Source organism: Paenibacillus doosanensis (assembly GCF_025060755.1).
GTDB lineage: Bacteria > Bacillota > Bacilli > Paenibacillales > NBRC-103111 > Paenibacillus_S > Paenibacillus_S doosanensis.
The window spans coordinates 1-57,671 of the sequence record NZ_JANYUY010000041.1 but is presented as its reverse complement, the minus strand read 5'-3'; the positions used below and the strand labels follow the sequence as shown (position 1 = coordinate 57,671).

Below are 57,671 nucleotides of genomic sequence, written 5' to 3'. Positions count from 1 at the left end.
CAGAAACAGCTTTCCTTGAGATGGAAGCAGGAATTCAACAATTCCGTGTCAAATTAATAGAGTAAGAACGATCTCCTAATTTTTTTCCCTCGTTGTTTGTCGTATTTTGCGCTAGACACTTACGATGCTTTCACCAAACGCCAAGTCACAATACAACTTTTGCTGCGGGCTTTCAACCGGGTCATCTGTAAATAGACAAAGGAGGGCTAAGCCAATGAAATTAGTTGTTGCCGTTGTACAGGACAAAGATAGCAATCGTCTCTCGAGCGCTTTGATTAAAGAAGGATTTCGCGCAACCAAGCTTGCCAGTACGGGCGGTTTTTTGCGGGCCGGGAACACTACCTTCATGATCGGTATTGAGGATGAGCGAGTAAGCGAGGTCATGCAGGTCATTAAGGCCAATTGCAAAATTCGCGAGCAAATCGTGACGCCGGTTTCGCCGATGGGCGGAACGACGGATTCTTACATTCCTTTCCCTGTGGAAGTTCAAGTTGGCGGAGCGGCCGTGTTCGTTCTTCCGGTCGAGCGGTTCGAGCATTTCTAAGGGAACGATAACGTCGCAAGACGTTGCTATGATCTGATTTGATGAAAGGCTGGATGCAGCGTGAAAATTAATCCGGGCTGGCGCCCTTTCGGTAACGAAATTCAGCGGAGCGAAGCGGCTTCTTCTCAGCAGCTGCAGAACAAATCGTTCTCCGATATGATGCAGCAGCAGGACGAAAGGGCGTCGCAGGAGCAGCTGCAGCGCATTTTACAGCAAATTCATCTGCAGGGAGACCGGCTGTCCCGGTCGATGACGGTGCGGGAGCTGCGTCAGTATAAACATCTCGTGAAGCAGTTTCTGGAGGAAACGGCCCGCCGCGGAGTCCAGCTGCGCAATACGCGCGGTTGGGACCGCCGCGGCCGCTCCAAGCGGTACAAGCTGCTGGAGGAAGTGGATCAGCATTTGCTGGCGCTGGCCGACGATTTGCTGGAGAGCGAGCAAGGGCGTATGGAGCTGCTGCATAAAATCGGCGAAATTCGCGGGATGCTGATAAATCTTGCTTTTTGATCTTACGACCGTTAGTGGTAAAATGGTCTATATATAATAGGAAAGGATATAACAGGGACGACCAACCATGTCTTTTCAATCGATATCAGGACAGGAACGCGTCAAACGCATATTGCAGAACAGTCTGAGATGGGACAAAGTATCTCATGCATACATTTTCACCGGGCCTTCGGGGACGGGACGGCGTCAGATGGCGCTCGCTTTCGCGCAAGCGCTGTACTGTAAGGTGCTGCCGGACGATGCCTGCGGGGAATGCCTTGACTGCCGCAAGGTCGAGCACGGCAACCATCCCGACCTGCACTGGCTTCGCCCTGAAGGAGCTTCGATTAAAATCGAGCAAATTCGCGAGCTGCAAAAGCAGTTTTCTTACCGCGCATCCGCTTCGGGGCTGAAAATGTATATTTTGGAGGATGCCGACAAAATGACGGTACAGGCTGCCAACAGCCTGCTGAAATTTTTGGAGGAGCCGACGAGCCGGGTAGTAGCGATTCTAATCACGGATAATGGACAGGCTCTGCTGCCGACCATCCGCTCGCGGGCCCAGTGGGTGCCGTTCGCTCCGATGAACCGCGACCGGATGGTCGCCGTGCTTCAAGCGGAAGGACATCCGTCGGTGCTGATCCAGGCGGCCGTCCGGCTGGCGGCGGGACCGGATGCGGCGCGCGAGCTTATTCAAGGAAATGGGTTTGCAGAAATCAGAAACCTAGTGATACAATTGACTAGAGAAAGCATGTCCCGACTGCCTACGGCGCTGCTGACAGCGCAGCAAAAGCTGGCCAAGTCGGAGCTGTCGGACCAGCTTCCTTTGTTTATGGATTTACTTATTTTATGGCTTAAAGATATGGTGCAGCTCAGCCTGGGCAACCGGTCGGAGCTTGTATATGCAGATCAAACCGAATGGACGGGCGGACTGGCCTTATCTTACGATATGAAGCATTGGGTGCGCTGTTTGGAGCAGGCGATCGAACAGCAGAAAAGGCTTCGCTTTCATGCCAACTCGCAGCTGGTGCTGGAAAAAATGTTGATGCAGCTGAAGGGGGTGTAGATTTGTACTCGGTTGTTGGCGTCCGCTTTAAAAAAGCGGGAAAGATCTATTATTTTGACCCGATCGACCTGCCGGTCGATAAGGAAAGCGCGGTTATCGTTGAAACCGCTCGCGGTATTGAATACGGAAAAGTCGTTATAGGCAAACGAACGGTTCAGGAATCCGATGTCGTACTGCCGCTGAAGAAAGTGATCCGGATAGCGGATCAAACCGATGCTCAGCTCGTGGAGGACAATAAATCCGCAGCTAAAAACGCGTTTGTGGTTTGTCAGGAGAAAATCAAGGACCATCAGCTCAAAATGAAGCTGGTGGACGTCGAATATACATTTGATCGCAACAAGATTATTTTTTATTTTACCGCCGAAGGAAGAGTAGACTTCCGGGAGCTGGTTAAGGACTTGGCCGGAGTGTTCCGGACAAGAATAGAACTAAGGCAAATCGGAGTTCGCGACGAAGCCAAGATGCTAGGCGGAATCGGCCCATGCGGACGGATATTATGCTGCTCCTCGTTCCTCGGCGATTTTGAGCCGGTCTCGATCAAGATGGCCAAGGATCAAAATTTGTCTTTGAATCCGACGAAAATTTCCGGTCTATGCGGCCGGTTGATGTGCTGCTTGAAGTATGAGCACGATAATTATGAAAGCATTAAAGAAGATGTGCCGCGGGTTGGCAGCGACGTGATCTCTTCGCTCGGAAACGGCCGCGTAGTCTCGCTAAATATTAACGAGCGTACCGTAAAAGTGCAGATTTATGAGCTCGGTAAAGTCATGGAGCTATCCTTTGACGATGTGGTAGAGCAGCATTAACGGTTGTTCGAGCTTTCTTGAGGTGAATGTGTGGATAAAAGAGACATTTTTGTTCAGATTGAGCAAATGGAAGAACAAATGGGTGCGATATACTCCGAACTGGGACAGATGAAGAAGCAAATCATCGAGCTCCTTGAAGAAAATAATCGGTTAAGCATAGAAAATCAGCAGCTGCGCAAGCTGCTGAAGAACGATGCCGAGCCGCCGGTTGTGGTACCCCATATTCATGTCACCGCCGCACAGGCCAAGGAGCTTACTGGGGAAGGCTACGACAATCTGGCCCGTCTTTACCATGAAGGCTTCCATATCTGTAATGTCTACTACGGTCATTTGCGGACGGAAGGCGATTGTCTGTTTTGCTTGTCGTTTTTAAATAAGTAAGAATGCCTTGAACGGCCGCGGTCAGCGGCGGAGGTTATCGCTAAAACCGTAGAGAAGAACCTTCTCTGCGGTTTTTTTAGATCGGGAAGGCCAAGGTCTGATGGAAAGAGGAAGCGCATTTCATGAATAAAGTAACGGTACATGCAAGCGAGAGAATCGACGATTTGTTAACGAACGACTTGAAGATTATTCAGAGCGACGAAGTATTCAGTTTTTCGATGGATGCCGTTCTGTTAGGAAGGTTCAGCTATGTGCCGCCGAGGGGGCGAATCGCCGATCTGTGCACCGGCAACGGAGTGATTCCGCTGCTGCTGTCCACGCGGACGAAAGCCTCTATCACCGGCGTGGAAATTCAAGAACGGCTGGCTGATATGGCCGAGCGCAACGTCCAAATCAACGGCCTGGAGCATCAGATTCGAATCGTCAACGGCGATCTGAAGGAGATTTCCGGCGAGCTGGGGCACGGCAGCTTCGATGTCGTGACGGTCAATCCTCCGTATTTGCCGGTGCCGAGCGGCGAGCAGAATGTGAATGAACATGTGGCGGCGGCTCGGCACGAGGTGTTTTGCACGCTGGAGGATGTGGTGAAAGCCTGCAGCCGGCTGGTGCGCAGCGGCGGCCGGGTGGCGATGGTTCATCGTCCGAGCCGCTTGGTTGAAATATTTTGTACGATGAGACAGTACAAGCTGGAGCCGAAGCGGGTCCGCTTCGTTCACCCGAGAGCGGGGGAAGAAGCGAATATGGTGCTGATTGAAGCGCTGCGGGACGGCAAGCCGGAAGTGCGAACGCTGCCGCCGCTAATCGTTTATAAAAATAAAACGGATTATTGCGATGAGTTGATGGAAATATACTACGGACGGCGTGAGCAGCTTGTCGAGCCGTCCGAGGGCATAATGAGGGATTTGACGTGAACATTCAAAAAAGTTATCGGGAAGATTCAGGACAAGGAAAGCTGTATTTGGTAGGAACGCCGATCGGCAACCTGGAGGATATGACGTACCGCGCGGTCCGAGTGCTCGGCGAAGTGCAGCTGATAGCCGCCGAGGATACGCGGCAAACGCGCAAGCTGTTGACGCATTTCGACATAGCGACGCGGCTTGTCAGCTATCATGAGCACAACAAGCATGCAAGCGGGCCCGAGCTGGTGCGGCTTATGCTGGCCGGTGACAGCATAGCGCTGGTCAGCGACGCCGGGCTCCCGGCTATATGCGACCCTGGAGCGGATCTGGTCAGGCTGGCCATCGACGCGGGCATCGACGTCATCCCGGTGCCGGGAGCGAACGCGGCGCTCTCCGCATTGATCGTCTCCGGTCTGCCTACGGAGCGCTTTACATTTCTCGGCTTTCTGCCGAGAGAGAAGAAGCCGCTGCTGCAGGAGCTTGAGCTGCTGAAGCCGGCCAAGGAGACGCTGCTGTTCTACGAGTCCCCGCATCGGATCGTGAAGACGCTTGAAGCGATGCTTGAAGTATGGAGCCCTGAGCGGCAAATGTGCCTCATGCGCGAGCTTACGAAGAAATATGAGGAAGCGGCCCGAGGGACGATACGGGAATGCTACGAGCTGCTGTTGGAGCAGCCGCCGCAGGGCGAATATTGCATTGTCGTACAGGGGGGCACCGCTTCCGAAAGCGAACCGTCCGCCGCCTGGTGGGAGGCGTTCGGTTTGGAAGAGCATGTCGAGCATTATGTGACGCAGGGATTGAATCGCAAGGAAGCGATCAAGCGAGCCGCGGCCGACCGTCAGCTGCCGAAGCGGGAGCTGTACAACGCTTTGCACCGGCAGGAACAATAGAAGCGGTGCCGGGCAAGCGGAACGGAGTCCATAAGAAGTTACATACCCAAGCCGATCGGAACGTATCCGGTCGGCTTGTCGGTTTTGTCTATATTATATAGAAGGAAAGCAACGGGCGGCTCCTGCCTCGCGGCAAAAAAAATCCCCAAATTCATAAAAGTACATGAATTGGGGAATAGAGGAGATATGAAAAAGGTTAGAATTACCTTAGTAAGAAGTGCTATCCTTATTATAACCTATATTTCTTATTTTGTCACAGGTATTGGCATTTCCGATAAACATTCGTGACAAACAATTTTACCTTTGAAATAAGAAACATTTTCAGCGTTGCCGCAGAAGATACATGCAGGCTCATATTTTTTCAACATGATGCGCTCGCCGTCCACATAAATTTCCAAAGCGTCTTTCTCGCCGATGCCAAGTGTTCTGCGAAGCTCAATAGGAATAACGACGCGACCCAGCTCGTCGACCTTTCTAACAATACCAGTAGATTTCATCATATATATAAGTCCCCTCTCAAAAATTTATCGTCATGATTCGACATAATTCTTGATATTTATGATACCAACCATTCCCAAAATAGTCAACTAGCAATTTGCAAATTTTAGCGTTAAAATATGGAAGAATAGACCCCCAGAAGGGGGAATATACGAGAAAAGCTGCCAAACCTTGTGAAATCGGCATCTTTCTAATATAGTTCAAACATAGTATTATGAATATATTCCATATCCAAGAAAAAAATTCAAGTCAAATGTTGTTCACATTTGGAAGATTAATACGACATCATTCGACAAACATGCGGCTTTTCCGTCTCAGTTTTTTGTCGAAAATTCAAGCTTAAGGGAGGTTAGGCATATGTCCGGTTTATTACAAGAAGAAAAAGTGTTTAAAGATCCCGTTCATAAATACATTTACGTCCAGGATCAAACCATATGGAATTTGATCAACACGAAGGAATTTCAGCGTCTCCGCCGAATCCGGCAGCTGGGCACCTGCTTTCTGACCTTTCACGGAGCGGAACACAGCCGGTTTTCGCACTCCCTCGGAGTATATGAGGTTACGCGGAAAATCATTTCGCAGTTCGAGCGCAACGGTTACGAGGATTGGCCGCGCGAAGAACGGCTGCTCTGCCTATGCGCCGCTTTGCTGCATGACGTCGGCCACGGCCCGTTCTCCCATTCCATCGAAAAAACGTTCGGCACTCACCATGAAGAGTGGTCTTGCCGCATCGTTCTCGGCGACACGGAAGTGAACCGGGTGTTGAAAGAAGTGTCGCCGACCTTCCCGCAGAAGGTTGCCGGCGTCATCGCCAAAACGTACAATGAAGAAATTGTCGTCAGCCTCGTATCGAGCCAGCTCGACGCCGATCGGATGGACTACTTGCTGCGCGATGCTTACTTTACCGGCGTCAATTACGGAATGTTCGATCTGGAGCGCATTTTACGCGTTATGCGGCCGTTCCAAGGCCATATTGTCGTCAAGGAGAGCGGCATGCATGCGGTGGAAGATTACCTGATGTCCCGGTATCAAATGTATTGGCAGGTGTATTTCCACCCTGTGACCCGAAGCGCAGAGGTCATTTTGCACAAAGTTTTTCAGAGAGCTAAACAATTATATGAAGAAAATTACGAGTTCTCGTTCATGCTCTCTCCGCTGCTGAGCCTGTTTCGCCAGACGCTCAGCGTGGACGAGTACCACCTGCTGGACGAAGCCTTCATGCAGACGGTGCTTATGCAGTGGTCCCGCGAAGCGGACGAGGTTTTATCCGATCTGTGTTCCCGCTTTCTTAACCGTCGTTTATTCAAGTACGTCATGCTGGAGCACATCGACGTTCAGCAAATCGAAAGGCTGCGGGAGACGATGGCTGGCCTTGGTCTGGACCCGGCCTTTTACCTCGAAATTGATTTCCCTTCGGATCTTTCGTATGATGTCTATCGTCCGGGAGAGCATGACGAAAAACTGCCGATTTTGCTGCTCGATCAAAGGGACACGTTAACGGAAATTTCGCGTAAGTCGGAAATTGTCCGTTCCATCAGCGGCATCCATATGGGCAAGTACCATTTGTATTTCCCCGAGGAGCTGCTCAGAGCCGCTCCCGGCGCTCTGACCGAGGAGCAGCGGAAGCTGCTGCGGCTGGAATAAAGGCCCGGCCGTACCCGATTTTCCCATCACCATATAAAGGAGATTTCGCGTTCAAATGATTACAGACACTCACGCTCACTTAAATGCACCAGAGTTCGATGAGGATCGACAAGAGGTCATCCAGCGCGCGGTTGAGAACGGAATCAGTCGAATCGTCAATGTCGGATTTAACCGGGAAACGATTCCGAGCTCTATCGCCTTGGCGGAGCAATACGACTTCATTTACTCCACAGTCGGCTGGCACCCGCAGGATGCCAAAGATATGTCCCCGGAAGATCTGGAATGGATCGAACAGCTATGCTCGCACGACAAGGTCGTAGCGATCGGCGAGATCGGCCTTGATTATTACTGGGATACGTCCCCGAAGGATGTACAGGATCGGGTGTTCCGCGAGCAGATCAGGCTTGCCCGCAAGCTTGGCATGCCGATAGTGATCCATAACCGCGATGCGCATCAGGATATTATCCGGATTCTCCGCGAAGAGAAGGCGGCCGAGGTCGGCGGCGTCATGCACTGCTTCTCCGGCAGCTGGGAAACGGCCAAGCTTTGTCTGGACATGAACTTCCATATTTCCTTCGGGGGCCCCGTCACGTTCAAAAACGCGAAACAGCCGAAAGAAGTGCTGGAGAAGGTTCCCATGGACCGGCTGCTCATCGAAACGGACGCTCCTTATTTGACTCCGCATCCCTATCGCGGCAAGAGAAACGAAACCGCATATGTGAAATTAGTCGCAGAAACCGCTGCTCAAATTAAAGGGATTTCCCTGGAAGAGCTGGCTCACGCGACTACGAAAAATGCAGTTAGATTGTTCGGTTTACGCTAGACAAATAGGGGGGTCAAGACAGCCCTTTTTTAGTCGGAAACGCGATAATCGAAGAAAATGGCATGAAAAACTAAGACATGGTTAGAAAAACAAGGGTCCAATTCGTAAAATCGCGCTTAAAAAACGGTTTTGGACGAAAATGAATCTTTTTTGCCGAGTTTGTATACTTTACAACATCGCATCCGACAGCGTAAACTCAATATTAACTTAATACGATTACCATTTTTCCACTATCGCTGAGTTTCCATAAGGGAAACGGGGGAACCGTAATTGGACCCGTCTTATTTTTCAATAAGACTAAGGTCACATTTTCTGGGGTGAGTCTTGGAGAGGTTAAGATCAAGATGATATTAACGCTTATCCAAGTAGGGCGACTCTCAAGTCCGAATCCGTCAGCTAACCTCGTAAGCGTAAGAGAGAGGTAACGATTGTCGTGTGCTTTATTTCATTAACTTGATGAAATAATCAAAGTCACGGGAAGAGTCCTCTTTCCGATGACTTTTTTTATGTTCTCCCGTCAACGTGATATTTGTCCGACAACATAATTGACTTTTAGAGAACGGGGAGGTGCTGGCCGCACGCAGGACCAGAAACGATATGGATCGAAAGGTTGCAGCCCTTAGTGGACCACTAGGAATGTTACATTTCGCTGAAGGGCGAGAAATTGGCGAAGCCGGTCTTCAGTGAAAGAGCGTCGACAGACGTTATCCGTTAACCACAGATTGCAAAACTTAAACCATAGTCGCGTCAGATCAAACATGCGTAACACTCGACGGCGGGGCTTTGAAGGAGGACCGAACTAGTGGGAGCTATTCAACACGAGCAAACCCATGTAAGACGATCATCCAGCATGTCCTTCGCATTGCGATGGAAGCATGAAAACTTGCGTATGATATCCACCACTGCACTTATTTCATTCGCTTTGACTTTCATGTTCTTAATAATGTTATACGGTACGGCTACCAAGAAGGTGACCGTCGTTGTGAACGGACAAGAGACCGTTGTTTATACCAAACAATGGGATCTGCAGCGTTTACTGGATGAGCAACAGATTCAAGTCGGGGAGCATGATCGACTCTCCGCTGCGCTGGATTCGAAGGTGAAGACGGGGGACCGTATTACCATCGACCACGCGAAGCCGGTTCAGCTTACGGCTGACGGTGAAACGAAGACGATCTACACGGTGGCCAAGACCGTAGGAGACGCGTTGCATGAATTGAACGTGCCCGTCGGAGAACTGGATAAGGTGAGCCCGGAGCTGGAGGCGTCGCTGCCGGATAGCGGTGCGGTACAAATTGTCCGGGTGAAGAAAGAGCTTGAGGAAGTATCGGAAAAAATCGCGTTTGACGTTGTGAAGAAAAACGATCCGCAGCTTGTAAAGGGCAAAGAACAAGTTGTGCAAGAAGGCCAGGAAGGCGAAGTCCTGAAGAAAAAAGAAAAACGCTTTGAAGACGGAGTGCTTGTCTCCGAACAGGTGGTTGACCAACAGGTCAAAACGGAAAAAGTCAATAAAGTGGTTGCCGTAGGTACGAAAAATCCGGTTGTAATTTTATCGGCGTCATCGCCGAATCTTCAAGAAGTAACCAAGAGCGGCGTATCCTTCGGCGTGAAGCAGGTCATTAACAATGTAACGTTAACGGCTTATTCCGCAGGCGCGGCTTCGACAGGCAAAAGCGCGGAACACCCGCAATACGGTGTGACGTCAACGGGCACGAGAGTAACGGAAGGTCGAACAATTGCAGTGGACCCCAAGGTGGTTCCGCTGGGCTGGTGGGTGTATATCGACGGCCTGGGCTTCCGCAGAGCGGAAGATACCGGCAGCGCGGTGAAAGGGAACATTATCGACGTGTATTTCGACAGCAATGACTATGCTAACCGCTTTGGCATGAAGCGAGGATACACCGTTTATGTGATCGGACCGAAGAAGCCGACCGCGGACTAAGGGGCTGCAATTAGGGAAGACTCATTATATATACGGCAAGAGGAATGAGAAGAGGGATGCCTCTTCTTTTTTCTGTGTGAAGAACATTACCGCAAGGAAGCGCGAGACGCCCTTGGCTTTGTACGAGAGAAGGTAGTAAGATGATTAAGGAAATCATTGTGGTGGAAGGCAAGGACGACACCGTCGCCATTAAGCGGGCGGTAGAGGCCGAAACGATCGAGACGGGCGGGTCGGCGATCAACGATGAGATCATTAAGCGGATCAAGCTCGCGCAGCAGCGCCGCGGCGTTATTGTGCTGACTGACCCCGATCATGCCGGAGAGCGTATCCGCAAGATTATTTCGGCGCGCGTACCGGGCTGCAAGCATGCGTTCATTACGCAGGAGGAGGCTACGAGCCGCGGCGACATCGGCGTCGAGAACGCCTCGCCGGAGACGATCCGCAAAGCGTTATCCAATCTGCGGACGGATTATGAAGCGGCGGAGTCGGATATAACGTGGGAGGATTTGATTAACGCCGGCATGATCGTGCATCCTCAGGCCGCCGCAAGGCGGATGGAGATGGGCAGACAGCTCGGCATCGGCTACTGCAACGGGAAGCAGTTTTATAACCGCTGCCGGATGTTTCGGATTTCCCGCGAAGAATTCGCTGAAGCGTGGAAGCAACTTGAGAAAAAAGAGGGTTAAAGATGGATACGATAAGATCAGGTGTACAGGAGGACATTGCCTCCCCGAAAAAAACAAAGGAGCTGTTGCAGCGCCATGGCTTCACGCTAAAAAAAAGCTTGGGGCAGAACTTTTTGATCGATCCTAACATTTTGTACAAGATCGTATCGGCTGCGGGACTGGATTCGGCCAAGGGCGCGCTGGAGATTGGCCCCGGCATCGGAGCGCTGACGCAGCAGCTTGCCAAAACGGCAGGACGCGTCGTAGCGATTGAGATCGATCAGAGGCTGCTGCCGTTGCTGGAGGAGACGCTGGAGCCGTATCCGAACGCGAGCGTCGTTCAGGGCGATGTGCTCAAGGTCGATCTGAAGCCGCTGTTCGAGCAGTATTTCCAAGGCTTCGAGCCGGTGAGCGTCGTAGCTAACCTGCCCTATTACATTACGACGCCGATTATTATGAAGCTGCTGGAGGAGAAGCTGCCGCTGGAGCATATCGTCGTCATGATTCAAAAGGAAGTGGCCGAACGGATGTCGGCGCGGCCCGGAGGCAAAGACTACGGCAGTTTAAGCATTGCGGTGCAATATTATTGCGAGCCGGAGCTGGTGACGATTGTCCCTCATACCGTGTTCATTCCTCAGCCTAACGTGGATTCGGCGGTTATCAAGCTGAAGGTTCGCGGGAAGCCTCCTGTCGAGGTAGAGGATGAAGCGTTCTTCTTCGATGTCGTACAGGCTTCGTTCGTACAGCGCAGAAAGACGATATACAATAACCTGGCTTCCCGCTTTTACACCAAGGAAACCAAGAGCGAGCTGGAGGCTGTGCTGCAAGAAGCGGGAATCGAGCCTTCGCGGCGCGGAGAGACGCTGTCGATTCAGGAGTATGCGAACTTAAGCCGCTGCTTGTCCAGAGCTCTGGGACGATCCTGAGGGCTCTGGAGCGGCCCGTATGAAATTAGGGCTCGGTGAATCACCAATTGCCTATTGACGCCATAGGATACACGAGGAGGCGATTTGGCCATGAAACAGGGAGACCTCGTTACTCGTAGATCGTATGGTGGTGACATCATATTTAAAATTCAAAATATTATTCGGCAGCAGGCGGTGCTGCGCGGAGTAGATTACCGGCTGCTCGCCGACGCTCCGTTGACCGATCTGACCACGGTAACGGTCAATGCTAACAGTCAGACCGCGGCGGGCAGCCGACCGCCATGGATGGAAACGATGCGCAAATCGAGAAACCGGGCGGTGACCGGATACGCCTCTGCGAACGGTACCGGCGGCGAAACGGCGCCGGCCTTTTTTGAAATGCCGGGCAAAGTGCTTCATCTGGACGGAGATCCGGCGTATTTGCGCAAATGCATGAATTTATACGGCGAACTGAAGGTTCCGGCCGAAGGCTATTACGTGTCCGAACCGCATATGGCGGATGCGATGTATCGGCTGCTTCCGCAGGTGAAGCCCGATATTGTCGTCGTCACCGGACATGACGGGATTTTGAAAACGCGTCGCAGCGTGGACATCGCCAACCTGGGCAGCTACAAAAATTCCCACCACTTCGTAAATGCCGTCCGGGTGGCTAGACAGTACGAGAAGAACAAAGATACGCTGACGGTCGTGGCCGGAGCGTGCCAATCGCACTTCGAGGCGCTGATGCAGGCCGGAGCGAACTATGCAAGCTCGCCGTCCCGCGTTCTGATCCATGCGCTCGATCCGCTGTGCGTGGCGGTTAAAGTGGCGTATACGCCCATTCGGGACACGGTGAATATCGTCGATGTCATCGGTCTGACGCATAGCGGCTTGGAGGGGATCGGCGGGGTGGAATCCCGCGGCAGTTATCGGCGCGGCGTGCCCGTCATTCCAAAAAATATGTATCAACAAGCGCCTTAGGGGCGCTTTTTCTTTGTAAATTCGACAATTTTGTGAACGAAGTTAGAGGGTGAAATCGTAAAAACTCTTTAAAACAAGGAAAAATTGCGTTGACAACAGCTTTGCATCGCTGATATAATATTTGTCCTAATTTGACATACTACTTCCATTGGGTTATAATTTACAAGGAAAGAGGTGGTAGTAGTCAATGGCTAAAAATTCGCTATTGGATATCAAACGCAGTTTGGAACCTCATGTCGGACAGAAAATTATGTTAAGAGCAAACGGCGGTCGCCGTAAGACGATCGAGCGCTCCGGTGTATTGGAGGAGACCTACCCTTCCGTTTTTATAGTCAAGCTGGACCAGGAGCAGAACGCTTTCAAGCGCGTCTCGTACAGCTATGCAGATATACTTACCGAGTCCGTTGAAGTCACGGTGTGCAACGATGATGGACAAGTGCGGATCACGATACAGCAATAAGGGCTTTACCTAAGCGGCATGCTCCTTGGCTTGAGGGGATGCCGCTTATTCTTTGGCGCCTAGTATGTTCCGCTGCCGAATGCCGCATGGATTATCATAACGGGGGAATACTACTTGTATCCTACGGTAAAGGAGATGTTTGCGAATGGCACGAAGAGGCCGGGGCATGATGTCGGAGCAATTCAAATACGAGCTCGCTAAAGATTTGGGCTTTTATGAAACCGTGCAGCGTGATGGTTGGGGAGGTATACGAACCAAAGATGCGGGCAATATGGTAAAGAGAGCAATCCAAATTGCCGAGCAAGCGATCTCGCAACAGCCTCCGCAGCAGCCGCCGAGGTACTAGATAACGTCTTTACGGAAGCTAGAGCAAGCCAAGCGCTGCTTTAGCTTTTTTTTGTTTCTTTTTTGGTATAGTATTAGGGAATAGAATAGAGCTGCAAAGAAGGTGTCCTATGAAAGTTTTTGAAAAAGCGCCGGCTAAAATCAATCTGTCGCTGGATGTTCTGCGGAAACGGGAAGACGGCTATCACGAGGTCGAAATGGTTATGACCATGGTGGACTTGGCCGACAGGATCGAGATGCAGGAACTGCCGCGCGATACCATTATCATATCGAGTCAAGCGGGCTATATTCCTTTGGACGAGAAAAACTTGGCCTTTCAAGCGGCTAAGCTGATCAAAGACCGCTATGACGTGAAGCAAGGCGTTTACATACATTTGGACAAAAAAATCCCGGTTGCGGCCGGGCTTGCGGGAGGAAGCAGCGATGCGGCGGCGACGCTGAGAGGATTGAACCGGTTATGGAAGCTGAACATACCTGCGGAGGAGCTGCAGCGGCTGGGAGCGGAGCTCGGTTCGGACGTGCCGTTCTGCGTAACCGGAGGGACGGCGGTAGCCCGCGGGCGCGGGGAGAAGCTGGAGCCGATCGATTCGCCGCCGCAGTGCTGGGTCGTGTTGGCCAAGCCTCCGATCAACGTATCCACATCGGAAATTTACGGCAAGCTTCGGGCCGCCGCCATCCAGCATCATCCGTCGACGGAGCGGATTGTCGAAGCAATCGTGCACAAGCGATTCGACCTGTTATGCGCAAGCCTCGGCAACGTTCTGGAGGAAGTGACGCTGGACTTGTATCCGGAGGTAAGGCAGCTGAAAGAATGCATGATCCGACTCGGTGCTGACGGCGTGCTGATGTCGGGCAGCGGACCGACTGTATTCGGTTTGGTGTCCAAGGAAGCGAAGGTTCCGCGGATTTACAACGGCCTGCGCGGCTTTTGCAAAGATGTTTATGCAGTTCGGCTTTTAACATGACTGCATGATACTTTTATGTTAGCTGAATGTTAGAATAAATTTCATGGACATCTTGAAAAAATACGTATAAAAATGATATAGTCACATTATAATATTCGGATTTCTCTGCCTATTTATAAAACCGTAACGATACCGGACGGCCAAAACGGACAACTCTCTTTTGCAGGGAGCGGCGGATTGGCTTTATCACGATATCCGCAAAAATTCGGCGCCGGAAATGCGGCAGGCCGCGGGTATGCAGGCTTATATTTTGAAGGGGGTTATTTCATGAAAAAATTAAAACGAAGCGCAAGGTTGGTTGAAATGACTCAATACTTGCTATTTCGCCCCCATACACTAATTCCTTTAACAACGTTCGCGGACCGGTATAATTCCGCTAAATCGTCGATCAGCGAAGATTTGGCCATCATTAAGGAAGTGTTTGAGGAAGAAGGACTGGGCGAATTGCAAACTTTGGCCGGAGCGGCCGGGGGAGTCAAATTCATACCTAAGGTCAGCAAGGAAGCGTCCTTGCAGTTCATTCAAGGAATATGCCGCCAATTGGAGCAGCCGGAGCGAATCTTGCCGGGCGGTTATTTGTACATGTCCGATATTATGGGACAGCCGCTTATTTTGAATGAAGTAGGGAAAATGTTTGCAACCGCGTTTGCGGGCAAAGATATCGACGTTGTCATGACGGTGGAAACCAAAGGGATTCCGCTCGCCTATGCGACGGCTTCGTTTCTGAATCTGCCGGTCGTCATCGTGCGACGGGATAACAAGGTGACCGAGGGCTCCGCGGTGAGCATCAACTATGTATCCGGCTCGAACAAGCGGATTCAGACGATGTCGCTGTCGAGAAGAGCGCTGAAGGAAGAGTCCCGGGTGCTTATTATCGACGACTTTATGCGGGTGGGCGGAACCGTCCATGGGATGATGGATCTTTTGAAGGAATTTAACGCTACCGTCAAAGGTGTAGGCGTTTTCGTAGAGTCCGGCGAGGTGGAGGAGCACCTGGTAGAGGATTACATATCGCTTGCCAAGCTGTCCGCCGTAGATCCGAAGACCAAGCAGATTACCGTCGTACCGGGCAACTATTTCCAATAATATAAATGGAGAGTGATTGAACATGAAGTTGACAACGATCGCAACAAACGAGGCTCCGGCGGCTATCGGACCGTATTCTCAAGCGGTGCAGTTCGGCAACGTGCTGTTTACGTCGGGACAAATCCCGCTCGGATTGGACGGGCAAGTGGTCGAAGGCGGAATCGAGGAGCAGACGCATCAGGTGTTTCGCAACTTGGAAGCGGTTTTGGCCGCTGCGGGAGCAGGGTTCGGCGATGTGATCAAAGCGACGGTGTTCATCAAGGATATGAATCAGTTTGCGACCGTCAACGAGATTTACGCTTCCTACTTCGGAGACCATAAACCGGCGCGTTCTACGGTGGAAGTGGCCCGTCTGCCCAAGGATGTGCTTGTCGAAATCGAACTGATCGCGGCGACAGGTGTCGAAAAACAATAAAATAATCAATTATTTATAAATTTATACATTTTTGATTAAAAAAAAGAAGGATTTTGCCCTAAAATGTGGAATTTTATATCCCAAGTCTCCCAGATGGAAAAAGGTGGTGAACACTAATGCAGATTACAGACGTTAGACTCCGTCGGGTTAACTCCGAGGGAAGAATGAAAGCCATTGCTTCCATTACCATCGACAACGAATTTGTGGTTCACGACATTCGTGTGATTGACGGTAACAACGGCATGTTCGTCGCCATGCCAAGTAAGCGCACGCCAGACGGAGAGTTCAGGGATATTGCACATCCGATCTCTTCTACCACTCGTGAAAAGATTCAAGCCGCCGTTTTGGCTGAATACGATCGAGCAGCAACAGAGGAAGAAGTAATCGTAGAAGGGGCATAATTCAGCTGGGAGAGGGCCGACAGAGGCTCTCTTTTCTTTTTACGCGAATTCATATATAGTGATTTGAGGAGTCATTTATACGTTTTTTTTCAAAGGATGGGCCTAAAGGCGGCATAGCTTTCGAAAGGTTTTTCTATAGAGAAATCGGGGCGATTGCATCTAAAGGCACTTCCTTTTGGCATGAGGCAAGCAAAGCGCAAGAGGGGTCCTTAAGAGAAATATCGAGAGCAGAAGGAGTGGACTGTAGTTGAACATAATGGGGATTGTCCTCGCAGCGGGACAGGGCAAACGTATGAAATCGAAGCTGTACAAAGTGCTTCATGAAGTATGCGGCAAGCCGATGGTCGGTCATGTCGTCAGCGCATTGGAGCAATTGAATACCAAGCGCGCCGTCGTTGTTGTAGGGCACGGAGCCGAAGCCGTCAAGGCGTATCTCGGAGATCGCGTAGAATATGCGATGCAGGAGCAGCAGCTCGGAACCGGCCATGCGGTGCTGCAGGCGAAAGATCTGCTTGCCGACGAAGACGGGCTGACCGTCGTCCTGTACGGCGATACGCCGCTGGTAAAGAGCGAGTCGCTGAAGGATATGATCCGCGCGCATCAGGAAAAAGGCGCTGCGGCAACGGTCATGACGGCGATTTTTGATAACCCGTTCGGACTCGGACGCATCATCCGCGACGAAAATGGACGCGTCTCCAGAATTGTCGAGCAGAAGGATTGCAACGCCGAGGAGCGGGAGATTCGCGAGATCAACTCCGGCATGTACTGCTTTACGAACCGCAAGCTGTTCGAGGCGCTGAATAAGGTGACGAACAACAATTCGCAAGGCGAGTATTATTTGACCGACGTGATCGGCATTCTCGTAAGCCAGAACGATATCGTGGAGGCTTACTGTACGGAAGACGCCGCCGAGACGCTCGGCGTGAACGATCGCGTGGCGTTGTCCGAGGCTGAACATATTATGCGCGAGCGCATTAACCGGGAGCATATGCTCGGCGGGGTTACGCTGATCGATCCGGCGAGCACGTATATCGGCGCCGATGTGCAGATCGGAGCGGATACGATCGTGCTGCCCGGCACGGTGCTGAAGGGCGCTACGGTCATCGGGGAAGATTGCGTCATCGGCCCGAATACGGAAATTGAGGACAGTACGATCGGCAGCGGCGTTCAAGTGAAGCAGTCGGTGCTGTCCCAAGCGAAGGTCGGGGACCAAACCTCGATCGGGCCGTTCGCTTACTTGCGTCCGGGGGCCAACCTCGGGGCCGGCGTGAAAATCGGCGATTTCGTGGAAATCAAAAACGCTACGCTGGCCGATGAGGTGAAGGTGTCGCATCTTAGCTATATCGGCGACGCCGTCATCGGCAAAAACGTCAATTTCGGCTGCGGGGCGATCACCGTGAACTACGACGGCTTCAACAAGCAGCTGACCGAGGTGGAAGAGGACGCGTTCATCGGCAGCAACGTCAATCTTATCGCTCCGGTCAAAATCGGCAAAGGGGCTTATGTCGTCGCAGGCTCGACCATCACGCATAACGTGCCTGCCAACGATCTGGCTATCGCCAGAGAGCGCCAGGTGAACAAAGAAGGCTACGCGGAGAAGCTGCGTTCCAAGTTCTACGCGAAGAAGCAGCAGTCGAAGACAAAACAGTGATTGGTTTCCCCTTCATTTGGGCAAAGTAAGAGTAGGTGAGTGTAATTCTATTCTTGTGCCTATTGATGAAGGAGGATTTCACATATGGAAGCAGCATTGAAGGCGGAAACGCGCAAGTCGGATACGAAGTCCGAGCGCAAGGGGCTTCGCGCCAAAGGGAACATTCCAGCCGTCGTTTACGGAAAAAAAGTAAGCAATACGCCGATCGCTATAAACGAGAAGGAACTGACGGCGATCCTGCGCACCAACCCCCATGCCATTATCGACATGGTTATGCCGGATGGAAGCAAACAGCCTGTGATGATCAACGAGATCCAGCGGGACCCGATCTTGAGAACGATTCTGCATGTCGACTTTCACCAAATCAATATGGATGAACCGGTATCGACGACCGTCCGCCTCGACTTTATCGGCGACGCCGTAGGCGTGCAAATGGGCGGCATTCTGCAAATACAGCATCATGAAATCGAGATTCGCTGCTTGCCGAAGCAAATTCCGAATGCGATCGAAGTCGATGTCAGCGGACTGGAGGTCGGCAGCAGCATTCTCGTCTCCGACTTGAAGGTGGGCAGTTCCATCGAGATCAAGTCGATGGCGAACGACGTATTGGTCACCGTGCTGGCGCCGCAGAAGGAAGAAGCCGCCCCGGATACGGCGGAAGAAGCGGAGCAGAAGGCGGAAGCCAAAGCGGAAGCGGATGCGAATCATCCTCAAGAGACGGTATAGCTCTGGTATTGTTGCAGTGCAGAGGGCGGACGAAAATCGGCGGCGGCCGGGTTTCCGACGTCTTCTCGGCTCATCCTTGTTGCGGAGCGTGTCGAACGGCTTGTTCGATCCGCTCCTTTATCGCGTTCGGCGGCTGTGGGGGCCGGAGCGACATGCGCAGTCTGTGCGCAAACGGCGAAAGATGCCCCTAAACCGAAGGGAGAGCTAGAGTAACATGAAATGGTTTGTAGGTCTGGGCAACCCGGGCAAGCAATATGAAACGACTCGGCATAATATCGGATTCATGGCTTTGGACCGGTTTGCCGACAAGCACGGCATTAAAATAACGCAGAACAAATGCAAAGGTCTTCTCGGCGAAGGGAATATTAACGGGCAAAAAGTGTATCTGCTCAAGCCGATGACGTATATGAACTTATCCGGCGAATCGATTCGCGCGTTTCTCGATTTTTATAAAGCTTCGGTTGAAGATCTCGTCGTTATTTATGACGATCTGGATACGCCGTACGGGCAAATCCGCCTTCGTTATCAAGGCAGCGCCGGAGGGCATAACGGCATTAAATCGACGATACAGCATTTGGGCACGCAGACGTTTAACCGGATTCGCATGGGCATTAACCGTCCGGCCCCGGGCTACAATATAGCGGATTATGTGCTGTCTTCGTTTTCCAAAGAAGAATTCAAAACGATGCCGCAGGTGCTGGATACGACTTGCGAGGCGATGGAATACGCGCTGGAGCAGCCTTTTGAGAAAACGATGGCCAAATTTAACGGCGCATAGTGCGATCCTTTACGCCGCGTGCTTGCAAAATAGCGCAGGCTAATATTCTCCTTTTTTGGTCATAATGATGAAAAAGGAGGAGTGAGTCATGTCTATCAAATACGTTTGCCGTCACTGTCATACGCTGATAGGGGAATTGGAGCGGCAGCATGTGAGCGATGAGCTGCTCGGTTTCCATTTCTTGACCCCCGAGGAGCGTCAGAGTATAATATCGTATAACCCAAACGGCGATATGACCGTCAATGTGGTTTGCGATTATTGCAAGGAAGCTCTGGATCATAATCCCGAGCTGTCGCTTGTCACCAGTCCCCTGCAGTAATAAGGCGGGGGCGGCATCGTTTGGAATATATGCGCCTGGGCTAGCGAAGTCTGGGTTCTTTTTCGAGTACGCCGGCATAAGATTCTTAACCGTCAAGGTTTACCATATGATGAGTCAAGGATAACGAATTGTCTTCCGCCATAGAAGACGGGATTCGTTGGTTTGGCGATGTTCAAAGGGAGATAAGGAGCGTCACCTTGCGCCAAAAGGTGTTGCTCCTAGTACCCGTTGGCGGAAAACTTACCACAATGGCAAATGATGAGAAGAGGTTTTGGTTGATGGGCGAGAGGGGGTACGTTTTTTGCAAGCTTTAATCGAAGCATTCTCCGCGGATCCTGACCTGCAGAGCATCGTATCCGGTGTTCAATCGGGAATGAGGGAGCAATTGATCTCCGGATTGTCCGGTTCCTCGCGGCAGGTGATGCTGGCCGCTTTATATCATGAACTCGGGCGGCCTCTGTTTCTGGTTACGCACAACATGTTTTCGGCGCAAAAAATTTTCGAGGATTTGGTGGAATGTCTGCCAAGCGACAAGGTGATCCTTTTTCCGGCACAGGAGCTGCTGGCTGCAGAGTCGGCCGTAGCGAGCCCGGAAATGCTGGCTCAGCGGATCGACGCGCTGACGAGGCTGGCGGACGGCTTCCGCGGTGTCGTCGTCGTTCCGTATGCGGGAATGCGGCGGGTTCTGCCGAACAAGGAGATGTACGCGGAAGCGCGGATCGCCGTTCAGGTGGGGCAGACGCTGCAGTTGGATTCGTTTATTGCGGAGATGGTTCATCTCGGCTACGAGCGCGTGGAACGGGTTGAGAACAAGGGAGAGATGAGCGTCCGCGGCGGTATTATCGACTTGTACCCGCTGTCTTCGCTGCACCCGTACCGCATTGAGCTGTTCGATGTGGAAGTGGATTCGATCCGGTCGTTCGATATTGCCGATCAGCGTTCGATAGAAAAAATAAACGAGCTGATCATTACGCCCTGCCGTGAAATTATAGCCGATGGAAAACGGTTACAGAGCGCGGCTCAGCACGCGTACGAGCTGCTGCAGACGCAGCTGGAGAAGATGGCTGACCGCGGCGCCAAGGAACGCCTGCTGGAAGGCGTAGGGCACGAAATCGAACAAATGCGGGAAGGGCAGTATTTTGCCGGTTTGTTTAAATATATTTCGCTATTGTTTCCCGAGCGCCAAACGCTGCTGGATTATATGCCCGAGGATTCGGTTCTGCTGATTGACGAGCCGTCCCGCTTGCTTGAGACGGCGAAGCAATTGGAGCGGGACGAAGCCGAATGGACGACCATGTCGCTGCAGGACGGGAAGAGCATTCCGGCGCTGGTGTTGTCCAAGTCTTATGAAACCTTGCTGCAGCGCAAGCCGTATCCAACATTGTACATGTCGTTGTTCTTGCGCCAGGTGCCGCAAACCCAGCCGCAGAACATTGTAAATTTCATGTGCCGCGTGATGCAAAATTTCCATGGTCAGATGAACGTGCTGAAATCGGAAATGGAGCGTTGGAAAAAATCGGGCGCCAAAGTGCTGCTCCTGGCAAACGGCGAGGAACGGGTCGACCGCGTTCGGCGGGTGCTGGCGGATTACCATATCGAAGAGCCGACGATTTTGAACGGCAATCTTCAAACCGGCTTCGAGCTGCCGAACATTCATCTGGTCGTCATCACCGAAGGTGAGATGTTCACCCAGAAGCAGCGCAAAGCGCGCAAAGTCGAAAAGAAAATGGCGAATGCCGAGCGTATCAAGAGCTACCAGGAGCTGAAGATTGGCGACTACGTCGTTCACGTCAATCACGGGATCGGGAAATTCGTGGGCATCGGCACGTTGGAAGTCGGCGGCATTCATAAAGATTATTTGCACATTATGTACGCGGGGGGAGACAAACTGTCTGTCCCGATCGATCAGATCGATCATATTCAGAAGTATGTCGGTTCCGAGGAGAAGGAGCCGAAAGTATATAAGCTGGGCGGCACCGATTGGAACCGCGTCAAGAGCAAAGTGCGCTCTTCCGTTCAGGACATTGCGGACGATCTGATCAAGCTGTACGCCGAGCGGCAAGCGGCCCAAGGCTATGCTTTTACTGCGGACAGCACGTACCAGCAGGAATTCGAAGGCATGTTCCCCTATGAGGAAACGGGAGATCAGCTGCGGGCGATTCGTGAAATTAAGGACGACATGGAAAAGCCGCGGCCAATGGACCGGCTGTTATGCGGCGACGTAGGCTACGGCAAGACGGAGGTGGCGATCCGCGCCGCGTTCAAATCGGCCATCGACGGCAAGCAGGTGGCGGTTCTTGTGCCGACGACCATTTTGGCGCAGCAGCACTATGAAACGTTCCGCGAGCGCTTCTCCGGTTATCCGTTCAACATCCAGGTGCTGAGCCGGTTCCGTTCGAAGAAGGAGCAGTCCGATACGATGAAGGGAATCAAGGCAGGCACTGTCGATGTGGTCATCGGAACGCACCGGCTCTTGTCGGCCGACGTCAAATTCAAGGATCTCGGTCTTCTTATCGTCGACGAGGAGCAGCGCTTCGGGGTGTCTCACAAAGAAAAGCTGAAGCGGCTGAAAACGAATGTGGACGTACTCACGCTGACGGCGACGCCGATTCCGCGCACCTTGCATATGTCGATGCTTGGGGTTCGCGATTTATCCGTTATCGAAACTCCGCCGGAGAACCGCTTCCCGGTTCAGACGTACGTCGTGGAGCACAGCAACGCGCTCATCCGCGAAGCGATCGAACGGGAGCTGGCGCGGGAAGGACAGGTATACTACCTGTATAACCGCGTGCAAGGGATCAATCAAATGGCGGAGCAAATCTCGATGCTTGTTCCGGATGCCAGAGTGACGGTGGCTCACGGTCAAATGTCCGAGCAGGAGCTGGAGAAGACGATTCTCGACTTCCTGGACGGCGAATTCGACGTGCTTGTCAGCACGAGCATCATCGAGACCGGCGTTGACATTCCGAACGTCAACACGCTCATTGTTCACGATGCCGATAAAATGGGCTTGTCCCAGCTGTACCAGCTTAGAGGACGGGTCGGCCGTTCCAACCGGATCGCCTATGCGTATTTCTCGTACCAGCGGGACAAAGTATTGACGGAGGTTGCGGAAAAAAGGCTTCAGGCGATAAAAGAGTTTACAGAACTTGGATCAGGGTTTAAAATTGCCATGAGGGATTTGGCTATTCGCGGCGCGGGTAATTTGCTTGGGGCCGAACAGCACGGGTTCATCGCTTCGGTCGGATTCGACCTGTACTCGCAGATGCTCGCCGAAGAAATCGCCAAGAGGAAACAGGAGATCAGCGGGGAAGAGGCGGAGGTGCAGAAGCCTTGGAATACCCAGCTGGACATTCAGCTTGATGCGTATATTCCCGGAGATTACATTTACGACAGCGTTCAAAAAATCGAGATTTACAAAAAAGTGGCCGGCGTGAAAACGCTGGAGGAAGCTGCCGAGCTGCACGACGAACTCGTCGACCGTTTCGGCGATTTGCCGCAAGCGGTGTACAATCTGCTGACCGCTGCGAGATTGAAAGTATATGGTTCGATGTATGCGATCGAAACGATATCGCAAAAGGGAACGGATTACGAGGTCAAAATGCATGCCGACCAAACCGGCAATTTGGATGGACAGAAGCTGCTCGAAGTAACCGGGGAATTTGACGGTCGGGTGAAGCCGATTTCCGGACCGCAAATTCATTTCCAAGTCAAGGGCAAGGGGTTAAAGCCAGAAGAATCCATCGATTTGCTGGAAAGGTTTCTGGTACAATATAAGCGTGCGCTGAAATCGAAGGGAGAACTACAGGATGTTGCAAAATAAATGGAAGACGGCCAAGAAAGGGCTTATCGCTCTGCTGGCTGTAATGACGATTATCTCCGCCGCGGGATGCGGCAAGAAAGCGGATTCCGATACCGGCGCGGCAGCCGGAAGCGGCGCTGCGGCAACGAATAAAGACGCAGCGGAGGTGCTCGTTACTTATAAAGACGGCGGGAAAGTAACCCGCGGCGAATTCGACACGTTCTTGAACACCAATCTGCTGTTCTATAAAGAATATGCCCAGTACAAAGAAGATCCTGCGTTTCAGCAGGATATGATGAAGCAGCTCGTTACTTTCAAGGTGCTGTCCGCCCGTGCGGACGACAAAGCCAAGACCGCTGCCGACGAGAAGACGAAAACCCAGATGGACCAGATTAAGGCGTTCATGGGCATGCAGGAAGGCGGCATGGATAAACAGCTGAAGGATGCGAGCATTACCGAGAAAGATCTGGAGACGTTCGTCTCCCGCAGTATGCAGGCGATCGAAGCTATGGAAAGCAAAGTAACCGACGATCAAGTGAAAGCCGAGTACGACAAAAATATCGCAGCGGACAAAAATGTTTACGATGTAGCGACGGTTCGCCATATTCTGGTCGGTACGACCGATGCCGCGACAGGCAAAGAAACGCGTTCCAAGGAAGATGCGCTGAAGCGCGCTAAGGAAGTTCAGGACAAGCTGAAGAACGGCGGCGATTTTGACGCATTGGCCAAAGAGTACTCGGACGATCCGGGCTCCAAGGACAACGGCGGCAAATACGAGAACGTCGAAATTTCCCAGTGGGTGCCGGAATTCAAGAAAGCCGCTGCCGAGCTGCCGCTTAATCAAATCAGCGATCCGGTAGAAACCAGCTACGGATATCACGTTATGAAGGTCGAAGCCCGCAAAACCAAAACGTTCGACGAAGTAAAAGAAGATTTGCGCTCGCAGCTGGCCGAAACGCAAATTTACGACTTTGTCGACAAGGAATTGCCGACGATGATCGAGACCAATACGCTGCCTAAACCTGAAGAAAAAGCGCCGGCCGCTTCTCCGGCTCCATCGTCTTCACCGGCGCCGGAAGCTCCGAAAGCGGAAACGCCTAGCAAGTAATATATTACCAGGATGCCCTGCAGGGCATCCTGTTTTTATTTCTCAAATATGGACATAATGAAAACAACGGCGCCGCCGGTACATAGCGGTAAATCCTACGCTAAAGAAGGCAACAGATGTATAAGTCAATGGGAATCGAAGAATACTATGGCTACTAATTGAATTCCCTCCATTTGTATACACCGTGCTATCCAGTCGAATCTAACTCTTCAAGGAAAGCGAGGCATCTAGAAATATGAAAGCAACTGGAATCGTTCGTCGCATTGACGATTTAGGAAGAGTGGTTATCCCCAAGGAAATTCGTCGGACACTCAGGATTCGCGAAGGGGACCCGCTGGAGATTTTTGTGGATCGTGACGGGGAAGTTATCCTGAAAAAATATTCTCCGATCGGTGAGCTTGGCGACTTCGCCAAGGAGTATGCGGAATCTTTGTACGAGGGCACAAATCATATTACGATGATCTCTGACCGCGATACGATTATCGCCATAGCAGGCGGATCGAAGAAGGATTTTCTGGAGAAGCAGATCGGTCCGCTTGTAGAGGCGTGTATGGAAAACCGCAAATCCTCCATGGAAAGCTCCATGGGACAGTATGAAATTTGTAAGGATATCACAGAAACATATTCCTCCTATGTGATCGCTCCAATTGTAGCCGGAGGGGACCCTATCGGGGCCGTTATCCTTGTAAGCAAGGACGAGAATGTGAAAATGGGGCAAATGGAAACCAAAATGGCCGAAACGGCGGCGGGTTTCCTCGCAAAGCAAATGGAACAATAGAAATGATTGATCGATAAGCTTCCTGACGAACGGATCCTGCAAGGATGCGAAGGTTGGGAAGCTGTTTTTGTGCTGCGCTCGTTTTTCACCAGGCATCTAATGGTATATAATGAGAGAGAATTCGGAGGAAGCCGCGCCGGACGAACGACGAAAGAAAGGGCGAACGATGAACGGGGATGCGAACAAACATGGCGAATCCGGCAAAGCCGCGGGCTCTGCGCTGCTTAAGGGCGCTGCGGTGCTGGGAATCGCCGCTGTGGCGTCCAAGCTGATCGGGACGATGCAGAAAATTCCGCTGCAAAATATAGCGGGAGACGGGGTTTTCGGGATTTATAACGCGGTTTATCCGCTGTACATTTTAATTTTGTTTTTGGCCACGGCCGGCTTCCCGCTGGTCGTCTCCAAATTCGTATCGGAACAGGCTGCCGCAGGGCGCGACGCCGAAGCCCGACGGGTGCTTAGGGTGGCCGCAACGACGCTTGCTGCAACAGGACTGTTGTTTTTCGCGTTATTGTATTTCGGAGCGGAACGCCTGGCATGGCTCATGGGCGCCGAGCAAACAGGGCCGGCCATTCGCAGCGTTTCGTTCGCACTGTTGTTCGTGCCGGTTATGTCGGCGCTGCGCGGTTATTATCAAGGCTACCAGAACATGATTCCGACGGCGGTATCTCAAGTCGTGGAGCAGTCGGCGAGAGTAGTCACCATGTTCGCGCTGCTCCTGCTGTTCGTTCGCTACGGCTGCGGCCCGGAGCGGATCGCGGCCGGAGCGACCTTCGGCTCCGTGGCCGGCGCTATGGCCGGGCTGCTCGTCATGCTCTGGTTTTGGCGCAGGGACCCTAGACGAGCCGGGCTCAAGGCGAAGCAAAGCGCCGAGGCGGGCGCAGCGCCGGCGGAGAGCAATTGGAGCCTGGTTCGGCGGCTGCTGGCTTACGCGCTGCCAATCTGCCTCGGTACGATTGCGCTGCCGATTCTTACGCTGGTCGACTCGTTTACCGTGCCGCGTTTGCTGAAGCTTCACGGAATGGACGAGACCGGCGCGCTGCTGCGCTTCGGGCTGTATAATCACGGGCTGCCGCTCGTACAGCTGGTCGCCATGATTGCATCGTCGATGTCGGCCGCTCTCGTGCCTTCCATCGCCGATGCGAAATGGCGCGGCGATGCCGAAGCGCTGCGCAGCCGGACGGCCATGTCGCTGCGGCTCGCCTGGCTGGTCGGGCTGGCGGCGTCCGTAGGGCTCGCGATGCTGGCCGAGCCGATTAACGCGATGCTGTTCAAGAGCCCGGAAGGCTCGTGGACGATGGCCGTGCTCGCCTACACGGCCTTATTCAGCACGCTGAACATCGTGGCGTCCAGCGTGCTGCAGGGCTTCGGCGCCGTCACCGCGCCGGCGCTGTATTTGCTCGCCGCGGCCGCGGTCAAGGTCGCGGGCAACATCGCCCTCGTGCCGCGCTGGGGCATCGACGGCGCCGCCGCCGCGGCGGTGGCCGCCTACGCGCTCGCGGGCTTGCTCGCGCTCGCGCATGCGCTGCGCGCCGCCGGCGTGCGGCCGGCCCCGGGCCGGGCGGTCATCAAACCGCTGCTGTGCACCGGTTTGATGGCCGTGGCCCTGCTGGCCGTGACGCACGGCCTGCCCGCGCTGCTCGGCGCGCTGGGCGCGAGCCTGCCGCCGCGGGGCATGGCCGCGGCGGTGGCTCTCGTCGGCGTCGCCGCGGGGGCGCTCGCGTATGCGCTTGCGCTGCTGCGCCTCGGCGCCGTGACGGCGGCCGAGCTCGGGCAGGTGCCGCAGCTTAGCGGCAAGCCGCTTGCGCTGCTGCGCAAGTACCGGCTGCTGCGCTAGAGCCGGCGCAGCACGGCTAACGCCAGCCTGCGGGCTGGGTTTACCGCTTTGGCCCGCGGGCTCTTGAACGGCCCGGGTCTTTTGCCGCGCCTCCGCGTTCGCCCAAGGCTTTTACAGCGATTGAAAGATCAAAAAGGAGGAGGCGAGTGCATGATGCAACCGCGCATTACCGTCGTCGGACTAGGCTCCGGAGACGAAGATCAATTGACGCTCGGCGTCTGGAAAAAGCTGAAGCAAGCGAAAAGGCTGTACCTTCGCACCGATCAGCATCCGATGGTTTCGCTGCTGCGCGATAACGGAATCGCCTATGAATCGTTCGATTCGATATATACAAGCAATGATACGTTCGAGCAGGTATACGAAACGATCGCCGGTCAGCTGCTGCACTTATCCAAAGAGGAGCAAGGGGAGGTCGTTTACGCCGTGCCGGGTCATCCGATGGTGGCCGAAATGACCGTCCAGCTGCTGCGGGTCCGCTGCCCGCAAGAGCAGGTTGAGCTCACGGTTATGGGCGGAGAAAGCTTTCTCGATCAGGCGTTCGTGCGGCTTGGTTTTGATCCGATCGACGGCTTTCAGCTGCTGAACGGGAATGATTTGTCGATATACAGTCTCAATCCGCAGCTGCATACCGTCATCGGGCAAGTGTACGACACGCATACGGCTTCCGATGTGAAGCTAACGTTAATGGAGCTGTACCCCGACGATTGGGAGGTCGTGGTCGGTCATGCGTTAGGCGTTCAGGGCGAAGAGCGGATTCACCGAATCCCGCTGTTCGAACTGGATCATTTGAAGGATTACGGCAATTTGTCGCTCGTATGGGTGCCGCGCTCCGGCGAAGAGCGGCTGCGCAGCCGGACCTTTGCCCGTCTGCACGAAATCGTGGAAATTTTGCGAAGCCCGGAAGGCTGTCCTTGGGACCGGGAGCAGACGCACCAGTCGCTTCGCAAAAACTTGATCGAGGAAGCTTATGAAGTACTGGAGACCTTCGACGAGGAGGACCCGGACCATATGGCCGAAGAGCTCGGCGATCTGCTGCTGCAAATTATGCTCCATTCGCAAATCGAAGCCGAAGAGGGCGGATTCACCGTGTGGGACGTGATCGGCGGGCTGAACGAGAAGCTGATTCGCCGTCATCCTCACGTATTCGGCGAAATGAAGGCGGATGATGCCGACGAGGCGCTTAGCAATTGGCAGCAGATCAAGCAGGAGGAGAAGCGCAAGAGAGGCATCGATCCAAACGAGCTTCCGCTGCTTTCCGGAGTTCCCCGCGAACTGCCTGGGCTGATGAAGGCGTACAAGCTGCAGAAGAAGGCCGCTGCCGTCGGGTTCGACTGGTCCGAGCTGGGAGAAGTGTTGAATGTTGTCGAATCGGAGCTGTCGGAATTGAAGGAAGCCGTCGCTTCTTTGTCGAAGCAAGAACAGCAGGAGGAACTCGGCGATTTGCTGTTTTCGATCGTCAATTTGGCCCGTTTTCTGAAGGTAGAACCGGAAGAAGCCATGTCCCAGGCGAATCGCAAATTTTTTGAAAGATTTGGTTATATTGAGCGGCAGCTGCGTTTAAAGGGTAAATCTTTTGACCAAACTGATTTACAAGAGATGGAATCTTTGTGGCAGGAAGCAAAAAAAGTTTTATAAATCGACAATAGCTAGCAGGAATTTCCTGATAAACAAAGAATACTAAGCATAGTGTTATTTTGAGGAGGAAATGTATCCATGAACAAAACAGACTTGATCAACAACATCGCTGAAAAAAGCGGGATGACGAAAAAGGACGTTGAAACCGTTCTTAATAACTTCTTGGGCGAAGTAACGGACGCGTTGTCCAGCGGCGACAAAGTTCAGCTTATCGGTTTTGGCACTTTCGAAACTCGCAAACGTTCCGGACGCACGGGCCGCAACCCGCAAACCGGTAAAGAAATCAGCATCCCTGAGTCCGTAGTTCCGGCTTTCAAAGCAGGCAACAAGCTTAAAGAAGCGGTAAAATAATGCGTCTTGACAAATTTCTCAAGGTTTCCAGACTGATCAAGCGGCGCACCGTCGCCAAAGATGTGTCCGATCAGGGACGCGTCTGGATCAACGGGAAAGATGCCAAACCGAGCAGCGCGGTTAAAGTTGGCGACGAACTGAAAATTCAGTTCGGGCAGAAAAGCGTCACCGTAAGGGTGGAGCAGCTGTCGGAATCGACCCGCAAGGAAGATGCCGCCAAGATGTACACGCTGCTTAGCGAAGAAGTGCATAAAACCGAATTATGGCAAGGCTAAAGAGACTGATGTTTCAGTCTCTTTTTTGGTTCTATTTCTGGACATCCCCCCATACTTTTAAGTAAACAAGCTTTGTTCAGCCGACTTTTCCATCGCGTGCAAAGGCGGAGGGTTGTGTAATGGCCGGAGAGTTTACGTGCTTCCTTTGAAAATAGGTTCCCTCCACTTGAGCTAATCAAGGAACCTGTTTTCAACAGAAGCCGGAGGCCATGCACAACTCGGAGACTTGCCGGGCGATGAAGCAGTTACAGCCCGAACAAAGCTGCCAGGAGGGATCGTATCATGGCAATAGAGCCGGGAAAAGTCAAACGACAAGAAATCAAGATGCTCAACCGCAAGCTGCTAGAAGTATCCGGCGTCATGAATGTAGAGAGCTTCGACAGCGAGGAGTTTTTGCTGGAGACCGAATTCGGGTATTTGATGATTAAGGGACAGAACCTGCACATCAAAAACTTGAGCCTCGAGCAGGGGCTTGTCGCGATCGAAGGATTGGTGAACGAGCTGGCCTATGTAGACACGAATTCCCAAGGAAAATCCAAGGGATTTTTCGGGAAGCTGTTTAAGTGACTCTGCAAGTTCAATTCGTCACCATGGGCATGATGCTTTTAGGGGGTCTCTCGTTAGGCGGACTGTTCGATTTGTATCGGGTGCTGGCAGGCCAGCTACGTGCGCCCCGTTATGCCTATTACCTCCTGGACATCTTTTTTTGGTGCGTCGGCACGCTGCTTGTATTCAAGCTGCTTTACATGAGCAACCTGGGACAGGTGCGGATGTTTATTTTCATCGGGTTATTTATTGGCGTCGGAGTGTACTTCCTGCTCTTCAGCCGAACGGTCATTGGGATCATTAAATGGATGATCAGAGCGGTCCACGCGACGATTCGTGTCGGTAAAACAACTATCCGGTTGTTTATTGTAATTCCGGCTATATGGATCTATAGGACTACCGTCGTGTTTTTGGGGTTTTTACTGGCTATCGCTATGTTCCTGTATAAAGTTGTGCTACAATTACTCTATCCTATCTGGAGGCTGTTATTGTGGCTGCTCAGGCCCCTGATCAGATGGATCCGATTACCTATTTGGGTGAAGAAAACGGCTCAATGGACCGCGGCATGGTTTCGTCGCTTCTTTTGAACAAAGTGGGAGGGTTTTACATTCTATGCCATCCGTTCCGGCAGTAAGCAATGACGCCAAACCGAATAATAAAGGCTCATATCGCAGACGCCGTTTGGTGATGATTATACTTGCATGCTTTATGAGCTGGGCTGGCGTGACGTTATGGAATCAAATCGGGAAACTCCAGGAGCGCGCCGAGAAGGTGACGGCCCTGGATCAAAAGTATAAAGAAACGCAGCAAGTCAATGAAGATAACAAGCGGGAGATCGCGAGATTGAACGACCCCGAGTATGTAGAGCAAAAAATTCGCAAAGAGCTGCACTATGTAAAGCAAGGCGAGACCTTGTTTTACGTGCCGAAAGAATAAAAGTAGAGACTGCCGTAATCCTCTTGTTGACCGTATTGCGGCGAGTACGTTATAATCTGCATTGTTAGGGTTTTTCTCGCACTGAACGCGGTCGCTCATCGGTGAATAGACGTCAATAGACGTTTTTCTCAATTATTTAAGGGAGGAACATTTTACTTTATGGCAATTGAAGTGGGCAGCAAGCTGGAAGGAAAAGTAACGGGCATTACTCACTTTGGGGCGTTTGTAGAGCTACCTGAGGGCGGTACCGGCCTTGTGCACATCTCGGAGATAGCAGATAACTACGTTAAGGATGTCAACGACCACTTGAAACTTAACGACGTCGTTACAGTCAAAGTGATTAATGTGGACAAAGACGGCAAAATCGGATTATCGATCAAGCAAGCGGTAGATAAACCGGTGGAAGCTAAGCCCGCTCGTTTTGAAAGACCCGGTGGCGGTTCCGGCGGCATGGGTGGCGGCGATCGAGGCCCTCGTGGCGGCGGTGGCGGTTTTGGCGGCCGTGGAGGCGACCGTGGCGGCCGTGGAGGTAAACCTCCTGCTGGTAAATTAACGTTCGAAGACAAAGTGTCGCGCTTTTTGAAAGACAGCGAAGAGCGGATTTCGTCCCTGAAAAAGAATACTGAAGGTAAACGCGGAGGCCGTGGGGCAAGACGCGATTAATGATACGAATGGGAGCCGGGGGAGCGTGTGATCGCTTCCTCGGCTTTTTGTTGCCAAGGGAGATAGGGAAACAACAATCCCAAAAATCCGGTTTCAGCAGCGACTGGAAGATCAAATGGGCGCCGCAGCGGCTTTTTTTACCGCACTTTTAGGGCTGCTTGACAAATCGGATAGCTCTGATATATACTAAGATTCGTTGTGGCGGTGTAGCTCAGCTGGCTAGAGCGTACGGTTCATACCCGTAAGGTCGGGGGTTCGATCCCCTTCGCCGCTATTCAGATGCACAATTGAAGACACCCTGTCAGGAATGATCCTGTCAGGGTGTCTTTGTTTTTTAGGGCGGACAGAGTCGGATTGTTGCGGGAAAGCGGCGGCAGCTTGAAAGGATGTGGGATAAATTCCCATTTCATGTCGGGCGAAACGGTTTCTTTCAGTAGTTTTGTCGTTTCCTTAGCGCATATAGAGCGAATCGACAGTATGCAACGGCAATAGAGCGGGGTTGTCTATAGGAATAACCGAACGGATGTTTTGGGCCAAGGCGGAACGGGGCAGGAACCGGTTTCCGCGAAGCCTTATGCGGCAAGGGATACGGCTGTTTGCGCGGCCGGTCTTTTTTTTGTCGGAAAAAACTTTTGTTCTACCAACTCATTCTGACAAACTTTATACTAGAGTGCCTCTATACTAGAGAACACAAATAGTATATGGGTGGTGTGATGAATATATGCAAAGAAAATTAAATGCCAATCAAGCCGGAATCGTGTGGACCCGTTTTATCCAATCAGGAAAAAACCGTATCGCAAGCCTGGTCGTACAAAATCGTTTGGTTCAATCGGTAGTAGCCAAGAAATGGTCGATTCTATTGTTGTTTATGGCATTTCTTTTAGGCAGGGCGATGATCCTCGACCAGCTTGCCCCGTTCGCCGTAGCCTACTTTGCCGTCATGTATTATTTGCGCAGGGAGCTGCTTTTTTGGACAGGCGCTTTTTTGCTCGCAGGCAGCCTCTTCTCCGCGGCTCCGCAGCACGCCGGTTATATTGCGGTGGAGATGCTCGTCTTCCTCCTTATCCAAAAGGGGGTCGAACGGTTCCAACGCTCCGACATATCGTATGCGCCCATCATCGTATTCGCCGCGACGTTCCTGGTGCAGCTTTTCTCTTATCTCGTCAGTACGGAAATGACGTGGTATACGCTCATGATGACCGGGGTGGAGTCGATGCTCAGCCTTATTTTAACCCACATCTTCTTACAGGCGATCCCTGTATTTACTCTTACCCGTAAAAACTATCATTTGAAGCACGAGGAGGTTATCTGCCTCATCATTTTGCTGGCGTCCGTTATGACGGGAACCGTGGGCTGGATGGCCGGGCCGGTAACGGTCGAGCATGTTCTCTCCCGATATTTGATCCTGCTGTTCGCTCTCGTGGGCGGAGCACCGCTGGGGGCTTCCGTCGGCGTCATCACGGGCCTGATTCTCAGTCTGGCGAATTCCAACGCCATCTATCAGATGAGTCTTCTCGCCTTTGCCGGTCTGCTGGCCGGCCTGCTTAAGGAAGGGAACAAGCTGGCGGTATCGCTCGGGATGCTGCTCGGTTCCTCTATCCTTTCCATATATATAGGAACTCAATCGGAGGTGATAGGCTCGACCTGGGAGTCGGCCGCCGCCGTCCTGCTGTTCGTGCTGACCCCGCGGGCCGTCGTGCAAATGCTGGCCAAGTATGTGCCGGGGACGCAGGAGAATCTCAAATCCCAGCATGATTATGCGAAAAGGGTGAGGGACGTGACGGCAAGCAGGGTGGAGCAATTTTCCGAAGTGTTTCGCCAGCTGTCGCGCAGCTTCAGGCAGATTACGGCGGACGCACAGCCTATGCAAAAGGAGGAAGAGGTAGGCCACTTTATGAATTCGGTAGCGGAGCGGTCCTGCTCCGGCTGCTGGAAGCGTAAACAATGCTGGGACGACAAATTTTATCAGACCTACAAGTATATGACCGATATGATGACGGAGGTGGAGCTCAGGGACAATATGTCGCGCAAGCATATACTGCCCCAATGGAAGAAGCATTGCACCAAACCGGAGCATGTGCTGGAGGTGATGAAGCAGCAGTACAGCCTGTACAAAAACGACCAGCGCTGGAAAAAACAAATTATCGACAGCCGCCAGCTGGTTGCCGAGCAATTGTCGGGCGTGTCCCAGGTCATGGAGGACTTGGCCAAGGAAATCAAGCGGGAGGGGCAGGAGCTCTTCATGCAGGAAGAGCAAATTCGCAGTGCGCTGGAGGAGCTCGGATTATCGATCCACAGCATCGATATCATCAGCCTGGACGAGGGGAATGTGGAAATCGAAATCATCCATCAATATACGAAAGGATTTGATGAATGCCGCAAAATTATCGCGCCGCTCTTGTCTGAGATCGTCGGCGAGCATATCGCCGTCAAAAACGAGCAGGCGCTTGAGAGGAAGGAAGGATACAGCACGGTCGTCTTCGGATCGGCCAAGGAATACGAGGTGGAAACCGGCATCGCCGGAGCGGCCAAGAACGGCGACCTGCTGTCGGGAGACAGCTTCAGCACCGTGGAGCTCGGCAACGGCAAATTTGCCGTGGCGCTCAGCGACGGGATGGGCAACGGCGAAAGAGCCCGCGCGGAGAGCAGCACCGCTCTGGATATTTTGCAGCAGCTGCTGCAATCGGGCATGGATGAGAAGCTGGCGATCAAGTCGGTCAATTCGGTGCTGATGCTCCGCTCGTCCGACGAGATGTACGCCACCGTCGATGTGGCGCTCATCGATCTGTATAATGCGAATACGACGTTCCTCAAGATCGGATCGACACCGAGCTTTATTAAGCGCGGCAGCGAAGTATTCCCGATTACGGCGAACAATTTGCCGGTCGGGATCGTCAGCGACATTGATGTAGATCTGGTCAGCCTGCCGCTGAAGCCCGGCGATATTTTAATCATGATGACCGACGGCATTTACGATGCGCCGGGCCATGCGGTGAATAAGGAGATGTGGATGAAACGCGTTATTTCGGAGATTCATACGGAACATCCTCAGGAGTTTGCCGACGTTCTGCTGGAGCGGGTCGTCAGGTATCATCACGGGCATATTTACGACGATATGACGGTGGTCGTCGCTCGGGTGGAGAAATACCAGCCGGAATGGGCGACCTTCCGCTGGCCCGGGCTGGAGCGGATCGAGCGGCCGAAGACGGTCAGTTGACGGAATTTTGTCCAACATTATTTGAAATCGAGGGATTCAGCGCTTTCTCCCGGTCAGGGAGGGGGTGCTTTTTTTGTTGTTTAGGAAATGATGCGCAGCAAATTCCTGTGGATATCCGGGGGCTCCCCCGAAAGTAATGTCTACCCATAGAACGATCCCGGAGGAATGGTTAGACGCCGATCCAGCTGAGGCTGGATACGGACGGAATAAGCTTCAGAGCATCACGTCACTACCCTGGAAATTACTCTTGGTACCCCATTTCCATTGTCTGTGGTGCCGCGTCGGCGGCATGGATGGCTTTTGGGGGATTTGTTCTTTGGGACGTTCCTCTAGCATCGGCCAAGTTTAGGATTCTCGCAAAAAGGGAAAACTATATGTAAGGTTTACTATGCTCATAGAGGAGGAACGGATAGTATGAATCAAATCATCTTAATTACGGACGGGTGCTCCAACGTCGGGGTCAGCCCGGTTATTGCGGCTGCGCATGCCAAATCGGAAGGGATTGTCGTCAACGTCATCGGATTGATCGATTCCAGCGAGATCGGGGAACACGGAATCGCCGAGATCAACGAGATTGCCGAAGCCGGAGGCGGCATGAGCCGGATCGTGAACACAACGGAGCTGTCGCAAACCGTGCAGATGATGACTCGCAAGACGGTCGTTCAGACGATCCAGCAGGTTGTCGGCAAAGAGCTGCAGCATATTCTGGGCGATTCCAAGATCGAGAGCCTGCCGCCCGAGCAGCGGTCGCAGGTCGTGCGGGTCATGGACGATTTGTCGGAAACCGCTGCGCTGCGCGTTGCGCTCCTTATCGACGCCAGCGCCAGCATGAAGCCGAAGATGCAGGCGGTCAAGGAATCGATCTATGATTTGCAGCTGAGCATCCAGGCCAGAACGGGCGACAGCGAGATGGCCGTATTCCATTTTCCCGCCTCCGTTTCCGGCGATGAAGCCGTCGAGATGGATCTTAGCTGGACGCGTGACCTTGCAAATCTGAACCGTTTGTTTTATAAATTAAACATGAAGGGTACGACGCCTACGGGTCCTGCCCTGCTGAAGGTCATTCAGTTTATGGCCGGCGTATCGGAGGAGGAATCTTCCGGCGGTCCGTGGAACGCCACGGCGTATGCGGATGAACAAGAGCGCCCGCATAAGGGCAAGGATGGGATGCTGAGTGACTACGTCGTTTGAGCGGCACGTGTCTTCAGGCACAATCGTGCAAGGCAAATGGAATCATCGGCAGTACAAGATTGAGCGTTTGCTCGGTGCCGGAGCCAATGGGCAAGTATATCTCGTGAAGCGGGGGAAGTTGTCGTACGCGCTCAAAACCGGGTTCGACGCCGTCGACCATCAGTCTGAGGTCAATGCGCTCAAGACTTTGTCCAAATCCGGCACATCGTACCGCAATTATTTGCTGGATGTGGACGATTTTCATTGCGAAGGGCAAGATTTTCCGTTCTACATCATGCCCTATATGAAGGGGCAGTCCATGGCGGACTTTATGAAGCAAAACGGCCGCGATTGGATTTACCTGATTGGGCTGAATCTGCTCCGCAAACTGGTCGAGCTGCACGGCGAGGGTTATATTTTCAGCGATATTAAGATGGAGAATGTGATCGTTTCCGGATACGGGGACGTCGAGCTGATCGATTTTGGCGGCGTCACGCCGAAGGGAAGGGCGGTCAAGCAGTTTACCGAGGTGTACGACCGCGGATTTTGGGGAGCGGGGAGCCGTTCCGCCGACGAGGCTTACGATCTGTTCGCCTTTGCCGTCCTGCTCATCAGCAGTACGGATACGGGGCGGCGGCTGGCGGGAATCAAGAAGGTAATTCCGCAAAACCGCAGCGTGGATATGCTGCTGGAGATGCTCCAAGCGAACCGTGCGTTAAGCCACGCGGCTCCCGTGCTGCGCAAAGCGCTGCTCGGCCAATACGCCACCTCGAAGGAGGCGCTGGCGGACTGGCGCAAAGGGGGCTATCCCAAACCGGCCAAAATCGTTAGCTCTATCGGCGGCGCCTGGCTTAAAATTTGCTTTGCCGCTTCGCTGCTGCTGTTCGGATTAACGGTATACCTGTATTGGCCGGCTTCTTGACATGTTTTTGCAGGCTCCATTGAAAGGATTAACGGACGATGAATCTCGTATCGAAGGTAGAGAAGGAAATACAAGCGGAGCGGCTGCTCCGGCGCGGGGACAAGATGGTAGTTGCGGTATCGGGAGGGCCCGATTCCATGGCGCTGCTGCATGTCCTTTTTGCGCTGTCGAAGAGGTGGGACTGGAGGCTTGTCGTAGCTCACGTCAATCACGGTTTCCGGGTCGAGGAATCGGCGTTGGAAGCGGCGATGGTCGAAGAGGAAGCCGCGCGGCTTGGGCTGGCGTGCGAGGTCGGGCGCTTTGATGCCCCAGGTTACATTCGCGAGACCGGCCAAAACGCGCAAGCCGCCGCCAGGGAGCTCCGCTACGGCTTTCTGCAGCAAACGGCCGCGAAAAGCGGAGCGGAACGCATCGTTCTCGCGCATCATGCGGATGACCAGGCCGAGACGATGCTGATGCGGCTGCTGCGGGGAACCGGCCCTGCGGGACTGTCGGGAATTCCCGTCAGACGGACGGAACGGAATGTGGAACTTGTTCGGCCGCTGCTTCGTATATATAAATCAGAGCTGCTCGACTATTGCCGTGAAGAAGGGATCAGATACTGCATCGACAGCAGCAACGAAAGCACCAAGTATACCCGCAACGAGATCCGGCTGGAGCTTTTGCCTATGCTGCAGCGTTACAATGAGCAGCTGCCGCAGGCGCTTGGCCGGCTATCGGTCATGATGGCTGCGGAGAACGATTTTGTGGAGCGTCAGGCGGCGGCTTTATTTGAACAATGTGTGGCTGCGGAAAGCGATTTCGCAGAATGGTCAAGAAATTGGTTCGCCGGGGTACATGTTGCTTTACAAAGGCGGTTGATTAAACTAATATTAAATTATCTTTCCTTTGATGCGGATTCCATGGATTTCCTGAAGCTCGAGCAAATGAGAGATGCGATACTGAGACCGGAACCGTCCAATCTTCATATCGACATAGGTCAAAGCCTCGTTCTGACGAGGGAATATGATCGGATCAAGCTACATACTTTATTTGTACCGCCGATCCCGTATCGGTACGTTCTGCAGCGAAATGAACGCCGCTTGACGATAACGGAAACCGGGGCGGTTATCGAGTGCGCCTGGTTTGAAGGCGATGCGGCAGCCGCCGCGATGAAGGCCTTGCCGGCAGACGGCCGCGATGCGGCGTGGTTTGATGCCGGGCAATTGACGTTTCCGCTAACGGTGCGCAGCCGGGCGGACGGAGATCGAATGACATTATTCGGATTAAACGGCTCCAAAAAAGTAAAAGATATTTTCATTGACGCTAAAATTCCGCCGAGCCGCAGGACGCAGATTCCTGTCGTCGCCGACGACCGCGGGCGGGTCGTTTGGCTGCCGGGCGTCCGCAGATCATCGCACGCCTTGGTAAGCGCCGCAACGCAGGCGGCCGTTTATATGAGACTTTGCACGCCGGAGGCTGACGCTTCCTCCGTGTTAAGATAAGCATTACAGATCATTTATTCCAAGTAGGAGGTTCTCTCTTGCAAAACGACATTCAAGAAACACTGTACAGCGAGCAGCAAATTCAGGACAAAGTAAAGGAGATGGGCCAATTAATTAGCCGCGATTTCGAGGGACGCAATCCGCTGGTCATTTGTGTACTAAAGGGTGCGTTTATTTTTATGGCGGATTTGGTCAAGCAAATCACCGTTCCGCTCGAAATCGATTTTATGGCGGTTTCCAGTTATGGCCAATCGACCAAATCGTCGGGCGTCGTCAAAATTATTAAGGATCTGGACGTTCCCGTTGAAGGCCGGGACATCATCATTGTCGAAGATATCATCGACAGCGGACTGACCTTAAGCTATTTGATCGACGTGCTGGAGCGGCGTAACGCGCTTTCCATAACGGTGGCGGCATTATTCGATAAGCCGGGGCGTAGAACTGTAGATTTGGATGCAGACTATAAAGGATTCGTCATTCCGGACGCGTTCGTCGTCGGATACGGCTTGGATTATGCGGAGAAGTACCGCAATTTACCTTATGTGGGCATACTGAAGCCTGAAGTGTACTCCCACTAGCATTTCTTGTGATGCCAAGACTTGCTGTGGTACAATATACAAAGTTGCCGTTTTTGAGAGGAGGTAGGGGATGAATCGAATTATTCGTAATACAGGCTTTTATTTGCTCATTTTTTTGGTCACTGTCGGTATCGTTCATTTTATCAGCACACAGAATGACCAGAAAGACGTAATAAGCTACGATAAGCTCCGACAGGCCTTAGTTGAAAAGAATGTGGACTCGGTCAGCTTGAGATATGACGGTCAGACATACTTGGTTCGCGGTAAATACAAAAATCCGCAGCCGCCGGATAAGAAAAATTTCGAAACCCGCGCGCCTTACGACCAAGAAACCGTCACGATGATCGAAAAGAGCGAAGTGCCTAACATCGTCATTGAAAAAATGGAAGGGGACAACGTTTGGATCAGTTTCCTTACCTCCATTATTCCGTTTGTCATTATTTTCATCCTGTTCTTCTTCCTGTTAAATCAGGCGCAGGGTGGCGGCGGTAAGGTGATGAATTTCGGTAAAAGCCGCGCGAGACTCTATAATGAAGAGAAGAAGCGCGTGACGTTTGAAGATGTAGCGGGGGCAGATGAGGAAAAGCAAGAGCTTGTGGAAGTGGTCGAATTTTTGAAAGATCCGCGCAAGTTTGCTGCCGTAGGCGCAAGAATTCCCAAAGGGGTTCTGCTTAACGGACCTCCGGGAACGGGTAAAACCTTGCTGGCAAGAGCCGTCGCAGGCGAAGCGGGCGTACCGTTCTTCAGCATCAGCGGTTCCGACTTCGTGGAGATGTTCGTCGGTGTCGGCGCATCCCGCGTACGCGACTTGTTCGAAAATGCTAAGAAAAACGCACCTTGCATCATTTTTATAGACGAGATCGATGCCGTAGGCCGTCAGCGCGGCGCCGGATTGGGCGGCGGGCATGACGAGCGCGAGCAGACGCTCAACCAGCTCCTCGTGGAGATGGATGGATTTGGCGCGAACGAAGGGATTATTATTGTCGCGGCAACGAACCGCCCCGACATTTTGGACCCTGCGCTGCTGCGTCCGGGACGTTTTGACCGTCAAATTACGGTGGATCGTCCGGATGTGAAGGGCCGTGAAGCGGTGCTTAAGGTACATGCCCGCAACAAGCCTTTGAACAAAGATGTGAAGCTGGACGTGCTGGCGCGGTATACGACAGGCTTTACGGGCGCCGACCTGGAGAACCTGCTGAACGAAGCGGCGCTGATCGCAGCCCGCCGCAACCGCAAAGATATTTCGATGGAAGAGCTCGACGAGGCGTTTGACCGCGTCATCGTCGGTACGCAGAAGAAAGGCCGCGTGATCAGCGAACGTGAGAAACGCATGGTTGCGTTCCATGAAGCGGGTCACACGATCATCGGTTACTATTTGGAAAATGCCGATATGGTGCATAAGGTTACGATCATCCCTAGGGGCCGCGCAGGCGGATACGTCATGATGCTCCCTAAGGAAGGCGAAGACCGGATGATGAACACCAAGAACGAGCTGCTCGATAAAGTAACCGGATTGCTGGGCGGACGCGTATCCGAGGAGCTGTTCATCGGTGAGATCGGCACGGGCGCTTACAGCGACTTCCAACGCGCTACCGGCATCGTTCGCAAGATGATTATGGAATACGGAATGAGCGACAAGCTCGGACCGATGCAGTTCGGCAATGTGCAAGGTCAAGTATTCCTTGGTCGCGACTTCGGGCATGAGCAGAACTACTCTGACGCCATCGCATACGAAATCGATCAGGAAATGCAGACGATCATTCGCGGCTGCTACGCTAAAGCGAAGGAAACTCTTGAGAAGTATTCGGATCAGGTTCGCCTGATTGCCGAAACGCTGCTGGAGAAAGAAACGCTTGAGAAGGATGAAATCAAGCAGCTCATCGAAACGGGCAAGCTGGATCAATCCGGAAGCTCCGACGTGAAGGTAAATATCGTCGGGCAGCAGCAAACGGCGGACGCCAACAAGCTGGAGTTCGATAAGCCATCGGCAGAAGATAACAACGACGATAAGAAAGAATCTTAATAACGAAACCGGCGTGCATATGAGATGCACCCGGTTTTTTTCTCATTTGTAAGTCGGCTCCGGGTTGCGCGGCGGCGGATAAATGAGGCGTTATACGAGAAACTGGTCCCAAGAGACCACGCTCGGGAAATACACTGCGTTGGGCATCATTTTTTCAGCCATTTTGTAGTTTTTTGAGCATTGACACCACTCGGGATGTTGTGTAAATTAGTTGTAAATCTTTTAAACAATATGTGAACATTTTCACGACTTCATAGCACACAAAAAGGGGTATGGGGAAGGAAGGTACGACGATGGAGGCTTTAGCCTTGGAGCGTAAAGAGGAGCAGAAGCGTGAGCTGAAGGAACGTATCGCTCAGTTGAAGAAGGAACGCAACGCCATTATTCTTGCGCATTATTATCAGAGGGATGAAATTCAGGAAATTGCCGATTTCCGCGGCGACTCGTTTCTGCTGGCGCAAAAGGCGGCGTCTACGGATGCCGAAGTAATCGTATTTTGCGGAGTTCACTTTATGGGAGAGAGCGCCAAAATTTTGGCTCCGAACAAAACCGTGCTCATTCCCGACGAACGTGCGGGCTGTCCTATGGCGGATATGGTCAATGTAGACGGACTTCGCGCTCTGAAGAAGCAGCACCCGAATGCCAAAGTAGTCGCTTACATTAACACGTCCGCCGATGTCAAATCGGAGACCGACATTTGCTGTACTTCCGCCAATGCGGTCAAAGTAATCAATGCCATCGATTCCGACGAGATTATTTGGGTGCCCGATAAAAACCTCGGTGATTACGTTTCCAAGCATACCGATAAAAAGGTCATTATTTGGGAAGGGTACTGTAACACTCACGACATGTTGACCGTCAAAGATGTAGAAGAAATGCGGGCGCAATATCCGAATGCACAGTTCGTCGTTCATCCCGAGTGCCGTCCTGAGGTTGTCAAGCTGGGCGATTTCGTCGGCAGCACGACCGCAATCATCAAATACTGCAAGGAATCCGACTGCCAGGAATTTATCGTAGGGACCGAAGACGGAACCGGCTACCAGCTGCGGCTCGACAGTCCGAACAAACAGTTTCATTTCGCTACGAAATATTTGGTATGTCCAAACATGAAAGTCAACAATCTGAAAAAGGTTGCACGCTGTCTCGAAACGATGCAGCCGCAAATTTACGTTCCGCCTCATGTCGCAGATCAAGCTAGAGCATCCCTGGAGCGCATGCTACAAGTGAAGTAGCATGCGCTACTCTCTTGTTGAACAACCTCGCGGGCAGTCGAATATCGGTTGAAGAAGGAGAGCGTTTCTAATGATTCCTCGTTATTTAGTTGATTTTAATTTGGACGAGCTGCCGCAGGTGCATACCGATGTGATGGTGATCGGGGCCGGAATTGCCGGTCTGTTCACCTCCATTAAAGCAAGCGAACAGTATAAAGTACTGATGGTAACCAAGAAATCGCTGCTCGACAGCAACACTCGTTATGCGCAGGGAGGCATAGCGGCCGTCATTTCGGACGAGGATTCCCCGGCATACCACAGCCAAGATACGCTAATTGCCGGCGCCGGGCTATGCTCGCCGTCGGCCGTTGACGTGCTGGTGCATGAAGGGCCGGCCGGTGTTCAAGATCTGATCCGCATGGGAACCCAGTTCGATCTGGAGAACGGGGAATTTGCCTTGACCAAGGAAGGCGCGCACAGCCAGCGCCGCATTCTGCATGCGCACGGAGACGCTACCGGCGCGGAAATCGTTCGCGCTTTGTCGGAGAAGACGAAGCAGGACCCGAACATTGACCTTTGGGACGATCATTTTGTTATCGATTTGATTACCGACGGGGGAGAGTGCTTCGGCGCGCTTGTTCAGAAGCCAGACGGCCAGCGGGTTATCGTCAGGGCCAAGGCAACCATTCTGTGTACCGGAGGGGCCGGTCAACTGTACCGCTATACGACTAACCCCGATATCGCTACCGGGGACGGCATAGCGATTGCCTACCGCGCCGGCGCCCTCGTTCAAGACGTGGAGTTCATTCAGTTTCATCCTACCGCGCTTTGCTATCCGGGAGCTCCCAGATTCCTTGTGTCGGAGGCGGTCCGCGGTGAAGGCGCAATACTGCGCAATATTAACGGAGAGCGCTTTATGGAGAAATACGATCCTCAGCTGGAGCTGGCTCCGAGAGATATTGTCGCCCGGGCAATCGTCAATGAGATGGAACTAACGAAGTCGACTTTCGTCTACATAGATTTTACGCATGAGTCGGAAGAAACGGTCAAACATCGGTTTCCGACGATTTACGAATTTTGCTTGAATTACGGGCTCGATTTGTCGTCCGACTGGATTCCTGTCGCCCCCGCAGCCCATTATATGATGGGCGGCGTCAAGACGAATTTGGACGGAGAAACACGGGTGGGCCGCCTGTTTGCCTGCGGCGAAGTGTCCTCTACCGGGGTTCATGGCGCCAATCGCTTGGCCAGCAACTCGCTTTCGGAGGCGATCGTATTCGGCAGACGGATTATGGAGCGCATCCATCAGTTGCCTCCGCTCGATCGCAATCCGTCCGTATCGGCGGCATCATCGCGAACGGGGCATGTCAAACAGCCGATGGTGGAGAAGAAACTGAAGCTGCAAAAGATTATGCTGCGTTATGTCGGATTGAAGCGATCCGCTGCAGGTTTGGAGAAAGGCTACGGAGAACTGAAACGGCAGCTGGCGATTTTTGACTCCTGCTTGACCAAACGCGAAGATTTCGAATTCGCCAATCTTCTTACCTGCGCCCTGTTGACTACGGAAGCGGCCTTGATTAGAGAAGAAAGCCGGGGGGGACACTATCGGGAGGATTTTCCCGAGAAGGATGATCTCTTGTGGAGAAAACATACCGTCTTTAGCCGCGAAGACGGGATTACGGAGGGACGCGTAGACGATGTATGAGCTGCAGATGGAAACAGTAAGAAAAAACCTGAAGTTGTGGCTGGAAGAGGATATCGGCATGGGAGATGTGACCACCATGACGACCGTGCCGGCCGATCAGCAGTCCAAAGGGATCATCCACTTGAAGGATAGCGGGGTTATTGCCGGTCTGCCTGTTGCGGAAGCGGTGTTCTCGCTTATCGACAGCAATCTCGTCTTCGAGGCCAAAGTGCGGGAAGGGGAGCAGGCGGCCTACGGAACCGTATTGGCCGAAGTGTCCGGAAGCACCCGCAGCATTTTGCTGGGAGAACGGCTCGCGCTCAATCTGATGCAGCGGATGTCGGGCATCGCTACACGTACCAGACAGTTCGTCGATGCTCTGGAAGGGCTACCGACGCGGCTGGTCGATACAAGGAAAACGACTCCCGGACACCGCTTGCTGGAGAAGTACGCCGTACGGGTGGGAGGAGGCCATAACCACCGCTTCGGCTTGTACGACGCCGTCATGATCAAGGATAATCATATTAAAGGAGCCGGGGGAATTGCCGAGGCCATTCGCGGCGCCCGCGCTCAAATTCCCCATACGATGAAGATTGAAGTCGAAGTGGAGAATATGGCGCAGCTGGAAGAAGCGCTGGCGGCGCAGCCGGATATCATTATGCTGGACAATATGAGCCCGGCGCAAATGAGCGAAGCGGTTGTGCGCATGAAATCGCAGGCTCCGCATATTCTTGTAGAGGCATCGGGCTCTGTCAGCCTGGATACGATCCATGCCATTGCCTCAACGGGGGTTGACGTCATCTCGGTCGGTCGTTTGACATATTCGGTGCAAGCTTTGGACATCAGCCTGGATCTTAATGCGCGGAAGGGGGGAGCGTCGTGATTCTGGTAGTAGATGTGGGTAACACCAACATCGTACTAGGCCTTTATGAAGGGAAACAGCTGCTGCACCACTGGCGCCTCAGCACCAACCGTTCCAGCACGACCGATGAGTACGGGATGATGATTTACAATTTGTTCGGCCATGCGGGGATTGAGCTTGAACAGGTAGAGGGAATTATTATTTCCTCCGTCGTGCCTCCGCTTATGTTTGTTCTGGAGCAATTATGTTCAAAATATTTGAAGAAAACGCCGCTAATCGTCGGACCCGGCATCAAAACGGGCCTTAATGTCCGCTATGAAAACCCGCGCGAGGTCGGTGCTGACCGTATCGTCAACGCCGTTGCGGCGATTGAGCTGTACGGGGCGCCGTGTATAGTCGTCGATTTCGGGACGGCGACCACCTTCGATTACATCGACGAATCCGGCCAATACATTGGAGGTGCGGTCGCTCCGGGTATCGCCATCTCGACGGAAGCGTTGTATCAACGCGCGGCGAAGCTGCCCAGGATCGAGCTGGTTAAACCCAAACATGTAATCGGCCGCAACACGGTCGCTTCGATGCAAGCGGGGATAATTTACGGCTTTGCCGGTCAGGTCGACGGCATCGTCGGACGCATTCGCGAGGAAAACCATCCGAAAGCCAAAGTAGTGGCTACCGGGGAATTGGCGGAGCTTATCGCCAGCGAATCGCGTACGATTGAAACGGTGAATCCTCTGCTGACGCTCCAAGGCTTGCAGATGATTTACGAACGAAATCAATAGAATGGATAATACAGCCATAGAGAGGATATTCCGATGCGTGATTATTTGATTAGAGCTACTGCAATGGGGGGGAAAGTAAGGGCTTTTGCCGTATGCTCCACCGGCATTGTGGACGAGATCAGCAAGCGTCACCAAATGACGCCGACGACGACCGCCGCTTTGGGCAGAACGGTTACCGCAGGCTTGATGATGGGAGCTATGCTGAAAGGCGAAGAGAAGCTGACGATCCTTGTTAAGGGCGGCGGCCCGATCGGACAAATTGTCGCCGACGCCAACGCGAAGGGAGAAGTACGGGGCTATGTGAGCGATCCGTCGGTGGATCTTCCTTTGAACGGGGAAGGGAAACTGGATGTCGCCGGCGCCGTCGGCGTCGAAGGCTTTATCAACGTGATCAAGGATTTGGGCTTGAAGGAGCCTTACCGCGGCAGCATACCGCTCATTTCCGGAGAGCTTGCCGAAGATTTTACTTATTATTTTGCCAGATCCGAGCAGACGCCTTCTGCCGTTGGGCTGGGAGTCCTTGTCGGCGTCGATCATACCGTAACCGCGGCGGGAGGGTTCATTATCCAGCTGCTTCCTGGACTTAGGGATGACGAGATTTCGCTCATTGAGTTGCTGCTTTCCCGGGTGGAGCCGGTCAGCGTGCTGCTGGAGAAAGGGCTCGATCTTGAGCAAATTCTTCAATGCGTCGTTCCCGACGTTGAAGTGCTGGGGGAGATGGACGTTCAATTTCGCTGTAAGTGCTCCAAGGACCGCGTTGAACAGACGCTGATTTCCTTAGGGCGCGACGAGCTGCAGCAAATGCTTGAAGAGGACGGCAAAGTCGAGATTGTATGTCATTTCTGCAATGAGCAGTATGTTTTTAGAGAAGAAGATTTAAAAACCATAATCAACCAGCTGTAACTTGACGATATATTGAGTAGGACGAAAAAAATAAAGTGTGAGTGACCATACGAGGGGATTAGGAATGCGAAACATAAAGGTATTGTGGGGAGCCATCGCGGTATTGCTGATTGCCGTTGTCATCCTTTCCTCCGTATTGTCTACCGATTTTTTCAACCAACGACATGTCGACATGAGCCCGGATCAGACGAAGCAGAATCAAGCAGTAAAAGTCATCGCAACGATCGGAGACAAGACCATTACCAGCAAGGAATTGGAGCAGCAGCTGCTGCAAAAGCACGGCCGGGAATTGTTGAACCAGATGGTGGATCATGAAGTCATTCGCTTGGAAGGCAAAGCGTTAGGCATGTTTGTGGAGGATAGCGAAATCCAAAAAGAACTGAAGCGTATGCAGCAAGGCTATGACAGCGAAGAACAATTTTACGAATCGATGAAAGTGCAGCTGGGTTTGTCCCCGGAGGCATTGAAAACCGACATTTACGACAAGCTGCTTCAGGAAAAAATTGTGACCAAAGATATTATTGTCTCCGATGAGCAAGTAGAAGCTTACATCAAAGCGCATCCCGACGAATTTAAAACGGCGGTTCAGCTGCGCATTCAACAAATCGTCGTCAGCGGCAAAGATCAGGCGGCTAAAGCGTCGGCGGATATAAGCAAAGGCATTGACTTCGGTCAAGTTGCCCAAAATCGTTCGCTTGACGATGCGACCCGGGATAACGGCGGTGATCTGGGATGGGTAGAGGAAGACGATCCGTTCGTCGCGGCTCCGCTGCTGAAGGCGGTCAAACAGCTTAAGGTGGGAGAAGTCAGCAAGCCCGTCGATTGGAACGGTCATCTCTATATTTTGAAATTGAAGGACCGGAAGGAAGATCCGCAGATGAGCAAGGAAGCGCTGATGGAATCCGTGCGTAAGGAGCTTGCGCTGCGCGCGGCGCCTCCGATCAATGACGTCGTCCAGAAGCTGCGTGAAAAATGGAAGGTTAACATTACGTTCTAAGCTTTGAAGCGAAACCCCGATTTGGTAAACCCGTCCATAAATTCATATTGACAACCTATGGTTCGGTTGATAAGATATTAGTATAATACCTACCAAATTACTCGGATATCATACTATATCCTATTTTAGGAGGAACGTCTGGATGGCTAAATTAGTTCAAAACATTACACAATTAATCGGTGGTACCCCGTTGGTGAAGCTGAACCGCGTCGTGCCGGAAGGCAGCGCTGAAGTGTATGTTAAGCTGGAGTATCAAAATCCCGGCGCAAGCGTAAAGGACCGTATCGCCATTAGTATGGTTGAAGTGGCTGAGCAAGAAGGCAAGCTGAAGCCGGGCGATACGATCATCGAGCCGACAAGCGGCAATACGGGTATCGGCCTTGCAATGGTAGCGGCAGCTAAAGGCTACAAAGCCATCCTCGTGATGCCTGAGACGATGAGTATGGAACGCCGGAACCTGCTGCGCGCTTACGGCGCTCAGCTTGTACTGACACCTGGAGCAGAAGGGATGAAAGGCGCTATCAAGCGCGCCGAAGAGCTTCTTGCCGAGAATCCGACATACTTCATGCCGCAGCAGTTTAAGAACCAAGCGAACGTGAAAATTCACCGCGAAACAACCGGGCCTGAGATCGTAGAAGCGATCAATTCGCATGACGGCAAGCTGGACGCTTTCATTGCAGGGATCGGAACGGGCGGAACGATTACGGGCGCCGGCAGCGTGCTGAAGGAGAACTTCCCGAACATCAAAATTTATGCGGTCGAGCCTAGCGCTTCGCCGGTATTGTCCGGAGGCAAACCCGGCCCGCACAAAATCCAAGGGATCGGCGCAGGTTTCGTGCCTGATATTCTGAATACGAACATCTACGAAGGCGTTATTGCGGTAGAGAACGACGACGCTTTCGAAACATCCCGCCGCGTGGCGAAGGAAGAGGGCATTCTCGGAGGCATCTCCTCCGGCGCAGCGATTTTCGCGGCGCTTCAAGTCGCCAAGGAGCTGGGAGCAGGCAAGCGCGTAGTCGCTATCGTTCCTAGTAACGGCGAAAGATACCTCAGCACGCCTCTGTATCAGTTTGAAGACTAATCCGGATAAGCGAGCCCTTCATTCGTTGAGGGGCTTTTTTTCATGATCAATATCAAGTATACTTAGTCCTAACTTATGAAAATGCCGACAAGGGGGGGCGTCCGTGACGCTAATAACCTATGATCAATGGCAGCAATGGGCGGACCGTTATACCGTGCTTCCCTACGTGCAGAGCTACCCGTTAGAGGACGACCGGTGCGTTAGCTGGGAAGCGGCTTGGGAACAGGCGTCGCCCGGTTCCTTCGTGCTGGAAAGCGGCAAGGGCGGCCGCTACACGTTTCTCGGGCTTCATCCGTCCTCAGCAATCCGCGGGGATGCGCAGCGGGCGGTCATTCGGCACGAAAATGGAACGGAGACTCAGGAAAGCGGGCGGCCGCTGGACATGGTTAAGCGATGGATGGAGCCGTACCGTTCGCCGGCCGTGCGGGGACAAGGCTTGCCGAAATTTCTCGGCGGCTGCGTCGGGTTCTGGAGCTATGATGTCATCCGCACCATTGAGAAGCTTCCGGAGCAGGCTGCCGACGATTTGCCGGTGCCGGATTACGCTTTTGCCCGGTTCGACAAAGTGTGGATTATCGACCATAAAGAACGGATGCTCTATATTGCGGTTCACACTGTGATTGGCCAAGAACAGCTCGGGCTGCCGGAACGGTATCAGGAAGCCGAGGAACAGGCGCGGCGCATGAAGCTGCAGTGGGACCGGATCGCCGCAGTCAATGATTCCGGACTTCATCGGCAGCGGCGGCAATCCATGCTGGAGCAGATCGAACAGGATCGGCTGCAGATCGACGTGGAAAGCATAGAAGACATCCGGGCCGACTTTCCGAAAGAGGCTTATATCAAGGCGGTCGAGCGGATTCAACGTTACATCGGAGCCGGGGACGTCTTTCAGGTGAACTTGTCCGTAAGGCAGCACAAGCCGCTGTCCCAATCGCCGGAGTCGATCTACGAATGGCTGCGCGTCGTGAATCCGTCTCCGTACATGGGCATGCTGCGCTATGAAGACTTTCAATTAGTATCCGGCTCGCCGGAGCTGCTCGTTCAACTGGAGGAGCGGACAATGCGTACGCGGCCGATCGCGGGCACCCGTCCGAGAGGACGCGACGCCGAGGAGGACCGGCGGCTGGCCGACGAGCTGATTCATCACGAGAAGGAACGGGCCGAGCATATTATGCTCGTTGATTTGGAACGGAACGATTTGGGCAGAATAGCTGCTTATGGTACCGTTAACGTAAAAGATTTTATGGTGATCGAGTATTATTCCCATGTGATGCATATCGTTTCCCAGGTGGAAGGCCAGCTTGCCGCGGGAAAACAGGCGTACGATGTGATCGCCGCGACGTTCCCGGGAGGAACGATAACCGGAGCGCCCAAAATCCGCACGATGGAAATTATCGAGGAACTGGAGCCGGTGCGCCGCGGGCCTTACACAGGATCGATCGGATGGATTGATTACAACGGAGATATGGAATTCAATATTATTATCCGCACGCTTGTCGCCGCGGGCGGTATCGGTTACGTACAGGCCGGCGCCGGCATCGTCATTGATTCGATTCCCGAGAAGGAGTACATCGAATCGATCAACAAGGCGAAAGCGATGTGGAAGGCGATCCAATATAGCGAGCGGAACGATCAAACTTTAGTATAGGGGGCATGAGCTGTGATCCTTGTCATTGATAACTACGATTCCTTCACCTATAATTTGGTGCAATATTTGGGCGAGCTGGGGGAGCAAGTGGAAGTGCGCCGCAACGACGAAATCGATCTGGCGGGCATCGAAGCGCTGAAGCCAGACCATATCCTTATCTCGCCGGGACCTTGCACGCCGAACGAAGCGGGGATCAGCCTGGCGCTGATCGAGCATTTTAAAGGCCGGATTCCGATTCTCGGCGTATGTCTCGGACACCAGTCCATCGGACAAGCGTTTGGCGGCGAAGTCATTCGCGCGGAGCGGCTTATGCACGGCAAGACGTCGCCGATCTACCATGACGGCAAGACGTTGTTCAAAGGGCTGCCGTCGCCGTTTACGGCAACGCGCTACCATTCCCTGATTGTCAAAAGAGAGACGCTGCCGGACTGTCTGGAGATCAGCGCCGAAACGTCCGAAGGGGAAATCATGGGACTGCGTCATAAGGAATATGCAATCGAAGGCGTTCAATTTCACCCGGAATCCATCATTACGGACCATGGCTTAACGATTCTGCGCAACTTCCTGAACGAAACGGCAGTGAAGCAGGCGTGAACATCTATGTGAACGGAAGCATAATAGCTGAGCAGGAGGCCGTGGTGTCGGTATACGACCACGGTTTTCTTTACGGTATGGGCTTGTTCGAAACGCTGCGCACTTACAAGGGGCACCCCTTCCTGCTCGGCGATCATCAGGAGCGGCTTCTGGCGGGCTGCAGACAATTAGGGATAGACTATAGCCCGCGCCCAGGGGAATGGGAGGACTTGATTCGGCGGCTGCTGGAATCGAACGGCCTGGAGAATGCGTACATCCGCTTTACGGTTACGGCCGGAGAAGACGCGCTAGGGCTTCCCTCCGGCGATTATCAATCGCCTCATGTCATCGTTTACGTGAAGGAGCTTCCGGAGAGAAACGAGGATCTGTACCGGCGCGGCAAGCCGCTTCAACTGCTCGAAACGGCCCGGAATACGCCGGAAGGGTCCGTGAGGTTCAAATCCCTACATTATATGAACAATATTTTGGCCAAACGGGAGCTGCGGCAAAACGCCCGGTCCGCGGGCGCCGAGGGATTGCAGCTTGACGCGAGAGGCTATTTGGCGGAAGGCATCGTGAGCAATTTGTTTTTCATCCGAGCCGGCCGTCTCTTTACCCCGTCGCTGGATACGGGCATTCTCCCCGGAATTACGAGAGCGTTCGTATTGCGGCTGGCGGCAGAATTGGATTTGCCCGTAGAGGAAGGGCTCTACCGCTGGCCGGAGCTTGTGCAGGCCGACGAAGCGTTCGTGACGAACTCGATCCAGGAGATCGTTCCTGTGACGACGTTGTACGATTTTCAGGGGACAGAGCTTTCCATCAGCGGCGGGCAAGCCGGGGAATGGACCCGCAAGCTGATGGGGCGGTATCGCAGCCGCGCAGAAATTGGAAATGAAGGTGATAGGTAATGGCTGACACAGCAGCTGTACAACCGCTGGATTGCCGGGGCATCCCCTTGGATGTGCATAGCGAGACCGTGATCATGGGCATTTTGAACGTAACGCCCGATTCCTTTTCCGACGGTGGAAAATTCAATCGGACGGAAGCCGCGGTGCGGAGAGCCGAAGAAATGGCCGCCGAGGGGGCTTCCGTCATTGATATCGGAGGCGAATCGACCAGGCCGGGAGCGGCTGTCGTCACATTGGAGGAGGAACTGCAGCGGGTCGTCCCTACGGTTCGGGCGCTGATCGAGGCCGGAATCGGCGTCCCTCTCTCCATCGACACGTACAAAGCCGAAGTGGCGCGGCAGGCGCTGGAAGCGGGAGCGCATATTTTGAACGATATATGGGGCTTGAAAAAAGATCCTGCCATGGGCAAGCTGGCTGCGGAGTACGGCTGTCCCATCGTCATTATGCATAACCGGACGCAGGCGGTTTACGACGATTTTATCCGCGATGTCATTCGCGATCTTCAAGACAGCGTGAAGCTGGCCCATGAAGCGGGAATCCGCGACCGCCAGATCATTCTCGATCCCGGCATCGGTTTCGCCAAGTCCTATGAGCAAAACCTGCAGTTAATGAACGAGCTGCATCGAATTGCCGCGCTCGGTTATCCCGTGCTGCTCGGAACTTCCCGTAAAAGTATGATCCGTACGGCGCTTCAGCTGCCGACGCATGACGTGCTCGAAGGTACGGCGGCGACCGTTACGATGGGAATTATGCAGGGCTGCCGAATTATGCGGGTCCATGACGTCAAGGCGATGAAACGGGTAGCTTGTATGACCGATACGGTCATCCGTCATAAATAAATAGACATGTCTTGACAAAGAACTGAACTGGAGGAGAAGCAGTTGGATAAAATTACAATGAACGGCATGCAGTTTTACGGCTATCACGGCGCGTTTCCCGAAGAGAATAAGCTCGGAGCGCGCTACCGGATCGATGTCGAGCTGCATCTTCCGCTGGATCGTCCGGGGCGCACCGATCAGCTGGAGGACACGGTGAATTACGCCGAGGTGTACGAGAGAATCAAAACCATCGCCGAAGGCAAAATATTCAAGCTGATCGAGGCGTTAGCCGAGCGGGTTGCACTTATGCTTCTGCAAACTTATACTAGTATAAATGCAGTTACCGTACGCGTGTTGAAGCCGCATCCTCCGGTTGCGATGTTCTTCGACGGCGTAGCGGTGGAAATTCATAGAAAGCGGGCATAAGTTCATGGGCTCACAGCCTTCGTTTTACGCTTATATTGCGCTCGGCTCCAACATGGGAGACCGCGAGCGTTATTTGTTGGACGCTATCGATCAATTGGATGATCATGAAGAAATCCGTGTGATCGCTTGTTCCAGTATTTATGAGACGGAGCCTGTCGGATATGTGGACCAGGATTCCTTTTTGAATATGGCCGCCGAGGTTGATACGACATTGACGCCGGAAGCGCTGCTTGATGTTATGATGGGAATCGAACGGACTCTGGGGAGGCAGCGCGATGTGCGCTGGGGACCGAGAACGGTTGATTTGGATATGCTGCTGTACGAAGACGTGAGGCAGGACGACCCCAAGCTGATCCTTCCTCATCCCCGAATGCTGGAACGCGCGTTTGTGTTGGTGCCGCTCGTCGAGGTAATGCAATTGCGCCGCTTTCAGCAGGCTGCCGAGCTGGCAGATCATCTAGAGAAGCTGGAAGGAAAGGAAGGCGTTATTTTATGGAAAAAAATGCAATAGCGCAGCGCATTCGCGCTTTTCGCAAACTAAAGGGCTTCACGCAAAATCAGTTGGCGGATCAATTGGACGTATCTATCGCCATCTTGGGGGCGATCGAGCGAGGAACGCGCAGACCGGACCCTAAAATGATTCGCAAAATTTCCGAGGTTCTGGGCATCGATCCCGATGAACTGCTGCCAGCGGCTAAATAACCGTATAAGAGAGGAGGATATTCATATGTTAAAAATAGGAAATATAGAAGCACCGAACCAAGTCGTTCTTGCGCCGATGGCGGGAGTGTGCAACCCGGCCTTTCGGCTGATCGCCAAAGAATTCGGATGCGGACTGGTTTGTGCGGAGATGGTCAGCGATAAGGCGATTTTGCACGGCAATCACAGAACGATGGAGATGCTCTACGTCGATGAGCGGGAGAAGCCGCTAAGCCTGCAAATTTTCGGAGGGGACACGGAATCCCTGGTTGAGGCGGCTAAGCATGTGGATAAACATACGAACGCCGATATTATCGATATCAATATGGGCTGTCCCGTTCCCAAAATCACCAAATGCGACGCCGGGGCGCGCTGGCTGCTGGACCCGCCCAAGATCGAACAAATGATCTCCACCGTCGTGAAGTCCGTCAGCAAGCCGGTTACGGTAAAGATGCGGATCGGCTGGGACGATGATCATATATACGCGGTGCAAAATGCAAAAGCCGTCGAGAACGGCGGCGGCTCGGCAGTATCCGTACACGGCCGGACCCGCGTCCAAATGTATACGGGACATGCCAATTGGGACATTATTAAAGAAGTTAAAGATTCGGTGTCCATTCCGGTCATCGGCAACGGAGACGTATTCAGTCCCGAGGACGCGAAGCGGATGCTAGATCAGACGGGCGTGGACGGCGTAATGATCGGACGCGCGGCGCTCGGCAATCCGTGGATGCTGTACCGGACGATTCAATACCTGACCAAAGGCGAGCTTCCTCCGGAGCCGACGGGACAGGAGAAGATCAAGATTGCGCTGCTTCATATGGATCGGCTTGTTGCCTTGAAGGGCGAGCATGTGGCCGTGAAGGAAATGCGCAAGCATTTGGCCTGGTATTTGAAAGGTTTGCCCGGAGCGGCGCGCGTAAAGGACGTCATTATGGAGCAGACGAAACGGGATGCGATGGCGCAAGTGCTTGAAGAGTTCGTTGCCTCGCTGGACGATAAAGGCCATGCGGGCGACGCCGAAGAGGCGCCGGTTCAGGTGCATTAATCGGCCGGAGAAGGGCATTTGGATCAGATTGACATTTGAATGGGGTTGCAATATAATCAGTCAATAGTCGTTTACCAAGGCAGATCAGTCATCATGATCTCGATCGTTAATATATTATTTATAAGTGAATTCATAGTCGGCGGAATGAGCTCGAAATATGAAAATCTTTCACATGACAGGAGATCGTTGCAATGAGTGAAAAAGAAGTCATCCTGACGCAGGAAGGTTTAAAGAAGCTTGAGGAAGAGCTGGAGCATCTGAAATCGGTTAAACGCCGCGAAGTGGCTGAGCGCATCAAAGTAGCGATCGGTTATGGCGATATTAGCGAAAACTCCGAGTATGAAGATGCCAAGAACGAGCAGGCGTTCACAGAAGGCCGAATCATAACGCTTGAGAAAATGCTGCGCAATGCGCGGATTATCAGCAACGACGAAGTGAACACCGATACGGTGAGCGTAGGTTCCATCGTGACGCTGAAAGATATGGAATTCGGCGACATCGTGGAGTATAATATCGTAGGTACGGCGGAATCCGATCCGTTCCAGAATAAGATTTCCAACGAAAGCCCTGTAGGGAAAGCCATTTTGGGCAAAAACAAAGGTTCTATTGTTGACGTTAACGTTCCTGCGGGCGTAATCCAGTATGAAATTATCGATATTAAGAAATAAATGTTGGTTTACGTAAGCGCCAATCAAGAACCGTCGATAGAAGCTTCCTTTGGAAGCTTTTTTAACTTATAGAAAGCATTCGAAATAAGGAGTTGGGAAAAAGGCATGACAGTTGAACAAGAAATTAACGAATTGCTGCAAATCCGCCGCAATAAATTGGACGAGCTGCGCAGTCTAGGCATTGATCCGTTCGGTCAAAAATATGATGTTACCCATCATGCGGGCGAAATCTTTGAAGCATATGAGAATCAAACCAAGGAAGAACTGGATGTCATCAACGCGGAAGTCAGCATTGCCGGACGTATTATGCAAAAGCGCAGCATGGGAAAAGCGGGCTTTGCGCACGTACAGGACATCACCGGGAAAATCCAAATTTATGTGCGCGCCGATTCCATCGAACCGGATAAATACAAAGCGTTCGATCTGCTGGATATCGGTGATATTATCGGCGTCAGCGGCGTAGTTTTCAAAACGAAAACGGGCGAGCTTTCTATTAAGGCGGTTAACGTCGAAGTGTTGTCCAAATCGCTTTTGCCGCTGCCTGATAAATATCACGGACTGAAAGATGTGGAGCTTCGTTACCGCCAGCGCTATGTTGACTTGATTATGAACCAGGAAGTTCAGGGAACCTTCATCCAGCGCTCCAAAATCATTCAGTCGATGCGCCGTTACCTCGATTCCCGCGGTTATTTGGAGGTGGAGACGCCTACGCTGCACGCCGTTGCCGGGGGAGCTGCCGCCCGTCCGTTCATTACCCACCATAATGCTTTGGACATGCAGTTGTATATGCGCATAGCTATCGAGCTGCATTTGAAACGTCTGATTGTCGGCGGTATGGAAAAAGTATATGAAATCGGCCGCGTATACCGGAATGAAGGGATTTCTACGCGTCATAACCCTGAGTTCACCATGATCGAGTTGTACGAAGCTTATGCCGATTACAAAGATATCATGAAGCTGACGGAAGAAATGATCGCTCATATCGCTCAAGACGTGCTCGGAACGACCAAAATAGAGTATCAAGGCCATGAGGTTGATCTGACACCGCAATGGAGACGCGTATCGATGGTCGATGCAATCAAAGAAGTGGTCGGCGTCGACTTCAGCGTTCAAATGTCGGACGAGGAAGCGCATAGGCTCGCCAAAGAGCATAATGTTCCGGTAGAGCCGATGATGACGTTCGGTCATATCGTCAACCAGTTTTTTGAGACGTTCGTTGAGGAGACTCTCATTCAACCTACGTTTGTTTATGGCCATCCGGTGGCTATTTCGCCGCTTGCCAAGAAAAATGAGCAGGACCCGCGGTTTACGGACCGGTTCGAGCTGTTTATCGTCGCGCGCGAGCATGCCAATGCCTTTACCGAGCTGAACGATCCTATCGACCAGCGGGAGCGTTTCGAAGCGCAGCTTGTGGAGCGTGAGCAGGGCAATGACGAAGCGCATGAAATGGATGAAGACTTCATCCGCGCGCTGGAGTACGGAATGCCTCCTACAGGCGGTCTCGGCATCGGGGTCGACCGTTTGGTCATGCTGCTTACGAACTCGCCGTCCATTCGCGACGTGCTGCTGTTCCCTCTGATGCGCGAGCGTCAAGGGGAGTAACAGGAGATGCCTTTAGAGCGCATAGTTCCTTTACAGGGGAATTATGCGCTTTTTTTTAGCAAGATGCGCTATAGTTACGGATAAGCGATTCGTTTTTTTGGAATGATAACTTGCAGCAAAAAAAGTTTGAAAAAACATTTGCATTTTATGTCGCTTTTTGATATATTACTTCTTGCCGCTTTTGAGGCGGTGGTTGAAAACAGGCGATTGAATACGGAAAATAAAAAAAGCTTGCAATCGACTAGGTGAATGTGTTATATTATAAAAGTCGCCGCTAAAATGGTGACGAGATAAATTGTCCTTTGAAAACTGAACAACGAGTGAGTGTTAAATAGAGAATGCAAATTCTCGCTAGCATTGAATTTTGAGCTTAAGACAAGCTCTATTATAACGGAAGGTGCTTCGGCGCCGGTCGTACTTTAATGGAGAGTTTGATCCTGGCTCAGGACGAACGCTGGCGGCGTGCCTAATACATGCAAGTCGAGCGGACTGTTCCTTCGGGGATGGTTAGCGGCGGACGGGTGAGTAACACGTAGGCAACCTGCCTGTAAGATCGGGATAACTATCGGAAACGATAGCTAAGACCGGATAGCTGGTTTTCTCGCATGAGGAGATCATGAAACACGGGGTAACCTGTGGCTTACGGATGGGCCTGCGGCGCATTAGCTAGTTGGTAGGGTAACGGCCTACCAAGGCGACGATGCGTAGCCGACCTGAGAGGGTGATCGGCCACACTGGGACTGAGACACGGCCCAGACTC

Annotated in this window: 58 protein-coding genes, 1 tRNA gene, 1 rRNA gene and 1 riboswitch; of the genes, 59 read left to right on the top strand and 1 reads right to left on the bottom strand. The window is 52.7% G+C overall.

The genetic code is table 11. The features are described from left to right. The first annotated feature begins 214 nt into the window (after nucleotides 1–214). The 7 genes from darA to rsmI all read left to right on the top strand — a co-directional run bounded on the left by darA (nucleotide 215) and on the right by rsmI (nucleotide 5,072). Nucleotides 215–544 (top strand): cyclic di-AMP receptor DarA, encoded by a 330-nt coding sequence (gene darA / locus N0M98_RS24055; protein WP_249860603.1) that lies wholly within the window; start codon nucleotides 215–217, stop codon nucleotides 542–544. Between the two features lie 60 nt (nucleotides 545–604). Further along, entirely contained in the window at nucleotides 605–1,051 is a 447-nt protein-coding gene (locus tag N0M98_RS24050) for a YaaR family protein (RefSeq protein ID WP_249860604.1), read from the top strand. A gap of 67 nt (nucleotides 1,052–1,118) precedes the next feature. Continuing rightward, a complete protein-coding gene (gene holB, locus N0M98_RS24045) occupies nucleotides 1,119–2,096 on the top strand; it encodes a DNA polymerase III subunit delta' (RefSeq protein ID WP_249860605.1) in 978 nt (325 codons plus the stop codon). A gap of 2 nt (nucleotides 2,097–2,098) precedes the next feature. After that, nucleotides 2,099–2,902 (top strand): PSP1 domain-containing protein, encoded by an 804-nt coding sequence (locus N0M98_RS24040; RefSeq protein ID WP_249860606.1) that lies wholly within the window; start codon nucleotides 2,099–2,101, stop codon nucleotides 2,900–2,902. 30 nt (nucleotides 2,903–2,932) lie between these two features. After that, nucleotides 2,933–3,283: a DNA replication initiation control protein YabA gene (gene yabA, locus N0M98_RS24035; RefSeq protein ID WP_249860607.1), complete on the top strand. Its 351-nt coding sequence runs from the start codon at nucleotides 2,933–2,935 to the stop codon at nucleotides 3,281–3,283. Nucleotides 3,284–3,405: 122 nt separating this feature from the next. After that, entirely contained in the window at nucleotides 3,406–4,194 is a 789-nt protein-coding gene (locus N0M98_RS24030) for a tRNA1(Val) (adenine(37)-N6)-methyltransferase (protein WP_249860608.1), read from the top strand. Then, entirely contained in the window at nucleotides 4,191–5,072 is an 882-nt protein-coding gene (rsmI, locus tag N0M98_RS24025; protein ID WP_249860609.1) for a 16S rRNA (cytidine(1402)-2'-O)-methyltransferase, read from the top strand. Before N0M98_RS24030 ends, rsmI begins: the two co-directional genes overlap by 4 nt. Nucleotides 5,073–5,317: 245 nt before the next feature. On the opposite strand, the gene N0M98_RS24020 is transcribed toward rsmI, so the two are convergent. Next, nucleotides 5,318–5,572 (bottom strand): AbrB/MazE/SpoVT family DNA-binding domain-containing protein, encoded by a 255-nt coding sequence (locus N0M98_RS24020; protein ID WP_010501678.1) that lies wholly within the window; start codon nucleotides 5,570–5,572, stop codon nucleotides 5,318–5,320. 355 nt (nucleotides 5,573–5,927) lie between these two features. Between N0M98_RS24020 and N0M98_RS24015 the strand changes: the two genes are divergently transcribed. The 52 genes from N0M98_RS24015 to N0M98_RS23760 all read left to right on the top strand — a co-directional run. After that, the gene (locus tag N0M98_RS24015; RefSeq protein WP_249860610.1) at nucleotides 5,928–7,214 is read left to right on the top strand and encodes an HD domain-containing protein; all 1,287 of its coding nucleotides are present in this window, start codon (nucleotides 5,928–5,930) and stop codon (nucleotides 7,212–7,214) included. 55 nt (nucleotides 7,215–7,269) lie between these two features. Next, nucleotides 7,270–8,037, top strand: a complete 768-nt coding sequence (locus tag N0M98_RS24010; protein ID WP_249860611.1) for a TatD family hydrolase — start codon at nucleotides 7,270–7,272, stop codon at nucleotides 8,035–8,037. Between the two features lie 224 nt (nucleotides 8,038–8,261). Next, a riboswitch (cyclic di-AMP (ydaO/yuaA leader) is annotated at nucleotides 8,262–8,463 on the top strand. Nucleotides 8,464–8,839: 376 nt separating this feature from the next. Beyond that, nucleotides 8,840–9,979, top strand: coding sequence for a resuscitation-promoting factor (locus N0M98_RS24005; protein WP_249860612.1), 1,140 nt, complete (start codon nucleotides 8,840–8,842; stop codon nucleotides 9,977–9,979). Nucleotides 9,980–10,119: 140 nt separating this feature from the next. Beyond that, nucleotides 10,120–10,665, top strand: a complete 546-nt coding sequence (gene rnmV, locus N0M98_RS24000) for a ribonuclease M5 (RefSeq protein WP_259619412.1) — start codon at nucleotides 10,120–10,122, stop codon at nucleotides 10,663–10,665. 2 nt (nucleotides 10,666–10,667) lie between these two features. Beyond that, nucleotides 10,668–11,570 carry a 16S rRNA (adenine(1518)-N(6)/adenine(1519)-N(6))-dimethyltransferase RsmA gene (gene rsmA / locus N0M98_RS23995; RefSeq protein ID WP_249860614.1) on the top strand — a complete coding sequence of 301 codons (903 nt, stop codon included), beginning with the start codon at nucleotides 10,668–10,670 and terminating at the stop codon, nucleotides 11,568–11,570. 90 nt (nucleotides 11,571–11,660) lie between these two features. Further along, nucleotides 11,661–12,530 carry a sporulation peptidase YabG gene (gene yabG / locus N0M98_RS23990; protein ID WP_259619411.1) on the top strand — a complete coding sequence of 290 codons (870 nt, stop codon included), beginning with the start codon at nucleotides 11,661–11,663 and terminating at the stop codon, nucleotides 12,528–12,530. 187 nt (nucleotides 12,531–12,717) lie between these two features. Further along, nucleotides 12,718–12,990, top strand: coding sequence for a biofilm formation stimulator Veg (veg, locus tag N0M98_RS23985; protein ID WP_239630887.1), 273 nt, complete (start codon nucleotides 12,718–12,720; stop codon nucleotides 12,988–12,990). Nucleotides 12,991–13,135: 145 nt separating this feature from the next. Beyond that, the gene (locus N0M98_RS23980) at nucleotides 13,136–13,336 is read left to right on the top strand and encodes a small, acid-soluble spore protein, alpha/beta type (RefSeq protein ID WP_259619410.1); all 201 of its coding nucleotides are present in this window, start codon (nucleotides 13,136–13,138) and stop codon (nucleotides 13,334–13,336) included. A gap of 109 nt (nucleotides 13,337–13,445) precedes the next feature. Further along, nucleotides 13,446–14,300: a 4-(cytidine 5'-diphospho)-2-C-methyl-D-erythritol kinase gene (gene ispE, locus N0M98_RS23975; RefSeq protein ID WP_249860617.1), complete on the top strand. Its 855-nt coding sequence runs from the start codon at nucleotides 13,446–13,448 to the stop codon at nucleotides 14,298–14,300. 267 nt (nucleotides 14,301–14,567) lie between these two features. After that, a complete protein-coding gene (purR, locus tag N0M98_RS23970) occupies nucleotides 14,568–15,386 on the top strand; it encodes a pur operon repressor (RefSeq protein WP_259619409.1) in 819 nt (272 codons plus the stop codon). A 22-nt stretch (nucleotides 15,387–15,408) separates the two neighbouring features. Next, complete coding sequence (locus N0M98_RS23965) at nucleotides 15,409–15,801, top strand: RidA family protein (protein WP_249860619.1); 393 nt, start codon at nucleotides 15,409–15,411, stop codon at nucleotides 15,799–15,801. Between the two features lie 116 nt (nucleotides 15,802–15,917). Beyond that, complete coding sequence (gene spoVG / locus N0M98_RS23960; protein ID WP_028551906.1) at nucleotides 15,918–16,202, top strand: septation regulator SpoVG; 285 nt, start codon at nucleotides 15,918–15,920, stop codon at nucleotides 16,200–16,202. 247 nt (nucleotides 16,203–16,449) lie between these two features. Continuing rightward, entirely contained in the window at nucleotides 16,450–17,853 is a 1,404-nt protein-coding gene (glmU, locus tag N0M98_RS23955; RefSeq protein WP_310944354.1) for a bifunctional UDP-N-acetylglucosamine diphosphorylase/glucosamine-1-phosphate N-acetyltransferase GlmU, read from the top strand. Between the two features lie 84 nt (nucleotides 17,854–17,937). Further along, nucleotides 17,938–18,579, top strand: a complete 642-nt coding sequence (locus tag N0M98_RS23950) for a 50S ribosomal protein L25/general stress protein Ctc (RefSeq protein ID WP_249860620.1) — start codon at nucleotides 17,938–17,940, stop codon at nucleotides 18,577–18,579. 214 nt (nucleotides 18,580–18,793) lie between these two features. Then, the gene (pth, locus tag N0M98_RS23945) at nucleotides 18,794–19,357 is read left to right on the top strand and encodes an aminoacyl-tRNA hydrolase (protein ID WP_249860621.1); all 564 of its coding nucleotides are present in this window, start codon (nucleotides 18,794–18,796) and stop codon (nucleotides 19,355–19,357) included. Between the two features lie 88 nt (nucleotides 19,358–19,445). After that, entirely contained in the window at nucleotides 19,446–19,676 is a 231-nt protein-coding gene (gene fin / locus N0M98_RS23940) for an anti-sigma-F factor Fin (protein ID WP_249860622.1), read from the top strand. Between the two features lie 301 nt (nucleotides 19,677–19,977). Continuing rightward, on the top strand, nucleotides 19,978–23,499 hold the full coding sequence (gene mfd / locus N0M98_RS23935) for a transcription-repair coupling factor (RefSeq protein WP_259619408.1): 3,522 nt from the start codon (nucleotides 19,978–19,980) through the stop codon (nucleotides 23,497–23,499). Further along, nucleotides 23,486–24,586 carry a peptidylprolyl isomerase gene (locus N0M98_RS23930; protein ID WP_259619407.1) on the top strand — a complete coding sequence of 367 codons (1,101 nt, stop codon included), beginning with the start codon at nucleotides 23,486–23,488 and terminating at the stop codon, nucleotides 24,584–24,586. Before mfd ends, N0M98_RS23930 begins: the two co-directional genes overlap by 14 nt. 235 nt (nucleotides 24,587–24,821) lie before the next feature. Next, a complete protein-coding gene (gene spoVT, locus N0M98_RS23925) occupies nucleotides 24,822–25,364 on the top strand; it encodes a stage V sporulation protein T (protein WP_259619406.1) in 543 nt (180 codons plus the stop codon). 166 nt (nucleotides 25,365–25,530) lie between these two features. Next, a complete protein-coding gene (locus N0M98_RS23920; protein WP_259619417.1) occupies nucleotides 25,531–27,201 on the top strand; it encodes a putative polysaccharide biosynthesis protein in 1,671 nt (556 codons plus the stop codon). 153 nt (nucleotides 27,202–27,354) lie between these two features. Then, nucleotides 27,355–28,836, top strand: coding sequence for a bifunctional methyltransferase/pyrophosphohydrolase YabN (gene yabN / locus N0M98_RS23915; protein ID WP_259619416.1), 1,482 nt, complete (start codon nucleotides 27,355–27,357; stop codon nucleotides 28,834–28,836). 78 nt (nucleotides 28,837–28,914) lie between these two features. Next, complete coding sequence (hbs, locus tag N0M98_RS23910; RefSeq protein ID WP_249860626.1) at nucleotides 28,915–29,187, top strand: non-specific DNA-binding protein Hbs; 273 nt, start codon at nucleotides 28,915–28,917, stop codon at nucleotides 29,185–29,187. Continuing rightward, on the top strand, nucleotides 29,187–29,462 hold the full coding sequence (locus tag N0M98_RS23905) for an RNA-binding S4 domain-containing protein (protein ID WP_259619405.1): 276 nt from the start codon (nucleotides 29,187–29,189) through the stop codon (nucleotides 29,460–29,462). The genes hbs and N0M98_RS23905 overlap by 1 nt, the downstream gene beginning before the upstream one ends. Before the next feature lie 282 nt (nucleotides 29,463–29,744). Further along, entirely contained in the window at nucleotides 29,745–30,029 is a 285-nt protein-coding gene (yabP, locus tag N0M98_RS23900; RefSeq protein ID WP_259619404.1) for a sporulation protein YabP, read from the top strand. Next, nucleotides 30,026–30,595 carry a spore cortex biosynthesis protein YabQ gene (gene yabQ, locus N0M98_RS23895; RefSeq protein WP_249860629.1) on the top strand — a complete coding sequence of 190 codons (570 nt, stop codon included), beginning with the start codon at nucleotides 30,026–30,028 and terminating at the stop codon, nucleotides 30,593–30,595. The genes yabP and yabQ overlap by 4 nt, the downstream gene beginning before the upstream one ends. Before the next feature lie 25 nt (nucleotides 30,596–30,620). Then, nucleotides 30,621–30,944, top strand: coding sequence for an FtsB family cell division protein (locus tag N0M98_RS23890; RefSeq protein ID WP_259619403.1), 324 nt, complete (start codon nucleotides 30,621–30,623; stop codon nucleotides 30,942–30,944). A gap of 159 nt (nucleotides 30,945–31,103) precedes the next feature. Next, nucleotides 31,104–31,607, top strand: coding sequence for a S1 domain-containing RNA-binding protein (locus tag N0M98_RS23885; protein ID WP_249860631.1), 504 nt, complete (start codon nucleotides 31,104–31,106; stop codon nucleotides 31,605–31,607). Nucleotides 31,608–31,807: 200 nt separating this feature from the next. Next, nucleotides 31,808–31,881: transfer RNA gene (locus N0M98_RS23880), tRNA-Met, on the top strand. A 447-nt stretch (nucleotides 31,882–32,328) separates the two neighbouring features. Then, on the top strand, nucleotides 32,329–34,824 hold the full coding sequence (gene spoIIE / locus N0M98_RS23875) for a stage II sporulation protein E (protein ID WP_259619402.1): 2,496 nt from the start codon (nucleotides 32,329–32,331) through the stop codon (nucleotides 34,822–34,824). Nucleotides 34,825–35,238: 414 nt separating this feature from the next. Continuing rightward, nucleotides 35,239–36,015 carry a vWA domain-containing protein gene (locus N0M98_RS23870; protein WP_249860633.1) on the top strand — a complete coding sequence of 259 codons (777 nt, stop codon included), beginning with the start codon at nucleotides 35,239–35,241 and terminating at the stop codon, nucleotides 36,013–36,015. Continuing rightward, the gene (locus N0M98_RS23865) at nucleotides 35,999–36,916 is read left to right on the top strand and encodes a protein kinase domain-containing protein (protein ID WP_259619401.1); all 918 of its coding nucleotides are present in this window, start codon (nucleotides 35,999–36,001) and stop codon (nucleotides 36,914–36,916) included. Before N0M98_RS23870 ends, N0M98_RS23865 begins: the two co-directional genes overlap by 17 nt. A gap of 38 nt (nucleotides 36,917–36,954) precedes the next feature. Then, complete coding sequence (gene tilS / locus N0M98_RS23860; RefSeq protein WP_259619400.1) at nucleotides 36,955–38,400, top strand: tRNA lysidine(34) synthetase TilS; 1,446 nt, start codon at nucleotides 36,955–36,957, stop codon at nucleotides 38,398–38,400. A 38-nt stretch (nucleotides 38,401–38,438) separates the two neighbouring features. Then, nucleotides 38,439–38,978: a hypoxanthine phosphoribosyltransferase gene (gene hpt / locus N0M98_RS23855; RefSeq protein ID WP_249860636.1), complete on the top strand. Its 540-nt coding sequence runs from the start codon at nucleotides 38,439–38,441 to the stop codon at nucleotides 38,976–38,978. Between the two features lie 70 nt (nucleotides 38,979–39,048). Further along, the gene (gene ftsH, locus N0M98_RS23850; RefSeq protein ID WP_249860637.1) at nucleotides 39,049–41,001 is read left to right on the top strand and encodes an ATP-dependent zinc metalloprotease FtsH; all 1,953 of its coding nucleotides are present in this window, start codon (nucleotides 39,049–39,051) and stop codon (nucleotides 40,999–41,001) included. Nucleotides 41,002–41,294: 293 nt separating this feature from the next. Then, complete coding sequence (nadA, locus tag N0M98_RS23845; RefSeq protein WP_249860638.1) at nucleotides 41,295–42,233, top strand: quinolinate synthase NadA; 939 nt, start codon at nucleotides 41,295–41,297, stop codon at nucleotides 42,231–42,233. 70 nt (nucleotides 42,234–42,303) lie between these two features. After that, on the top strand, nucleotides 42,304–43,917 hold the full coding sequence (gene nadB, locus N0M98_RS23840; RefSeq protein WP_249860639.1) for an L-aspartate oxidase: 1,614 nt from the start codon (nucleotides 42,304–42,306) through the stop codon (nucleotides 43,915–43,917). Then, complete coding sequence (gene nadC / locus N0M98_RS23835; RefSeq protein WP_249860640.1) at nucleotides 43,910–44,779, top strand: carboxylating nicotinate-nucleotide diphosphorylase; 870 nt, start codon at nucleotides 43,910–43,912, stop codon at nucleotides 44,777–44,779. Before nadB ends, nadC begins: the two co-directional genes overlap by 8 nt. Beyond that, entirely contained in the window at nucleotides 44,776–45,540 is a 765-nt protein-coding gene (locus N0M98_RS23830; RefSeq protein ID WP_249860641.1) for a type III pantothenate kinase, read from the top strand. Before nadC ends, N0M98_RS23830 begins: the two co-directional genes overlap by 4 nt. 33 nt (nucleotides 45,541–45,573) lie before the next feature. After that, the gene (hslO, locus tag N0M98_RS23825) at nucleotides 45,574–46,443 is read left to right on the top strand and encodes an Hsp33 family molecular chaperone HslO (RefSeq protein ID WP_259619399.1); all 870 of its coding nucleotides are present in this window, start codon (nucleotides 45,574–45,576) and stop codon (nucleotides 46,441–46,443) included. Between the two features lie 64 nt (nucleotides 46,444–46,507). Next, entirely contained in the window at nucleotides 46,508–47,440 is a 933-nt protein-coding gene (locus N0M98_RS23820) for a peptidyl-prolyl cis-trans isomerase (RefSeq protein WP_249860643.1), read from the top strand. A 142-nt stretch (nucleotides 47,441–47,582) separates the two neighbouring features. Then, nucleotides 47,583–48,521 (top strand): cysteine synthase A, encoded by a 939-nt coding sequence (gene cysK / locus N0M98_RS23815; RefSeq protein ID WP_249860644.1) that lies wholly within the window; start codon nucleotides 47,583–47,585, stop codon nucleotides 48,519–48,521. Between the two features lie 103 nt (nucleotides 48,522–48,624). Next, a complete protein-coding gene (locus tag N0M98_RS23810) occupies nucleotides 48,625–50,169 on the top strand; it encodes an anthranilate synthase component I family protein (RefSeq protein WP_259619398.1) in 1,545 nt (514 codons plus the stop codon). Between the two features lie 12 nt (nucleotides 50,170–50,181). Continuing rightward, complete coding sequence (gene pabA / locus N0M98_RS23805; RefSeq protein WP_259619397.1) at nucleotides 50,182–50,763, top strand: aminodeoxychorismate/anthranilate synthase component II; 582 nt, start codon at nucleotides 50,182–50,184, stop codon at nucleotides 50,761–50,763. Continuing rightward, complete coding sequence (gene pabC / locus N0M98_RS23800; RefSeq protein WP_259619396.1) at nucleotides 50,760–51,650, top strand: aminodeoxychorismate lyase; 891 nt, start codon at nucleotides 50,760–50,762, stop codon at nucleotides 51,648–51,650. The genes pabA and pabC overlap by 4 nt, the downstream gene beginning before the upstream one ends. Beyond that, nucleotides 51,650–52,489 (top strand): dihydropteroate synthase, encoded by an 840-nt coding sequence (gene folP / locus N0M98_RS23795; protein WP_375295549.1) that lies wholly within the window; start codon nucleotides 51,650–51,652, stop codon nucleotides 52,487–52,489. Before pabC ends, folP begins: the two co-directional genes overlap by 1 nt. Before the next feature lie 42 nt (nucleotides 52,490–52,531). Further along, complete coding sequence (gene folB / locus N0M98_RS23790) at nucleotides 52,532–52,894, top strand: dihydroneopterin aldolase (protein WP_259619395.1); 363 nt, start codon at nucleotides 52,532–52,534, stop codon at nucleotides 52,892–52,894. A 4-nt stretch (nucleotides 52,895–52,898) separates the two neighbouring features. Beyond that, complete coding sequence (gene folK / locus N0M98_RS23785) at nucleotides 52,899–53,405, top strand: 2-amino-4-hydroxy-6-hydroxymethyldihydropteridine diphosphokinase (protein WP_249860649.1); 507 nt, start codon at nucleotides 52,899–52,901, stop codon at nucleotides 53,403–53,405. Continuing rightward, a complete protein-coding gene (locus tag N0M98_RS23780) occupies nucleotides 53,387–53,596 on the top strand; it encodes a helix-turn-helix domain-containing protein (RefSeq protein ID WP_249860650.1) in 210 nt (69 codons plus the stop codon). The genes folK and N0M98_RS23780 overlap by 19 nt, the downstream gene beginning before the upstream one ends. Nucleotides 53,597–53,621: 25 nt before the next feature. Beyond that, the gene (dusB, locus tag N0M98_RS23775; RefSeq protein ID WP_249860651.1) at nucleotides 53,622–54,641 is read left to right on the top strand and encodes a tRNA dihydrouridine synthase DusB; all 1,020 of its coding nucleotides are present in this window, start codon (nucleotides 53,622–53,624) and stop codon (nucleotides 54,639–54,641) included. A 191-nt stretch (nucleotides 54,642–54,832) separates the two neighbouring features. Continuing rightward, nucleotides 54,833–55,309, top strand: coding sequence for a transcription elongation factor GreA (greA, locus tag N0M98_RS23770; RefSeq protein WP_249860652.1), 477 nt, complete (start codon nucleotides 54,833–54,835; stop codon nucleotides 55,307–55,309). 105 nt (nucleotides 55,310–55,414) lie between these two features. Then, on the top strand, nucleotides 55,415–56,911 hold the full coding sequence (lysS, locus tag N0M98_RS23765; RefSeq protein ID WP_249860653.1) for a lysine--tRNA ligase: 1,497 nt from the start codon (nucleotides 55,415–55,417) through the stop codon (nucleotides 56,909–56,911). A 419-nt stretch (nucleotides 56,912–57,330) separates the two neighbouring features. After that, nucleotides 57,331–57,671: ribosomal RNA gene (locus tag N0M98_RS23760) — 16S ribosomal RNA — on the top strand; the annotation flags it as partial.

What these genes read in the sequence shown, in the direction of transcription:
- fin (WP_249860622.1), top strand. Translation starts at nt 19,446, where the DNA reads ATGTCTATCAAATACGTTTGCCGTCACTGTCATACGCTGATAGGGGAA.
- folP (WP_375295549.1), top strand. Translation starts at nt 51,650, where the DNA reads ATGGCTGACACAGCAGCTGTACAACCGCTGGATTGCCGGGGCATCCCC.
- N0M98_RS23890 (WP_259619403.1), top strand. Translation starts at nt 30,621, where the DNA reads ATGCCATCCGTTCCGGCAGTAAGCAATGACGCCAAACCGAATAATAAA.
- cysK (WP_249860644.1), top strand. Translation starts at nt 47,583, where the DNA reads ATGGCTAAATTAGTTCAAAACATTACACAATTAATCGGTGGTACCCCG.
- spoVT (WP_259619406.1), top strand. Translation starts at nt 24,822, where the DNA reads ATGAAAGCAACTGGAATCGTTCGTCGCATTGACGATTTAGGAAGAGTG.
- spoIIE (WP_259619402.1), top strand. Translation starts at nt 32,329, where the DNA reads ATGCAAAGAAAATTAAATGCCAATCAAGCCGGAATCGTGTGGACCCGT.
- N0M98_RS23885 (WP_249860631.1), top strand. Translation starts at nt 31,104, where the DNA reads ATGGCAATTGAAGTGGGCAGCAAGCTGGAAGGAAAAGTAACGGGCATT.
- nadB (WP_249860639.1), top strand. Translation starts at nt 42,304, where the DNA reads ATGATTCCTCGTTATTTAGTTGATTTTAATTTGGACGAGCTGCCGCAG.
- N0M98_RS23965 (WP_249860619.1), top strand. Translation starts at nt 15,409, where the DNA reads ATGAAGTTGACAACGATCGCAACAAACGAGGCTCCGGCGGCTATCGGA.
- hbs (WP_249860626.1), top strand. Translation starts at nt 28,915, where the DNA reads ATGAACAAAACAGACTTGATCAACAACATCGCTGAAAAAAGCGGGATG.
- yabN (WP_259619416.1), top strand. Translation starts at nt 27,355, where the DNA reads ATGCAACCGCGCATTACCGTCGTCGGACTAGGCTCCGGAGACGAAGAT.
- spoVG (WP_028551906.1), top strand. Translation starts at nt 15,918, where the DNA reads ATGCAGATTACAGACGTTAGACTCCGTCGGGTTAACTCCGAGGGAAGA.
- N0M98_RS23780 (WP_249860650.1), top strand. Translation starts at nt 53,387, where the DNA reads ATGGAAAAAAATGCAATAGCGCAGCGCATTCGCGCTTTTCGCAAACTA.
- N0M98_RS24020 (WP_010501678.1), bottom strand. Translation starts at nt 5,572, where the DNA reads ATGATGAAATCTACTGGTATTGTTAGAAAGGTCGACGAGCTGGGTCGC.
- N0M98_RS23980 (WP_259619410.1), top strand. Translation starts at nt 13,136, where the DNA reads ATGGCACGAAGAGGCCGGGGCATGATGTCGGAGCAATTCAAATACGAG.
- folK (WP_249860649.1), top strand. Translation starts at nt 52,899, where the DNA reads ATGGGCTCACAGCCTTCGTTTTACGCTTATATTGCGCTCGGCTCCAAC.
- greA (WP_249860652.1), top strand. Translation starts at nt 54,833, where the DNA reads ATGAGTGAAAAAGAAGTCATCCTGACGCAGGAAGGTTTAAAGAAGCTT.
- N0M98_RS23905 (WP_259619405.1), top strand. Translation starts at nt 29,187, where the DNA reads ATGCGTCTTGACAAATTTCTCAAGGTTTCCAGACTGATCAAGCGGCGC.
- dusB (WP_249860651.1), top strand. Translation starts at nt 53,622, where the DNA reads ATGTTAAAAATAGGAAATATAGAAGCACCGAACCAAGTCGTTCTTGCG.
- N0M98_RS24030 (WP_249860608.1), top strand. Translation starts at nt 3,406, where the DNA reads ATGAATAAAGTAACGGTACATGCAAGCGAGAGAATCGACGATTTGTTA.
- rnmV (WP_259619412.1), top strand. Translation starts at nt 10,120, where the DNA reads ATGATTAAGGAAATCATTGTGGTGGAAGGCAAGGACGACACCGTCGCC.
- ftsH (WP_249860637.1), top strand. Translation starts at nt 39,049, where the DNA reads ATGAATCGAATTATTCGTAATACAGGCTTTTATTTGCTCATTTTTTTG.
- yabG (WP_259619411.1), top strand. Translation starts at nt 11,661, where the DNA reads ATGAAACAGGGAGACCTCGTTACTCGTAGATCGTATGGTGGTGACATC.
- hslO (WP_259619399.1), top strand. Translation starts at nt 45,574, where the DNA reads ATGCGTGATTATTTGATTAGAGCTACTGCAATGGGGGGGAAAGTAAGG.
- N0M98_RS23870 (WP_249860633.1), top strand. Translation starts at nt 35,239, where the DNA reads ATGAATCAAATCATCTTAATTACGGACGGGTGCTCCAACGTCGGGGTC.
- N0M98_RS23920 (WP_259619417.1), top strand. Translation starts at nt 25,531, where the DNA reads ATGAACGGGGATGCGAACAAACATGGCGAATCCGGCAAAGCCGCGGGC.
- ispE (WP_249860617.1), top strand. Translation starts at nt 13,446, where the DNA reads ATGAAAGTTTTTGAAAAAGCGCCGGCTAAAATCAATCTGTCGCTGGAT.
- N0M98_RS23930 (WP_259619407.1), top strand. Translation starts at nt 23,486, where the DNA reads ATGTTGCAAAATAAATGGAAGACGGCCAAGAAAGGGCTTATCGCTCTG.
- nadA (WP_249860638.1), top strand. Translation starts at nt 41,295, where the DNA reads ATGGAGGCTTTAGCCTTGGAGCGTAAAGAGGAGCAGAAGCGTGAGCTG.
- N0M98_RS23820 (WP_249860643.1), top strand. Translation starts at nt 46,508, where the DNA reads ATGCGAAACATAAAGGTATTGTGGGGAGCCATCGCGGTATTGCTGATT.
- tilS (WP_259619400.1), top strand. Translation starts at nt 36,955, where the DNA reads ATGAATCTCGTATCGAAGGTAGAGAAGGAAATACAAGCGGAGCGGCTG.
- holB (WP_249860605.1), top strand. Translation starts at nt 1,119, where the DNA reads ATGTCTTTTCAATCGATATCAGGACAGGAACGCGTCAAACGCATATTG.
- pth (WP_249860621.1), top strand. Translation starts at nt 18,794, where the DNA reads ATGAAATGGTTTGTAGGTCTGGGCAACCCGGGCAAGCAATATGAAACG.
- yabP (WP_259619404.1), top strand. Translation starts at nt 29,745, where the DNA reads ATGGCAATAGAGCCGGGAAAAGTCAAACGACAAGAAATCAAGATGCTC.
- rsmA (WP_249860614.1), top strand. Translation starts at nt 10,668, where the DNA reads ATGGATACGATAAGATCAGGTGTACAGGAGGACATTGCCTCCCCGAAA.
- nadC (WP_249860640.1), top strand. Translation starts at nt 43,910, where the DNA reads ATGTATGAGCTGCAGATGGAAACAGTAAGAAAAAACCTGAAGTTGTGG.
- lysS (WP_249860653.1), top strand. Translation starts at nt 55,415, where the DNA reads ATGACAGTTGAACAAGAAATTAACGAATTGCTGCAAATCCGCCGCAAT.
- veg (WP_239630887.1), top strand. Translation starts at nt 12,718, where the DNA reads ATGGCTAAAAATTCGCTATTGGATATCAAACGCAGTTTGGAACCTCAT.
- N0M98_RS24015 (WP_249860610.1), top strand. Translation starts at nt 5,928, where the DNA reads ATGTCCGGTTTATTACAAGAAGAAAAAGTGTTTAAAGATCCCGTTCAT.
- N0M98_RS24010 (WP_249860611.1), top strand. Translation starts at nt 7,270, where the DNA reads ATGATTACAGACACTCACGCTCACTTAAATGCACCAGAGTTCGATGAG.
- N0M98_RS23950 (WP_249860620.1), top strand. Translation starts at nt 17,938, where the DNA reads ATGGAAGCAGCATTGAAGGCGGAAACGCGCAAGTCGGATACGAAGTCC.
- darA (WP_249860603.1), top strand. Translation starts at nt 215, where the DNA reads ATGAAATTAGTTGTTGCCGTTGTACAGGACAAAGATAGCAATCGTCTC.
- purR (WP_259619409.1), top strand. Translation starts at nt 14,568, where the DNA reads ATGAAAAAATTAAAACGAAGCGCAAGGTTGGTTGAAATGACTCAATAC.